The following is a 55,155-nucleotide window of genomic DNA, read 5'->3' as shown; positions in this document are numbered from 1 at the left end:
GTTGCCCGCCATCTCGCTGATGAGGGTGGTCCCGCGGCGGCGGATGAGGTAGCCGGCGATCAGGAACAGCAGCGCGGTCGCGATGCCGTGGTTGACCATGTAGAGGATCGAGCCGGTGGCGCCCTGGCTGCTGAGCACGAAGATGCCGAGCACGATGAAGCCGAAGTGGCTCAGCGAGGTCAGGCCGATCAGCCGCAGCACGTCGTCCTGGCCGATCGCGACCAGCGCGCCGTAGACGATCGAGATCAGCGCGAGCACCACGACGACCGGGGTCGCCCACTGCGAGGCCTCGGGGAACAGCCCGAGGCAGAACCGCAGCATGCCGAAGGTGCCGATCTTGTCGAGGACACAGACCAGCAGCACGGAGGTGCCGGTGGTCGCCTTCTCGGTGGTGTCGGCCAGCCAGGTGTGCACCGGGAAGAGCGGCGCCTTCACCGCGAAGGCGATGAAGAACCCGAGGAACAGCCAGCGCTGGGTGGCCTCGTCGATGTCGAGGGCGGAGAGCTCGGAGAGCAGGTAGGTCGGCTCACCGGCGTTGGCGGAGACGACGTACAGGCCGATGACCGAACCGAGCATCACCAGGCCGCCGGCGAGCTGGTAGACGAGGAACTTCACCGCGGCCCGGCCGCGGCCCTTGCGGCCGAAGCCGCCGACGAGGAAGTACGCCGGGATCAGCGTCGCCTCGAAGACCACGTAGAAGAGGAACACGTCGGTGGCCGCGAACACGGCGATCGACAGCGCCTCCAGCGCGAGCACCCACGCGAAGAACGCCGACGGGTTGCCCTCGTCGACCTCGTGCCACGAGGCGACCATGACGATCGGGACGAGGACCACGGTGAGCAGCAGCATCACCAGGCCGAGGCCGTCGACGCCGAGCGAGTAGTGGGCACCGAAGAGCGAGATCCACTCCGCCTGCTCGGTGAACTGCATGCCCCCGCCGGCGTCGTAGCCGGCGGCCATCACGGCGGCTCCGAGGAGCGTCGCGAGCGAGACGCCGAGGCCGACCTTCTTGGGCAGGTCGTTCGTCCGCGGCAGGAACGGCGTGACCAGGGCGCCGACGAGCGGCACCAGGATCAGGGTGGTGAGCCAGGGGAATGAGCTCATGCGAGGTTCACCGCCAGGAGAGCGAGGACGACGACGATGACGCCGCCGAGGACGGACAGGGCGTAGGAGCGGACGAAGCCGTTCTGGACCTTGCGGAGCGAGCCGGCGATGCCGCCGACCGCGAGCGAGCCGCCCTCGACGAGGCCGTCGACCGCCTTGGTGTCGGCGGTGGTCAGGCCGCGCACCGTCCGCATGGTCGGGGTGACGACGACCGCGTCGTTGATGGCGTCGCCGTAGATGTCGTTGCGAGCGGCGCGGGTGACGAAGGAGACCTCCGTCGGCGCGGAGCGCGGCACGTCACGGCGGCCGACGGTGAACCAGGCGGTCGCCACGCCGAGCGCCACCACGGCGGTGATGATCAGGGTGATCGCCAGGGCCGGGATCGGCGGCTCGTGGTGCGCCTCGGTCCCGACGACCGGGGCGAGGAACTCCATGATCCAGTCGCCGAGCAGCATCACGCCGCCGAGGACGGACAGCGCGGCCAGCACGATCAGCGGCACCGTCATCACCTTCGGCGACTCGTGCGGGTGGGCGTCGGGCGCCCAGCGCTGCTCGGTGAAGAACGTCATCAGCATCATCCGGGTCATGTAGAAGCCGGTGATGCCGGCGCCGATGATCGCGAGCACCCCGACGAGGAGGTTCTCGGCGAGCGCCGTCTCGATGATCTTGTCCTTCGACCAGAAGCCGGAGAAGCCCGGGAACCCGATGATGGCGAGGTAGCCCATCGCGAAGGTGAGGAAGGTGACCGGCAGCATCTTGCGCAGCGCGCCGTAGTGGCGCATGTCGACGTCGTCGTCCATGGCGTGCATGACCGAGCCGGCGCCGAGGAACATGTTGGCCTTGAAGAAGCCGTGGGTCAGCAGGTGGAAGATCGCGAACGCGTAGCCCGCGACGCCGAGGCCGGCGCCGAGCATCATGTAGCCGATCTGGCTCATGGTGGACCCGGCGAGGCCCTTCTTGATGTCGTCCTTGGCGCAGCCGATGATCGCGCCCCACAGCAGGGTCACGACCGCGACCACGACGACCGCGGTCTGCGCAGTCGGGGCGAGCTCGAAGATGAAGTTCGAGCGGACGATCAGGTAGACGCCGGCGGTGACCATGGTCGCCGCGTGGATCAGCGCCGACACCGGGGTCGGACCCTCCATCGCGTCGAGGAGCCACGCCTGCAGCGGCACCTGGGCCGACTTGCCGCAGGCGGCGAGGAGGAGCAGCAGGCCGAGCGCGGTCAGCGTGGCCTCGCTGGCCTCGGAGCTGACCTCGCTGATGGCCGCGAAGTCGGTGGTGCCGAAGGTGACGAACATGAGGGCGATGCCCAGCGACAGCCCGATGTCCCCGACGCGGTTGATGACGAAGGCCTTCTTGGCGGCGGCGGCCGCGGACGGCTTGTGCTGCCAGAACCCGATCAGCAGGTACGACGCCAGGCCGACGCCCTCCCAGCCGAGGAACAGGCCGACGAAGTTCGCCGACATGACCAGCATCAGCATCGCCGCGACGAAGAGGTTGAGGTAGCCGAAGAACCGGCGGCGCCGCGGGTCGTGCTCCATGTAACCGATCGAGTAGACGTGGATCAGTGAGCCCACACCGGTGATCAGCAGCAGGAAGAGCGCGGTCAGCGGGTCGTAGAGCAGCTCGAGCTCGACGGTGAGGTCGCCCGCCTCGAACCAGGTGAAGAGCTGCTGCCCCACCTGGCGCTCGTCCTCGCTGCGGCCGAGCAGCTGCAGGAACATGACCAGGCTGAGCAGGAACGAGCCGATCGGCAGCGCGGTGCCGAGCAGGTGGCCCCACCGCTCGAACGGCTTGGGGAACGCTGCGCCGCCGACGAGCAGCAGCAGCGCGCCCAGCAGCGGCAGCGCGATCACCAGCCACAGCAGGGCGAACACGCCGTCGGCCGCGCCGGCGGCCACGACGGGCACGCTGTGCTCCTCCGCGGCAGCCGTCAGGACAGGGGTGAGTGAGAGCGACATCTGAGCAGGCCCCTCAGTACTTCAGCAGGCTCGCGTCGTCGACCGAGGCCGAGCGACGGGTCCGGAAGATGGTCATGATGATCGCGAGCCCGACGACGACCTCGGCGGCGGCCACGACCATGACGAAGAACGCCGCGACCTGGCCGTCGAGGTTGCCGTGCTGCCTGGCGAAGGTCACCAGCGCGAGGTTGCAGGCGTTGAGCATGATCTCGACGCACATGAAGACCACGATCGCGTTGCGGCGCGTCAGCACCCCGACGGAGCCGATGGTGAACAGGATCGCCGACAAGACAACGTATTCGTTCACTCGTCCTCCTCCGTGGTCGCAAGGGCGCCGGACCGGCCGGAGGTCTCCGGCGTCGACGTCGGGTCGACCCCGAGCTGACGCTGCACGTCGTCGATGTCGTCGGCGAGCGCCGGGGCGGACCGGACCGTGCCCCGCGCGGCGAGCACCCGCGAGACCGAGGCCTCGGACGGGGTCCCGTCGGGCAGCAGCGCCGGGGTGTCGACGGCGTTGTGGCGGGCGTAGACGCCCGGCGCCGGCAGCGGCCCCAGCGGCTTGCCGCTCTCCGCGTAGTCGCGCATCCGGCGGGCGGCCAGGGTTGCTTGGCTGTCCCTGGGCGTCAGCCGCTCGCGGTGGGCGAGCACCATCGCTCCGAGCGCTGCGGTGATCAGCAGGACCGCGGTGACCTCGAAGGCGACGACGTACTTGGAGAAGAGCACGTTGGCGATGGCCTGGATGTTGCCGCCCTCGTTGGCGTCGGCGAGCCCGACGGCCGTGCCCATGGCGACCTGGCCGACACCGAGCCCGAGGACGACGCCGAGGACCAGCCCGCCGACGATGGCGAGCACCCGCTGGCCGCGGATCGTCTCGACCAGCGAGTCGGACGCGTCGACACCGACCAGCATCACCACGAACAGGAAGAGCATCAGGATCGCGCCGGTGTAGACGATGATCTGCACCGCGAAGAGGAACGGCGCCTCCAGCGCGGCGTACAGCACCGCCAGGCTGATCATGACGACCGCGAGCAGCAGCGCGGCGTGCACCGCCTTGCGCACGAAGAGCACGCCGAGCGCGGCCAGCACGATGACCGGCGCGAGGGTCCAGAACAGCATCAGCGCTCGGCCTCCTCGGTCGCGCGGAAGGTGCCGCGGTAGTAGTCGCCCTCGTCGTCGCCGAGCCGCATCGGGTGCGGCGGCTGCTCCATGCCGGGCAGCAGCGGCGCCAGCAGGTCGGACTTCTCGTAGATCAGCGACTCGCGGGTGGCGTCGGCCAGCTCGTACTCGTTGGTCATCGTGAGCGCCCGGGTCGGGCAGGCCTCGATGCACAGGCCGCACAGGATGCAGCGCAGGTAGTTGATCTGGTAGACGCGGCCGTACCGCTCACCGGGGCTGTAGCGCTCCTCGTCGGTGTTGCTCGCGCCCTCGACGTAGATCGCGTCCGCCGGGCACGCCCAGGCGCACAGCTCGCAGCCGACGCACTTCTCGAGGCCGTCGGGCCAGCGGTTGAGCTGGTGCCGGCCGTGGAAGCGCGGGGCGGTCGGGTTCTTCTCGAAGGGGTACTGCTCCGTGACCACCTTCTTGAACATCGTGCGGAAGGTGACCCCGAAACCCGCGATCGGGTCCCAGAACTGCTCCCTGAGTCCCTTCGGCTCAGCCATCAGATCTCCTCACCGGTCGGTTCACCGGAACGTCGGGACGCACTGGACTCGTGCACCAGCGGGCGGGCGGCGCCGCGGACGGGGCCCCCGGCTGGCATGGGCGGAACGGGGTAGCCCCCGGCGAACGCGTCGGCCGGGCCGGTTCGGACAGTCTCGTCGGCGGGCTGCTGGTCGGGCTCGCTCGCCGCCTCCTCGGCCTCGCCGAAGAAGAAGAGCACCAGGAACAGCAGGGCGAGGACGCCGATGCCGCCGAGGAGGTACTCACGCTCGATGCGGCCGTCCAGCGAGATCGCGCGGATGACGGCGACGGCGACGATCCAGGCCAGCGCGACCGGGATCAGCCGCTTCCAGCCGAACATCATGAACTGGTCGTAGCGCAGGCGGGGCAGCGAGCCGCGCAGCCAGATGAAGATGAAGACGAAGGACATCACCTTGCCGAGGAACCACAGCACCGGCCAGTACCCCTCGTTGGCCCCGGCCCAGATGTGCTCGATCCCCCACGGAGCGGCCCAGCCGCCCAGGAAGAGCGTCGTGGCCAGCGCCGAGACCGTCACCATGTTGATGTACTCGGCGAGGAAGAACAGCGCGAACTTCAGGCTGGAGTACTCGGTGTGGAAGCCGCCGACCAGCTCGCCCTCGGCCTCGGGGAGGTCGAACGGCGCCCGGTTGACCTCGCCGACCATCGCGATCATGTAGACCACGAACGACGGCAGCAGGATCAGGCCGTACCAGAGGTCGTCCTGGGCGGTGACGATCTCCGAGGTCGACATCGAGCCCGCGTAGAGGAACACCGCGATGAGCGCGAGGCCCATGGCGACCTCGTAGGAGATCATCTGGGCGCTCGACCGCAGGCCGCCGAGCAGGGAGTACGTCGAGCCGCTGGACCAGCCGCCGAGCACGATGCCGTAGATGCCGATCGAGGCGATCGCGAGCACGAACAGGACCGCGACCGGCATGTCGGTCAGCTGCAGCGGCGTGGTGATGTCGGTGAAGGGCACCTTCACCTCGGGCCCGAACGGGATGACCGCGAAGGTGACGAACGCCGGGATCACCGTGATCACGGGGGCCAGCACGAAGACCACCTTGTCGGCGGCCTTGGGGATGATGTCCTCCTTCAGCGCCAGCTTCACGCCGTCGGCCAGCGACTGCAGCAGCCCGAAGGGGCCGTGCACGTTGGGGCCGACGCGGTGCTGCATCCGCGCCACCACGCGACGCTCCGCCCAGATGTTGAAGAGCGTGAGCAGCACCAGGACGAGGAAGACCAGGACGGCCTTGATGATGATCAGCCACCACGGGTCCTGGCCGAAGTCGGACAGGTCCGGGCCGTCGAGCGGGGCCGTGCCCAGGACCCCGGAGCTGACCCCGGAGATCACACCGGTCGAGATCACTGCACGGCTCCCTTCAGCGAGACGCGGCCGCCCGGCGAGGACAGGCCGGCCAGGACTCCGGCGCCGAACGAGTTGGCCGGCACCCACACGACGTCGTCGTCGAGGTCGGCGATCTCGGTCGGCAGCGTCACCGAGCCGCGGTCACCGGTGAGGGTGACAGCCGGTCCGACGCGGTCGTAGACGGCCTCGGACACCCGGGCGACGGCAACCGGCGCGGTGGCGCGGAGGTTCTTGTCGCCGTCCTGCATCCGGCCGTTGTCCAGCATCGTCCTCCAGGTCGCCAGGGTGACCGGCGCCGCGTCACCGTCGGCCGGCGGTGCAGCGGAGGCCGCCTGCGCCTCGTCGGCGACGGGCGTGGCCTCGGTGTGCGGACCGGCGAGCGCCGGCCGGGCACCGTCCCAGGCGCCGAGCTGCTCCAGCTCGGCACGGGCCTCCTCGACGGCCCGGAAGCCGAGCGCGCGGCCGTGGCCGAGCGCCTGCAGCTCCTCGGCGATCCCGGCGAGGACCCGGACGTCGGGCAAGGATCCTGGGTTGCTGAAGACGGCGGCGAACGGCCGGGGGCGACCCTCCCAGGTCACGAAGGTGCCGGCCTTGTCGGTCACCGGCGCCACCGGGAACACCACGTCGGCCGCGCGCGTCACGTCGGTCTCGCGCAGCTCGAGGGCGACCACGAACCGGGCCGCCTCGAGGGTGGCCCGTGTGGCAGCAGGGTCGGCGGTGTCGTCGGGGTCCACGCCGCCGACGACGAGGCCGCCGATCTCACCGGCGTTCACCGCGGCGACGATCGCGTCGGCGTCGCGGCCGGGGCCGTGGGGCAGCTCGTCGACGCCCCAGGCGGCGGCGACGTCGACCCGGGCGGACGCGTCAGCGACCGGGCGGCCTCCGGGCAGCAGCGTCGGCAGGCAGCCGGCCTCGACGGCCCCGCGGTCGCCGGCGCGGCGCGGCACCCAGGCCAGCCGGGCGCCGGTGCGGGCGGCGAGCTCGGCGGCCGCGGTGAGCGCGCCGGGAGAGGTCGCGAGCCGCTCGCCGACGAGGATGACGGCGGTCGAGTCGATGCCGTGCTCGGCGTGGTCGACCAGCGCGCGGAGCGCGTCGGCCTCGTCGCCGGGCCGGGTCCGGAGCAGCTGGCCGTTCATCTTCCGCAGGCCGCGGGAGGTGTACGGCGCGATGGAGAGCACGCGGGTGGCGCCCCGGGAGCGGGACGCCTTGCGCAGCCGCAGGAAGATCGCGCCCGCCTCCTCCTCCGGCTCGAGGCCGGCGAGGACGACGGTGGCGGCGCGCTCGAGGTCGGCGTACGAGACGCGCTGGGTGAGGACCACCTCGGCGGCGAGGAACGCCTCCTCCTCGGCGGACAGCGGCCGGGCGCGGAAGTCGACGTCGTTCGTGCCGAGCGCGACCCGGGCGAACTTGGCGTAGGCGTAGGCGTCCTCGGCGGTGACCCGGCCTCCGGGCAGCACGGCGGAGGCACCGGCCGCGGCGAGGCCGCGGGCGGCGACGGCGAACGCCTCCGGCCACGAGGCCGGGCGGAGCGTGCCGTCGGTGTCACGCACCTGGGGGTAGGTGATCCGGTCGTCCTGCGTGGCGTAGTGGAAGGCGAACCGGTCCTTGTCGGTGATCCACTCCTCGTTGACCTCGGGGTCGTTGCCCGCGAGGCGGCGCATCACCTTGCCGCGGCGGTGGTCGACACGGATCGCGGAGCCGCAGGCGTCGTGCTCGCCGACCGACGGCGACGAGACGAGGTCGAAGGGGCGCGACCGGAAGCGGTACTCGGCGCTGGTGAGCGCGCCGACCGGGCAGATCTGGATCGTGTTGCCCGAGAAGTAGGACTCGAACGGCTCCTTCTCGTAGATGCCGACCTGCTGCAGGGCACCGCGCTCGACGAGCGCGATGAACGGGTCGCCGGCGATCTGCTCGGAGAAGCGGGTGCAGCGGGCGCACAGCACGCAGCGCTCGCGGTCGAGCAGCACCTGCGCGGAGACGTTGATCGGCTTGGGGAAGGTCCGCTTCACGCCGCCCGAGGCGGAGAACCGGCTCTCGCCGCGGCCGTTCGACATGGCCTGGTTCTGCAGCGGGCACTCGCCACCCTTGTCGCAGACCGGGCAGTCGAGCGGGTGGTTGATCAGCAGGAACTCCATGACGCCCTGCTGCGCCTTGTCGGCGACTTCGCTGGTGGCCTGGGTCTGGACGACCATGCCCTCCGCGACCGGGAGGGTGCAGGACGCCTGCGGCTTCGGGAAGCCGCGGCCGTTGCCGGCGTCGGGGACCTCGACGAGGCACTGCCGGCAGGCGCCGACGGGCGCCAGCAGCGGGTGGTCGCAGAAGCGCGGGATCGCCACGCCGACCTGCTCCGCGGCCCGGATCACCAGGGTGTCCTTGGGCACGCTGACCTGGACCCCGTCGATGGTGAGGGTGACGAGGTCGGCCTTCTCGGGCGCCTTCTCGGTGCTGTCGGTCGTCATGCGCTGGCTCCGGCGGTCGCACTGGACGGGAACACGGTGGAGGCGGCCGGGTCGAACGGGCATCCGCCGTGGGTGAGGTGCGCGAGGTACTCGTCGCGGAAGTACTGGATGGAGCTCGAGATCGGGCTGGTGGCGCCGTCGCCGAGCGCGCAGAACGAGCGGCCCAGGATGTTGTCGCACTGGTCGAGCAGCAGGTCGAGGTCCTGCTCGCTCCCTTGCCCCTTCTCGAGCCGCGCGAGCGTCTGGACGAGCCACCAGGTGCCCTCGCGGCACGGGGTGCACTTGCCGCAGGACTCGTGCTTGTAGAACTCCGTCCAGCGCAGCACGGCGCGGACCACGCAGGTGGTCTCGTCGAAGATCTGCAAGGCGCGGGTGCCGAGCATCGAGCCGGCGGCGCCGACCTCCTCGAAGTCGAGCTTCACGTCGAGGTGCTCGGCGGTGAGGATCGGGGTGCTCGAGCCCCCGGGGGTCCAGAACTTCAGCTCGTGGCCCTCGCGGATGCCGCCGGCGAGGTCGATGAGCTCGCGCAGCGTGATGCCGAGCGGCGCTTCGTACTGCCCCGGCCGGGTGACGTGGCCGGAGAGGGAGAAGATGCCGTAGCCCTTGGACTTCTCGGTGCCCATCGAGGCGAACCAGCCGTGGCCGTTCTGGATGATGCTGGGCACCGACGCGATCGACTCGACGTTGTTGATGACCGTCGGGCTGGCGTAGAGGCCCGCGACCGCGGGGAACGGCGGCCGCAGCCGCGGCTGGCCGCGACGCCCCTCGAGGGAGTCGAGCAGCGCGGTCTCCTCGCCGCAGATGTAGGCGCCGGCGCCGGCGTGGACGACCAGGTCGAGGTCGTAGCCGGAGCCGTGGATGTTCTTGCCGAGGTGGCCCGCGAGGTAGGCCTCCTGCACCGCCCGCTGAAGCCGGCGGATCACGTGGAGGATCTCGCCGCGCACGTAGATGAAGGCGTGGTTGGCCCGGATGGCGTAGGAGCTGATGATCACGCCCTCGATGAGGGTGTGCGGGCTCGCCATCATGAGCGGGGTGTCCTTGCAGGTGCCCGGCTCGGACTCGTCGGCGTTGACGACGAGGTACTTGGGGTTGGGGTTCTCCTGCGGGATGAAGCCCCACTTCATGCCCGTCGGGAAGCCCGCGCCGCCGCGGCCCCGCAGGCCCGACTCCTTGACCTCCTCGATGACCGCGTCCTGCGGCATCCCGAGGGCCTTGCGCAGCGCGGAGTAGCCACCGCGCTCCTCGTACGACGCCAGGGTCCAGCTGCGCTCGGCGTCCCAGTTGTCCGTGAGGACGGGGGTCAGGGTGTCGGTCACTTGCCCTCCTCCTGCTCGGTCTCGGACTCCGCACGCGCGGTGTCGGCCTGGTCGACCGCCTCCTCCTTGGAGTCGGCGGTGCGGCCGTCGCCGGCGTCGCGGCCGGCGTCGGGAGCGGTCCAGCCACGCTCCCGCGCGATCTCGAGGCCGACCAGGCTGGCGGGCCCGGCGGCCGGGCCCTCGTCGGCGAGGTCGTCGGGGAAGCCGGCGAGCACGCGCTCGGCCTCGCGCCAGGTGCAGATCCGCGGGCCGCGGGTGGAGTGGACCTCGCGGCCCTCCCGGAGGTCGTCGACGAGCGCGACGGCCGACTCCGGGGTCATGTTGTCCATGAACTCCCAGTTGACCATCATCACCGGGGCGTAGTCGCAGGCCGCGTTGCACTCGACGTGCTCGAGCGACACCTTGCCGTCAGCAGTCGTCTCGTCGTTGCCGATGTCGAGGTGTTCCTTGAGCCGCTCGAGGATCAGGTCGCCGCCCATGACCGCGCAGAGCGTGTTGGTGCAGACGCCGACGTGGTAGTCGCCGACCGGACGGCGCTTGTACATCGTGTAGAACGTCGCGACGCCGCTGACCTCGGCGGCGGTGATCCCGAGGACGTCGGCGCAGGCCTCGATCCCCTCGGGCGTGACCCTGCCCTGCACGGACTGCACGAGGTGCAGCATCGGCAGCAGGCCCGAGCGCTTCTGCGGGTAGCGCGCGGCGATCTGCTCGAGCTCGGCCCAGGTCTTCTCGTCGATGCCCTGCCGGGCCCGACCCATGTCGGCGGTGGTCACCGGTCGACGCCTCCCATCACGGGGTCGATGCTGGCGATGGCGACGATGACGTCGGCGACCATGCCGCCCTCGGACATCACGCTCGTCGCCTGCAGGTTGGTGAACGACGGGTCGCGGAAGTGCGCCCGGAACGGACGGGTGCCGCCGTCGGAGACGACGTGGGCGCCCAGCTCGCCGCGCGGCGACTCGACCGGCACGTAGGCCTGGCCGACCGGCACCCGGAAGCCCTCGGTCACCAGCTTGAAGTGGTGGATCAGCGCCTCCATCGACTCGCCCATGATGTGGCGGATGTGGTCGAGGCTGTTGCCCATGCCGTCGCTGCCGATCGCGAGCTGCGAGGGCCAGGCGATCTTCTTGTCGCCGACCATGACGGGCGCGCCCTCGAGGCCGGCGAGCCGGTCGGCGCACTGCTCGACGATCTTCAGCGACTCGTGCATCTCGTTGAGCCGCACCCGGAACCGCCCGTAGGAATCGGCGGTGTCCCAGGTCTGGACCTCGAAGTCGTACTCCTCGTAGCCGCAGTACGGCTGCGACTTGCGCAGGTCCCACGGGTAGCCGGTGCTGCGGAGCACCGGGCCGGTGAGGCCGAGCGCCATGCAGCCGGCGAGGTCGAGGTGGCCGACGCCCTCGAGGCGGGCCTTGAAGATCGGGTTGGCGTTGCACAGGGCGGCGTACTCGGGCAGCCGCTTCTTCATCAGCGCGATGAAGTCGCGGATCTCGTCGAGCGCGCCCGGCGGCAGGTCCTGCGCGACACCGCCGGGGCGGATGAACGCGTGGTTCATCCGCAGGCCGGTGATCAGCTCGAACAGGTCGAGGACCAGCTCGCGCTCGCGGAAGCCGATGGTCATCACGGTCAGCGCGCCGATCTCCATGCCGCCGGTCGCGATCGCGACGAGGTGGGAGGAGAGGCGGTTGAGCTCCATGAGGAGCACCCGCATGACCTGGGCCTTCTCCGGGATGTCGTCCTCGATGTCGAGAAGCCGCTCGACGCCGAGGGCGTAGGTGGCCTCGTTGTAGAACGGGCTGAGGTAGTCCATCCGGGTGCAGAACGTGGTGCCCTGCACCCAGGTGCGGTACTCCATGTTCTTCTCGATGCCGGTGTGGAGGTAGCCGATGCCGCAGCGGGCCTCGGTGACCGTCTCGCCCTCGAGCTCGAGGATCAGCCGGAGCACGCCGTGGGTGGACGGGTGCTGCGGGCCCATGTTGACGACGACCCGCTCCTCGGCCGCCTCGCCGAGGCCCTCGGTGATCGAGTCCCAGTCCTGGCCGGTGACGGTGAAGACCCGGCCGGCGCTGGTCTCGGCGGAGCCGGCGTAGACGTCCTGCTGGGTCCCCTGCTGGGTGCCGTGGTCGGTGGTGCTCATCAGCTGTACGACCTCCGCTGGTCCGGCGGCGGGACGGTGCCGCCCTTGTACTCGACGGGGATGCCGCCCAGCGGGTAGTCCTTGCGCTGGGGGTGGCCCGGCCAGTCGTCGGGCATGAGGATGCGGGTGAGCGCGGGGTGGCCGTCGAAGACGATCCCGAACATGTCGTAGGTCTCGCGCTCGTGCCAGTCGTTGGTCGGGTAGACCGCGACGATGCTGGGGATGTGGGGGTCGCTGTCGGGGCAGGAGACCTCGAGCCGGATCCGGCGGTTGTGGGTCATCGACAGCAGGTGGTAGACGGCGTGCAGCTCGTGGCCGGTGTCGTCGGGGTAGTGCACCCCGCTGACGCCGGCGCAGAACTCGAAGCGGAGCGCGGCGTCGTCGCGCAGGGTCCGGGCCACGGTCTCGAGGTGCTCGCGGCGGACGTGGAAGGTGATCTCGCCGCGGTGGATGACGACCTTCTCGATCGCTCCGAGGAGGTCGTGCTCGCCGAGCCGCTGCTCGAGGGCGTCGGCGACGTCGTCGAACCAGCCGCCGAACGGGCGCTCGGCGGCGCCGGGGCGGACGATCGGCGCGACCATGCCGCCGTACCCACTGGTGTCGCCGGTGCCGGAGGCGCCGAACATGCCGCGGCGGACGCCGACGGCCTCCTCGGTGCGGGCACCCTCGGGGAGGACCTCGGAGCCGGGCTCGTTCCCGGGCTCGGTGGCGCCGGTGGTCTTCTGGTCGTCGGTCATCGCAGCATGCCTCGCATCTCGGAGGTCGGCAGCGCGTTGAGGCGCTCGGTCTCGAGCTCCTCGATCTGCTTGGCACGGTTGCTGCCGAGCTTGCCGTGCTGCACCTGGTCGTGGAGCTTGAGGATGGCGTCGATGAGCATCTCGGGGCGCGGCGGGCAGCCGGGGAGGTACATGTCGACGGGGACGACGTGGTCGACGCCCTGGACGACCGCGTAGTTGTTGAACATGCCGCCGGAGCTGGCGCACACGCCCATGGCGAGCACCCACTTGGGCTCGGCCATCTGGTCGTAGATCTGCCGGAGCACCGGCGCCATCTTCTGGCTGACCCGGCCGGCGACGATCATCAGGTCGGCCTGGCGGGGGCTGGCCCGGAAGACCTCCATGCCGAAGCGGGCGAGGTCGTACTTCGGGCCGCCGGTCGTCATCATCTCGATGGCGCAGCAGGCGAGACCGAACGTCGCGGGCCAGAAGCTGGCCTTGCGCATGTAGCCGGCCACGCCCTCGACGGTGGTGAGGAGGACGCCGCTCGGGAGCTTCTCTTCGATACCCATGGATCAGTCCCTCGGTCAGTCCCAGTCGAGCCCACCGCGCCGCCACTCGTAGGCGTAGGCGATGGTGATGTTGAAGAGGAAGAGGACGACGGCGACCAGGCCGAACCAGTGGAGCTGGTCGAAGTGGACCGCCCACGGGACGAGGAACATGATCTCGACGTCGAAGATGATGAAGGTCATCGCGACCGTGTAGTACTTCACGGGGAAGCGCCCGCCGCCGAGCGCCTGCGGCGTGGGCTCGATGCCGCACTCGTAGGAGTCCAGCTTGGCCCGGTTGTAGCGCTTGGGGCCCACGGCGGCACTCATGATCACGGAGAAGACCGCGAACCCCGCCGCGAGAAGGGCCAACACCGCGACCGGTGCGTAGAGCTCCATCCCTGTGTCCCTTCGTCTCGCTGCGCGCCCGTCACGCCGTGACCCCGTCGGGGCCGCGGAACCCGCGCCATGGCGGGCCTTGTGACCTTGTGAAGGACTTCACTAAGTGGCGCGGGACACAGTCTAGGGGTCGGTGTGAGCCAGCGCACCCCGGGGGTGGGTGGGTCCGGACGCGACCCGAAACCCCCACTGACCTGCAGATTTAGGGCAGCCGGAGGTTGCGTAATTGGGTCGCGTGCGCCTCAGGCGAAGGCGCGGTGGAGCGCGACGATGCCGCCGGACAGGTTGCGCCACTCGGGGGCGCGCCAGCCGGCCTCCGCCATCATCGCGGCGAGCCCGGCCTGGTCGGGCCAGGCGCGGATCGACTCGGCTAGGTAGACATAGGCGTCCGGGGCGGAGGAGACGGTGCGCGAGATCGCGGGCAGCGCCTTCATGAGGTACTCGAGGTAGACGGTCCGGAACGCCGGGTTGGTCGGGTGGCTGAACTCGCACACCACGATCCGGCCGCCCTGCCGGGTGACCCGGCGCATCTCCCGCAGCCCGGCGGCCGGGTCGACGATGTTGCGCAGCCCGAACGAGATCGTCACCGCGTCGAAGGTGCCGTCGGCGAAGGGCAGCCGGGTGCCGTCGCCCGCCGTGAACGGCAGGTGCGGCCGGGCCTGCTTGCCGACCTGCAGCATGCCGAGGGAGAAGTCGCACGGGACGACCGTGGCGCCGCGCTCGAGGAACGGCTCGCTGGAGGTGCCGGTGCCGGCCGCCAGGTCGAGCACCCGCTCGCCCGGCAGCGGGTCGACCGCTGCGAGCACCTCGCGGCGCCACCGCCGGTCCTGCCCCAGCGACAGCACGTCGTTGGTGACGTCGTACCGCCTCGCCACCGCGTCGAACATGCGGCGGACGTCGGCGGGCTGCTTGTCGAGCTGTGCACGGACCACGCGGGAAGCGTAGTGGGGGCGTGTCTGGGGGTGGTCGGTGCGGGTTGGGCCGGGCCCCGGGTCGCGATCCCCGGATATCCGGGGATTCGTGGTGCCCGCGTGCGCAAGCGCAGGTTCGAAGGGGCCAGGGACCTGCGGTTGCGCACAACTCAGCTGCCGGCGGCGGGCAGGGGGGTCAGCCCGCCTCGCGGTCGAGCCGCGCGAGGTCGCGCGCGTCGAGCCGGTGGTCGAGCAGGATCTCGTCGTGGAAGTGGTGCCAGCCCGGTGGGGGCTCGAGGGTCCAGTCGTCGGGCCGCAGCCACTCCGTGGCCAGCGCCCGTTCCCGGGTGGCGCGCATACGCGCGACCGCGCGCTCGCGGTCCTGCAGGTCACCGCCCACGAGCGTGAAGCACTCCAGCCCGTGCTCGCGGAACGCCTGCTCCCGCCCCAGGTCCCGGAACCGCCGGTCGTCCTGGCGGTGGTCGGCACCGTCGTACTCACCGACCACGCCCAGCCGCGGGTCGAGAAGGTCGGGTACGCCGAGCAGGAGGCCGCCGCGGGAGAAGACCGGCCGGTTGCACAGCGGCCGGCCGAACCCTGCGTCGACCTCCCAGACCAGTCGCATGTCGGTCTCCGGTCGCGAGCGGCTGTGCTCGGAGGCGAGCAGGAGCGCGCTGTCGACGACAGGCGATCCGTCCCAGCCGCGATGCGCTGCCAGGAATGCCGTCATGCGGGCGATGGAGGTGAGCTCGGCGTGAGCCGCCATGTCGCACGCGACCACGGCGTCGCGCAGCGGCAGGGCGCGCATCTCGTCGAAGAGGGCCCGCTCGGGGGTCGTGCACGAGATGCCGTGTCGGCGGGTCCGCTCGTCCTCGGCGAGCCGGTCGCGCCGCGGGGCACTCTCCACGCTGGGCCTGAGGTGGCGACCCGGATCCACCAGGGCGACCGGGCGTCGGGTGCGCCCGTCCCGCTCCAGCCCGTCGAAGAAGTCGCCGCCGAGGAGCAGCAGTGCCGCCCAGCCGGTCACCGCGCCGGCCGGGCCGAGCCTGGCCGCCTGCTCGGCGACGCGCTGCCGGGGGCTCGACGGGTCCACGTCCGCGGGGACGTAGAGACCGTGGGAGCTCTGGCGCCACCGGGGCCCGGCTGCCTGACCCCGTGTCGGGCCCTCCTTGCCGCGGGAGTCGATCCGGACCGGGTGGACCAGAGGGTGCGGTTCCATGGTCCGACCCTGCGTCGACTCGCGGCGCTGCGCCCGCCGTCCGGTTTCGGCTGTGGACCGACAACCCGGCGGAGGTGGGTTGGGGACCGCGCCTGGCCCGAGTTGTGCGCAGGTGCAGGTCCTGGAGCCCCTTCACCCTGCGGATGCGCACACGGACACCACGAATCCCCGGATAGCCGGGGATCGCGACGCCCCCCGGACGCCCCCAAGGTCACGGACCGGTCACGACCGTCGACAGGCGCAACCAAATGCTCGACCTTCGCGTCTTCGTCGTGACACTGGAAGAACCCACCCACCGGGAGACGCGATGAAGGCGCTGCGGATCGCCCTGACGACGCTGGTCGTGACCGCCCTGCTGTGCACGGCGGCGTACGGCGTCGGGCTCGCACTCGCCTACCAGGAGGAGCGCAGCGCAGCGGCAGCGCAGGACCCGGACTCCTCCCCCGGCGACCGAGCCGTCGACCGACCCGGCGCGGACCCCACCCCGACCGCCAGCCCGGAGCCCGAGCCGGAGCCCGACCCGGAGCCGTTCGAGCTCCGCCCGGGCGACCGCGGCAAGAAGGTGCGTGAGCTGCAGTCGCGGCTGTTCCAGCTCGCGTGGTTCCCCGAGCTCACCACCGGCCGGTACGACGCGGCGACCCGCGACGCGGTCGCCGGCTTCCAGGCCAAGCGCGGGTTCAGGGCGTCGGGCGTCACCGACGAGCGGACCTGGCGCCGGCTGGTGGCGATGACCCAGCGGCCGACCCGCGACCAGCTGCTCAACGTGCTCCACCCCGGGCCGCGGCTGCTCGGCGCCGGCGACACCGGTCCCGAGGTCCGCGACCTGCAGGCCCGCCTGAAGGCGATCGCCTGGATCAGCGGCGACGTCACCGGCACGTTCGACCCGACCACGGTGGCGGCCGTCCGCGGCTTCCAGGCCAAGCGGGAGATCCCGGTGACCGGCGAGGTCGACCAGCGCACCCTCGACCGGCTGCACGCCATGACGGTCGCGCCGACGTACGAGCAGATGCACAACATCGTGCCGAAGCCCGGCGGCCTCGACCCGCGCTGCACCACCGGCCGGGTGCTGTGCGTCGACAAGTCCACCAACAGCCTGCGCTGGGTCGTCGACGGCCGCGTGCTGCGGACCTTCGACGTCCGGTTCGGCTCCGACGAGATGCCGACGCGTGAGGGCGCGTTCAGCGTGTTCGCCAAGTCCCGCGACCACGTCTCGAGCCTCTACGACACCTCGATGCCCTTCGCGATGTTCTTCTCGGGCGGCCAGGCGGTGCACTACTCCCCCGACTTCGCGTCGGTCGGCTACAGCGGCGCCTCCCACGGGTGCGTCAACGTCCGCGACTACGCGGGCATCGCCGCGCTCTTCGACGAGGTCCGGATCGGGGACCGGGTGGTCGTCTACTGGTCCTGACCCGGGTCGACCCCGCGTCCGGGGGCGGTCTCCGGTCGCGGGGCGTTGGGACCGCGGGCGTAGGCTGGCGCCTCGTGACGACCAGCGCGACCCCGGCGGGACAGGCCAGTCCCCTCGTCGCGCGCACCGTCCCCCTCGACCTCGACGAGGCCGCGGCGCTGCTGGACCTGCTGCCCGACGACGAGCCGGTCAGCTGGCTGCGCCGGGGTGAGGGGCTGGTCGGCTGGGGCGTCGCCGCTCGCATCCGCACGTCCGGCCCCGGCCGGTTCGCCGACGCCGACGCGTGGTGGTCGCAGGCGACCGCGCACGCCGTGGTCCGCGACGAGGTCGCCGAGCCCGGCACCGGCCTGGTCTGCTTCGGCTCCTTCGCGTTCGCCGACGAGCCCGGCGACTCGGTGCTGACGGTGCCGCAGGTGGTCGTCGGCCGTCGCGGCCGCACCGCCTGGCTCACCACGATCGCGCGCGGCGGGCTCGCCATGCCCGACCGCCGGCAGGCGCTCAGCGTGGCGGAGCCGCCCACGCCGCCCGGCGAGGTGAGCTTCGCCGACGGCTCGCTCAACGGCGAGCAGTGGATGTCCGTGGTGGCGGACGCGGTGGCCCGGATCGGCCGCGGCGACCTCGAGAAGGTCGTCCTGGCGCGTGACCTCGTCGCCACCGCCGCAGGGCCGGTCGACGTCCGCTGGCCGCTGCGCCGGCTGGCCGAGGACTACCCCATGTGCTGGACGTTCCACGTCGACGGCATGTTCGGCGCCACCCCGGAGATGCTGGTCCGTCGCGAGCGCGGCCTGGTCACCTCCCGCGTGCTCGCCGGCACCATCCGGCGTACCGGTCACGACGAGCGCGACCTCGCCCTCGCGGCGGCGCTCGCCCGCTCCTCCAAGGACCTCGAGGAGCACGAGTACGCCGTCCGCTCGGTCGCCGACGCGCTCGAGCCGCACTGCTCGTCGATGAACGTGCCCGAGGCGCCGTTCGTGCTGCACCTGCCGAACGTGATGCACCTGGCGACGGACGTGGCCGGCGTGGTCCACGACGCCGGCGAGGTGTCGTCGCTGCAGCTGGCCGAGGCGCTCCACCCGTCGGCCGCCGTCGGCGGCACCCCGACGCCGGTCGCGACCGCGCTCATCACGGAGATCGAGCAGCTCGACCGCGGCCGTTACGCCGGCCCGGTCGGCTGGATGGACGCCGCCGGCGACGGCGAGTGGGGCCTGGCGCTGCGGTCGGCCCACGTCGAGGGCAGCTCGGTGCGGCTCTACGCCGGCTGCGGCATCGTCGGCGACTCCGACCCGGAGGCTGAGCTGGCCGAGTCGCAGGCGAAGTTCGTGCCGGTGCGCGACGCCCTCGGCGGCTCCTGAGCCCCGCGGACCGCGCCACCAGGGGCGCTCAGAGGTCGGCGCCGTCGGGGATCCGGGCGTAGGCCAGTCCCTCCTTCGGCAGGAACGTGTTCATGTGCCCGTCGACGATCCCGAGCCCCGCCTCGGAGTAGACCCGGTCGTGGATGGCGAGGTTGCGGGACGCCCGCACCTCCCGGGCGAAGTCGATGGCCTCGGCCGCGCGCATCCACGGCGCGCACACCGGCACGCACAGCACGTCGACGGCCTCGCCGGGCGGCGTCAGCGCGTCCCCCGGGTGGTAGACCCGCTGCTCGCCGGCGGTCACGACGTACCCGCTGTTGTGGAAGCGCCGGAGCTCGGGGTGGATCACCGCGTGAAGCTCGCCGACCACCCGCACCGGCATCCCCGCGACCAGCTCCTCGCCGGGCGCGACCACGGTGACCCGCTCGGCCACGTCGGGGGCGTCCTCGCGGATCCGGGCGGCGACGTCGGCGATGGTGAGCACCGGGGCGTCGGTGGCGCGCAGGTGGTCCGGCAGGTAGTGGTCGGGGTGCTCGTGGGTGATCAGCACCGCGTCCGCGCCGTCGACGGCCTCCCGCTCCGTGAAGACACCGGGGTCGATCACAACGGCGACCCCGTCGTGCTCGATGCGGACGCACGCGTGGCCGAACTTCGTGATGCGCATGTTCCCACCGTAGAGCGGTTTCCGGCTCCGCGGCAGCGTCGCGCAGGCAGGCTCCCGACCTCGGCGGGGACGGCGCCGCTTGGTACCCTGACGCCGCCCGCGACCGGCCCGACCGCCGGCCTGGCGCACCACGTCTCGGAGGAAGCACCATGGCCCGCGTCTCGCCACCGTCGGCCTCGTCCCGGTCCGCCGCCCAGGCCCGTCTGCGGGCCCTCGCCGCACCGGCCGGGTCCCTCGGCCGCCTCGGCGACCTCGCCGTCTGGCTCTCGTCGGTCCAGGGCCAGGTCCCGCCCCGCCACCTCGGCAACGTCCGGCTGGTCGTCTTCGCCGGCGACCACGGCGTCGCCCGCCACGGCGTCTCCGCGTACCCGCCCGCGCTGACCGCGGCGATGGTGCGCACCATGGTCCAGGGCCGGGCGGCGGTGAACGCGCTGGCGGCCGAGAACGGCGTCCGGCTCCGCGTGCTGGACCTCGGCGTCGACGCCGACCTCGACGACCTGCCCCTCGCCGTACGCCGGTTCAAGGTGCGTCGCGGCACCCGGCCGATCCACCTCGAGGACGCGATGACGCCGATGGAGACCCGCAAGGCGCTCGCCGCGGGCTCGGCGGCCGCCCTCGACGAGATCGCCGGGGGCGCACAGCTGCTGCTGACCGGCGACCTCGGGGTCGGCAACAGCACGCCCGCCGCGGCGCTGGTCGGCGCCCTGCTGGGGCTCCCCGGCTACGAGGTGGCCAGCCGCGGCACCGGCGCCGACGAGGTCGCGGCGGCCCGGCGGACGAAGATCATCGACCGGGCGCTGGTCCGGGCGGGCGGCCGCGCCCACGACCCGGTCGACGCGCTGGCCGCGCTCGGCGGCCCCGATCTCGCGGCCACGACCGGCTTCCTCGCCACCGCGGCGGAGGCCGGCGTCCCGGTGCTGCTCGACGGGCTGGTCTCCGTGGCGTGCGCGATGCTCGCCGACCGGATGCGGCCGGGCGCGGCCGCCTGGTTCGTCGCCGGCCACCGCTCCACCGAGCCCGCCCAGTCGTTCGCACTGGCCCGGCTGGGGCTGGAGCCCGTGCTCGACCTCGACCTGCGCGTCGGGGACGGCAGCGGCGCGGTCGCGGCCGTCCCGATGCTGCGCAGCGCCGGCCGGCTGCTGCGCGACGTCGCGCTGCTCTCCGAGCTCGCCACCGGCTGACTCCCACTGATATCCGGGTGCGGCCGGACCGGCCGCTCGAACACAATCACGGAATGCTCGACGCCGCACTCTCCGGACTCGTCACGGGGTGGGCGATCGCCGTGCCGATCGGCGCAGTCGGCGTGCTGCTGGTCTCGGTGACGGCCCGCACCTCCTGGCGCGTCGGGGCCTCGGCGGCACTCGGCATCGCCACGGTCGACGGGGCCTACGCCACCGTCGCGGTGCTCGGTGGTGCCGCGGCCGCCGCACTGCTGGCGCCGGTCGCCGAGCCGCTGCGGCTCGTCTCGGCGGCGGTGCTGCTGGTGATCGCCGCGCTCACCGCCTGGCACGCGGTGGCCCGCGCCCAGCGTGGTCCGGCTCCGGGCCGCACGCCGACGCTGGGCCCCGGTCGCGCCTACGGGCTGTTCCTCGGGCTCACCGCGGTGAACCCGACCACGGTCGTCTACTTCGCCGCGATCGTGCTCGCCAACCGCGCCCTCGTCGCGGGGCCGGCCGAGGCGACCGTCTTCGTCGTGGCGGCGTTCGCCGCCTCCGCCTCCTGGCAGCTCGCCCTGGCCGGCGGCGGGGCCGGCCTCGGCCGGGCGCTGACCACCCCGCGCGGCCGACTCGCCACCGGGCTCGTCTCCGCGGCCGTCATCGCCGGGCTCGCCGTCCACACGGTGCTGCGGTGACCGCGGCCGACCGGCCGGACGATCGCGGGGCAGCCGTCCTCCGCGGGGCCACCACCGACGACGCGGAGCGGCTGACCGACCTCCACCTCGACTGCTGGGACGACGCGTACGCCGGGCTGGTGCCCGCCGACCTGCTCGCGCAGCGGCGGGTCGACCGCGCGGCGCGGGTCGAGCAGTGGCGGGCGATCCTGGCGAGCGGCCGCAGCCCCCTGGTCGCGGAGGCGCCGGACGGGCGGGGTGGGATGCGGCTGGTGGGCTTCGCGAGCAGCGGCCCGGCCCGGGACGAGGACGCCCCCGCCCCCGAGGAGCTCTACGCGCTCTACGTGCGGGCCGCCTGGTGGGGGCGCGGTGTCGGCCACGCGCTGCTGACGGCCGCGCTCGGCGACCGGGCGGCGTACCTCTGGGTGCTGGCGGGCAACGAGCGGGCGGTCGCGTTCTACGAGCGCCAGGGGTTCCGCGCGGACGGCGCCACCGTGGAGGGGCCGGAGGGCCGGGACGTTCGGATGCGTCGCGGCGGCTGACGCCCGACTGGACCACGCCGCAATCCGATTGCCGCGAATAGCACGACCGTTCTATTCTTGGTGCATGACCAAGGGCGACGACACCCGGCGGGCGATCCTCGACGAGGCGCTCGACCTGGCGTCGCGCGTCGGGTTCGACGGCCTGACGATCGGCGTCCTCGCCGAGCAGACCGGGATGAGCAAGAGCGGGCTCTTCGCCCACTTCCGCTCCAAGGAGCAGCTCCAGCTCCAGACGCTCGCGCACGGCCGCCAGCGGTTCATCGACACCACGGTCCGGCCGGCGCTCGAGGTTCCCCGCGGCGAGAAGCGGCTGCGCGAGCTCTTCGACCGGTGGCTCGTGTGGGAGACCGAGGTCGTCCCCGGCGGCTGCATCTTCATCGCCGGCTCCGTGGAGTTCGACGACCAGCCAGGCCCGATGCGCGACGCGCTCGCACGCGACCAGGACGACTGGGTCGACTCGATCGCGATCATGGCGGGGGCCGCGGTGAGCGCCGGCGACTTCCGCGCCGACCTCGACGTGCAGCAGTTCGCGTTCGACTTCCAGGCGATCACCCTCGCCTACAACCACTTCGCCCGGCTGCTGCGCGACGAGCGCGCCGCCGACCGGGCGCGCGTCTCCTTCGAGGCGCTCCTCGACCGCGCTCGGGCGCACTGACCGCTCCCCGCTCCACCGAGAACCCCCGAAAGGCACCACCACCATGACCGCTCCCTCCACTCAGAAAAGCACGATCGTTCGTGCCCGCCGCGCGCTGCAGCGCGCGTCACTGCGAGCCCTCGACGTCGCCGCCCCCGGCCGCGCGGCACGGTCGCTGCGGGACCTGTGGTTCCGCGTGCCGCCGGTCGAGCCGGCGGCGGCGCTGCCCACCGGTGGCGAGTCCTTCGCCGTCGAGGTGCGGGGCGCCACGGTGCGCGGCACCGTCTTCACGCCCCGCGGCGCAGACGAGGGCGAGGCCGACGCGCCGGTCGTCTACCTCGTCCACGGCTGGGGCGGCCGCGGCAGCCAGCTCTCCTCGTTCGTCGAGCCGCTGGTCGCCACCGGGCACCGGGTCGTGCTGTACGACGCCCTCTCCCACGGCGACTCCGACCCCGGACAGTACGGCCGCCGGCTCACCCACGGCGTCGAGATCGGGCACGCCCTCGACGCGGTGTTCGCCCGGTTCGGCCCGGCGGAGGCCGTGGTCGCGCACTCGATGGGCGCGATCGCGACCTACCTGGCGCTCCGGTTCGGCTGGCTCGGCAGCGGGCGGCTGGTGCTCGTCGCGCCGATGGTCGAGACCGTCCCGCTGCTGGACATGTTCCAGCAGGCGGTGGGCTTCGGCGCCCGCACCCGGCGCGCGTTCGACCGGGAGGTCGAGCGCTTCGTGGGCGTTCCCCTCGAGGAGTTCGACGCCGTCGTCCAGGCTCGCCACACCGACCCGCTGCCGACGCTCGTCGTCGCCGACCCGGGCGACCGGCAGGCGCCGTACGCCGCGGTCGAGCGGCTCGCAGCCGCCCTGCCGGACGCCCGGCTGGTCACGACCGAGGGTCTCGGCCACCGCCGGATCCTGCGCGACCCGGCGGTGGTGGCCGAGGTGGTCGGCTTCGTCGTCGGCGCGCGGGACGAAGCGGTCGCCTGACCTTCGCCGGGGCCGGCCTCAGGGACGCAGCGACCGGATCCGCTGGTCGAGGTCGCGGCGGTTGTCGCGCCTCACCGCGACCTCGACCACCTCCAGGCCGCCGTTCGGCGAGCCGAGCGCGTGCTCGAGCTCGACCAGCGACTCCACCCGCCAGTGGGGCGTCCGGGTCGCCGCGCACAGGCTCGCGACGTCGACGCCGTGCGGCGTGCCGAAGAGCCGGTCGAAGCGATCGGCGAACGGCGCGTCCCCCTGCTCGAGCATCGCGAAGATCGACCCACCGTCGTCGTTGACGACCACGATGGTCAGGTCGGGGCGCGGCTCGTCGGGGCCGAGCACGAGGCCGTTGCTGTCGTGCAGGAACGTCACGTCGCCGAGCAGCGCGATGCTGCGGCTGCTCCGGGGGCGCCCGAGCGCGGCGCCGATCGCGGACGAGACGACGCCGTCGATGCCGGAGAGGCCGCGGTTGGCCACCACCTTGCGCCGGTCGCCGACGGCGTAGCGGGCGACCATCAGGTCGAGGTCGCGGATCGGGCTGGAGGCGCCGACGTACAACAGCCCGCCGGGAGGTACGGCGCGGCTCACGACGCCGGCGACGCCGTGCGGCGTGGTGCCCTCGCGGGCGAGCAGCGCGTCGAGCTGGCGGGCCAGCGAGGCGTCGGCAGTGCGCCACTCCTCCATCCAGCCGCTGGTGTCGTCAGCGTCGACCGTGGCCCGTTCGAAGGTCGCGTCGACCCGGAACGGGCGGTCGGCCCACACCCCGGGCGCGGGTCCGGCGAGCACCTCGACACTGTCGCGGCCGAGCAGTCGGGTGACTGGACGCGACAGTGTCGGGTGGCCCATCACCACCACCCGCTCGATGCGGCGGCCGAGGTCGCCGTCGAGGAGCAGCCGGTAGCAGCGCAGCGCGTGGCCGCCGGTGCGGGAGCCGCTGGTGGGCTCGGCCAGCAGCGGCCAGTTGCCGTGCTCGGCGAGGATCCGCGCCGGCGGGCCGGCGTCGTCGCCGGCGACGACCACGGTCCGGGGCGCGTCCGCGCCACCTCGCAGGGCCAGCTCCGCCACCTCGGCGGGCCAGCCCTGCCCGCTCGCGGGGGCGGGGGGCTCCGTCGGGCGCTCGACGTCGGGGGTCCAGCGGCCCTCGGGGACGAGCGGCTCGTCGAGCCTGACGTTGAGGTGGACCGGGCCGGGACCGTCGGCGACCGCGATCCCGCCGGCGTCGTGCGCGACGTCGGTGGTGGTGACCAGCGGCCCGAAGATCCCGACCTGGTCGGTGGTCTGGTTGGCGCCGGTGCCGCGCAGCCGCGCGGGCCGGTCGGCGGTCAGGACGACCAGCGGCACCCCGGCGTGGGCCGCCTCGAGAACGGCCGGGTGGAGGTTCGCGACGGCGGTGCCGGACGTGCAGACGACCGCCGCGCGGGCGCCGACCTTGGTCAGCCCGAGCGCGAGGAAGCCCGCCGAGCGCTCGTCGACCCGGGTGTGCAGCCGCAGCAGCCCGGCCTGCGCCGCGTCGTACGCCGCGAAGGCGAGCGGGGCGTTGCGCGACCCCGGGGCCAGCACCACCTCGGTGACGCCGGCACGGACCGCCGCCTCGACGACGCGGCGCGCGAGCTCGGTCGACGGGTTGGTCACGACCGGTGATCCTGCCGCAGCGCCCGCACCTCGGCCAGCCGGGCCTCCCACGCGGCCACCCGGTCGGGCGGAGCGGCGAGCCTGGCCAGGGCGTCCTCGTCGACGGCCGGGCCGCCGACCGGGCCGACCGGTAGCGCACCGTCGACGGGCAGCAACGATGCGCGGGCGACGTCGTCGGTGAGCAGCTGGACGGTCGCCAACCCGCACGCGTACGGCAGCTCGGGCAGCGCGGCCGCCAGCGCGACACCGGCGGCGATGCCGACGGAGGTCTCGAGGGCCGACGACACGACCACGGGAAGCCCGATGTCCTCGGCGATCTGCAGGCAGGCCCGCACCCCGCCCAGCGGCTGCACCTTCAGCACTGCCACGTCGGCGGCCTCGAGGTCGCGCACCCGGTAGGGGTCGGCCGCCCGCCGGATCGACTCGTCGGCCGCGACCGGCACGTCGACCGCCCGGCGCACCGCGGCGAGCTCCTCGACCGTGGCGCAGGGCTGCTCGACGTACTCCAGCCCGCCGGCCGCGCGGTCGAGCGCGCGCACCGCCGCGACCGCCTCGTCGACGTCCCAGCCGCCGTTGGCGTCGACCCGGACCCGGCCGGCCGGGCCGAGGGCGTCGCGCACCGCCTCAAGGCGGGCGACGTCGTCGCCGAGCGCCTGACCGGGCTCAGCCACCTTGACCTTGGCGGTGGTGCAGCCGCCGGCGGCGACGATGGCGTGGGCCCGCTCCGGCCCGACGGCCGGCACGGTCACGTTGACCGGCACCCGCTCACGGATCGGCGCCGGCCAGTCGCCGGTCGCGGCCTCCTCGGCGCAGCGCAGCCAGGGCTCGGCGACCTCGGGCGGGTACTCCAGGAAGGGGCTCCACTCCCCCCAGCCCGGCTCGCCCGAGGGGAGGGTCCGGCGCAGCAGAACGCCCTCGCGGACCGTGATGCCGCGGAAACGCGTCCGCATCCGGACCGAGAACACCCGCACGTCGGGCCCGGTCACCGGTCGCCCCCTCGCCGTTCGTCCCCGCGGCCGCCCCGCAGCGCGACCCGGTCGACCTTGCCGTTCGGCAGCAGCGGCAGCGCGTCGATCACGACCACCTCCCGCGGCGCCCACGACCGCGGATGCCGCTCCGCCACCCAGTCGCGGACGTCGGCCAGCGACAGCTCGCCGACGACGTAGGCCACCACGCGGTGGCCCCACTCCTCGTCCGGGACCCCGACGACCTCCGCCTCGCGCACCGCCGGGTGCTCGCGCAGCCGCGCCGCGACCGCGGGCGTCGGCACGTTGACGCCACCGCTGACCACCACGTCGTCGAGGCGCCCCAGCACGTGCAGCCGGCCGTCCTCGTCGAGCCGCCCCGCGTCGGAGGTCAGGAACCAGCCGTCGACCAGCACCTCGGCGGTCAGCGCAGGGTCGCCGTCGTACCCGTCGAACAGGGTGGGTCCGCCGATGCGGATCCGGCCGTCGGTCCCGATCGCCAGCGCCACGCCGTCGAGCGGGAGGCCGTCGTAGACGCAGCCGCCGGCGGTCTCGGCCGAGCCGTACGTCGCCACTACCCGTACGCCGGCCCCCTCGGCCCGCGCCCGCAGGGCCGGGTCGATCGGCCCGCCGCCCAGCAGGACGGTGTGCAGTGAGGCCAGTGCAGTCGTCTCCGCCGGGTCCTCGAGCAGCCGGTGGAGCTGGGTCGGCACCAGGCTGACCAGCTCGGCCCCGGCGTCCACCGCCGCCGCGACGTTGCCCTGCTCCTCGAGCAGCAGCGGCGGCGCCCCCGCGACCAGCGAGCGGCAGACCACCTGCACCCCCGCGACGTACGACGCCGGGAGCGCGAGCAGCCACCGGCCGGACGTGCCCAGCCGCCGCGCGCTCGCCTCGACCGAGGCCAGCACGGCGCGACGCGACAGCACCACCCGCTTGGGGCGGCCGGTCGAGCCCGAGGTCTCGACCATCAGCGGCGCCGGCTCGCCGGGGGCGTCGAGCCACGCCGACAGCGCGGTCACGACGTCCGGCGCCGCGCCGTCGACCCGCAGGAAGCTCACGCGAGGAAGGCTAGCCACCGCGTCCCGACCACCCGCGGGCAACTCGGTCGCTGCCGCCGCGGGGGCTTTGCCAGAATCCTCCGGTGGCTACCCCCTCCCAGTGGCTGGCCGGCGCCCGGCCCCGCACCCTGCCCGCCGCCGTCGCCCCCGTCCTCGCCGGCACCGGCGTCGCGGCGTACGCCGACGGCCCTCCCGGCGCCGTGTGGTGGAAGGCGCTGCTCGCGCTCGTCGTCAGCCTGGCGCTGCAGGTCGGCGTCAACTACGCCAACGACTACTCCGATGGCATCCGCGGCACCGACGAGGTGCGGGTCGGCCCGCTGCGGCTCGTGGGCTCCGGGGTCGCCGCGCCGGCGGCGGTGAAGCGGGCGGCGTTCCTCGCGTTCGGCGTCGCCGCGGTCGCCGGGCTGGTGCTCGCGGCGACCACCGCGTGGTGGCTGGTCGCGGTCGGGCTGGTCTCGATCGTGGCCGCGTGGTTCTACACCGGCGGCAGCAAGCCCTACGGCTACCTCGGCCTCGGCGAGGTCATGGTCTTCCTGTTCTTCGGGGTGGTCGCCGTCGTCGGCACCGCCTACGTCCAGACCGAGACCTGGGAGCCCGGCGCCTGGTGGGCAGCGGTCGGCATCGGCGCCCTCGCCTGCGCGATCCTCGTCGCCAACAACCTGCGCGACATCCCCACCGACCGGGAGGTCGGCAAGCACACGCTCGCCGTGGTGCTCGGTGACAGCCGCACCCGCGCCTTCTACGGGCTGCTCGTCGGGGCAGCCGGCGTCGCCGTGGTCGGCCTTGCCGCCACCACCTCGTGGTGGGCGCTCCTCGGCCTTCTGTACGCCGGCCCGGCGGTCGCCGCCACCCGCGTGGTCTCGGGCGGCGCCGGGGGTCCGGCGCTGATCCCGGTGCTGCAGAAGACCGGCGTCGCCGAGCTGCTGCTCGGGCTCGGGGTCTTCGCCGGCCTGCTCGTCGCCGCCTCGTGACGGCCGCGCCCACGACCGTCCCCGACGTAGGCTGACGGCATGACGTTCGTGATCATCCTCGCGATCCTGGTCGCCGGGTTCGTGGCCTGGAAGATGCGGGTGCAGCTGCTGGCGAAGGTGCTCGGCCAGTCCGAGAGCCGGATCCGCCGCCAGCTCGGCGGCCGCGACTGACCCGGTCCCCGACCTGGATCGACTCAACCGATCGTTGGCTCAGGCGGTCGGCTCCACCCATGAGCCGTCGGCCGCGAACTTCTCCAGCGTCGCGGCGTACGGCGTGACGTCGATGCGCTGCGCGTCGAGCCACGCGTCGTCGTAGTAGGTGTGGGTGTAGCGCTCGCCGCCGTCGCACAGCAGCGTCACCACCGAGCCGGTCTCGCCGCGCGAGCGCATGCCGGCGACCAGCCGCAGCGCGCCCCACAGCGCCGTGCCCGTGGAGCCGCCCACCAGCCGGCCGGTGACCGCGCTGCACCACCGGGCAGCCGCGATCGAGGCGCCGTCGGGAACCGCGATCATGCAGTCGACCACCGACGGCAGGAACGACGGCTCCACGCGCGGGCGACCGATGCCCTCGATGCGGGACCCGGACGCGGTGGCCGTGGGGTCGTCGTCGGACCAGCCGGGGAAGAACGCGGAGTTCTCCGGGTCGACCACGCACAGCCGGGTGTCGAACCGGCGGTAGCGGATGAAGCGGCCGATCGTGGCGGAGGTGCCGCCGGTGCCGGCGCCGACCACGACCCACGCCGGAACCGGGTGCCGCTCCTGGGCGAGCTGGCTGAAGATCGACTCCGCGATGTTGTTGTTGCCGCGCCAGTCCGTGGCCCGCTCGGCGTAGGTGAACTGGTCCATGTAGTGGCCACCCAGCTCGGCCGCGAGCCGCCGCGACTCGTCGTAGATCGTCGTGGGGTCGTCGACGAGGTGGCAGCGGCCGCCCTGGAACTCGATCAGCTCGATCTTCTCCGGCGACGTCGAGCGCGGCATCACGGCGACGAAGGGCAGGCCGAGCAGCCGGGCGAAGTACGCCTCCGAGACGGCGGTGGACCCGGAGGAGGCCTCCACGATCGTGGTTCCCTCGCCGATCCAGCCGTTGCAGAGCGCGTAGAGGAAGAGCGACCGGGCGAGCCGGTGCTTCAGCGAGCCGGTCGGGTGGACCGACTCGTCCTTGAGGTAGAGGTCGATGCCCCACTCCGGCGGGAGCGGGAAGACGTGGAGGTGGGTGTCGGCCGAGCGGTTGGCGTCGGCCTCGACCTTGCGGACGGCCTCGTTGAGCCAGGCGCGCGCGGCGGCGTCGCTGTGGTCACCGACCCGGCAGCAGCCGTCCCCCATCAGTGGACCTCCCCGCACGTCGACATGTCAGTCGACGTCCTCCTTGGACTTCGCCTCGTCGTAGCGCTGGGCCATCCGTCGGGCGCGCTCGTCGACGCGACGCGCGAACGCCTCGCGCTGGCGGTTGAGCAGGAAGTAGGACCCCACCCCCGAGACCGCGAACGCGATGACCACGGCCCACAGCAGCGGCACCTCGCCCGCGATGAGCATCCAGACACCGACCACCACGACCAGGGAGGTCAGGAAGAGGCCGATGCGCATGGCGGTGTAGACGGCGAACTCCTTCACGACACCAGCGTAGACGGGGCGCCGACAGGGCCCGGTCGGCGGGGACACGTCGGCGGGGACCTCCGTCCCCCGGGCACGGGTCCCTGGTCACCGTTCGCCTGGCCGGCCAGCCTCTCCCCGCGCTGGGGCATGCCGGGTCACCAGCGGCCCTCTACCCTGAAGGTGTGCTGAAGGTCCTGTTCGTGATCGCGCTCATGGCCGCGGCGGTCTACCTGACCGTCCGTCTCGTCGAGCGCCGCGGAGTGCTCGGACCCGGGTCGCTGCAGGGTCGGCCCCAGTCGCGCCAGCGGCGTCAGCCGCGCCGCACCGTCGCCCCCGACGACGACCCCGAATTCCTGCGCGACCTCGACTGGGAGAACCGGCGCCGCCGCAAGAAGCAGCCGGAGCCGCCCGAGGACCCCGAGGGCGCTCCCCCCGCCTGACCTGCCAGCAGTTCACCGCCGCACGACGCCGAGCTGCCAGCAGTTCACCCCCGCGCGACGCCGAGCTGCCAGCAGTTCCCGCCGAACGGGCCCTCAGCGTGGCGAGACCTTGCCGCCCTCTGGACTCGTTGCCCACCTGTGCCGCGCCATGGCCAAAGCCACCGTCGCACCCGCGGCGAGGACCGCTCCGGCCAGTGCAGCGACGCCGTAGAGCCACGGCGGCGGGGGGATCACGACGACGGGCATGCAGGCTCGCAGACCGTCCTCGAGCGTGTGGCACGGCGACGGCTCGGGAGTGCTGAGCCAGACGGTCAGGGCTCCGAGGAGTGCCCCCAGGACCCCCATGACTGCTGCGGGCGCGAGGGCCCGACGGGTCGACATGCCGACACCATAGGTGCGTCGCGGCCGCGACGTCCCGCCGGAAGGCAACTGGTGGCAGCTCCCGGTGGTTCAGCGGGCAACTGGTGGCAGCTCGCGCTGGGCCCCGGAGACCTCGGAGACCTCGGAGACCTGGGAGACCTGGGAGACCTCGCCACCGGCGTAGGAGTGCTGGGAGCTGCTCGAGAAGAAGTTGATCCCGATGAAGTTGAACCACAGGGTGGCGAGGCCGACGAGCGCGAGGAGCGCGGCGTTGCGGCCCTTCCAGCCGGCGGTGGACCGGGCGTGGAGGTAGGCGGCGTACACGACCCAGGTGATGAACGCCCACACCTCCTTGGGGTCCCAGTTCCAGTACGACGACCACGCCTGGTGCGCCCAGATCGGGCCGGTGATGAGGACGGCGAAGGTCCACACCGGGAAGCCGAAGGCGTGCAGCCGGTAGGACACCCGGTCGAGGGTCGGCAGGTCGGGGACGCGGGCGAGGTACCCGGTCTCGCGCTGCTCGCGGCGGCCCTTGATGAGGAAGAGCACGGAGCAGATGCCGGCGAGCGTGAAGGCGCCGGTGGCGATGATCGCCGAGACCACGTGGATGACCAGCCACGGGCTGTAGAGCGCCTCCGTGAGCGGCGCGACCGGGTCGTAGAGCCAGATCACCGCCACCATGAGGGTCGCCAGCACGAACGCCACCACGATCGGCGCCATCCAGGCGAGCCGGTAGCGACGCAGCAGCAGCAGGTAGCCGGCGGCCACCACGAACGTGCCGCTCAGCGTGAACTCGTACATGTTGCCCCACGGAACCCGGTCCGGGTCGGCGGCGAGCCCGCGTGCTACCAGGGCGACGAGGTGGGCCAGCGCGGCCAGCACGGTGAGGATCAGGCCGAGCCGGCCGAACATCGCGGTCCGGCCCGTCGACACCGTCTCCTGTGCGGGCAGCTTGCGCAGCGACGCCCACTCGACGAGGTGGGAGAGCAGGGCGAGGAAGTACAGCACGCCGCACACGGCGACGAACTGGTTGCTGAGCATCTCCCAAGCCTGGTCCGTCATGTCGTTCCCTTCTCGACGGCCGCGCCGCGGCCGCCCTCCGCCGCGCGCAGCGCGGCCACGATCTCCTCCAGCTCGGCGGGCACGTCACCGCCGCCGGAACGGTCGAGGCCGGCGACCTCGACCAGCGTTCCTCCCGTGCCGGACCCGGGAGCCCCCTCGCCAGTGTGCCCGTCGGCGCCAACCGCGGCATCCACCCGGGGCCGGGCCCGCACCCACACCCGGCGCGGGCGGATGAACAGCGACCCCAGCAGTCCGACCAGCGCGAGCACGACGCCGGCCAGCGCGATGAACTTGCCGGGGGTACGGCTGATCTGCAGCTTGTTCCACCGCTCGACGCCGTCGAAGCTGACCGAGCCGAGCCCGTCGGGCAGCGTCACCTCCTGCCCGGGGGCGAGGTCGACGCGGAACATCGACCCGTCGGCCTTCTCCACGAGCTCGGTGCCCGACTTGTCGAGGCCGTAGACGGACTGTGCCGGGCCGTCGTCCATGCCGAGGTCGCCGGCGTACACGAGCATCGAGACCGCCGGATTGAGGTTGTCGCCGAACGCCGAGAACGGTCCGGTCTCCTGGGTGAACGCGAACGTCGGGTAGAACTCGCCCTCCAGCCCGATCTGCTGCGGCCGGGCGTCGGGAGCCTTCACGACGCCGAACGAGCGGAAGGTGCCGTCGGTGGGCAGGAACACGGTCGGCCCGCTGTAGGCGACGTCGCCGTTGCCGTCCCTGACCGTGATGACGGGCGCGTAGCCGTGCCCGATCAGGAAGATCTCGGTGTCGCCGATGGCGAGCGGGTGGTTGACCCGCAGGTCGTACTCCTGCTCCGGCGCGCCGGGCGCCTCGGTGTAGGTGAGGTGCGAGACGAACGAGCGCGCCTGGCCGCGCGCCGGCCCCTCCCGGAGCCACTCGATGTCGAAGTCCTCGATGTCGAAGGCGAACGGCTCCATCACGTCGGGCTGGAAGAGGCTGCCGGGCACGAAGTCGTCGTACTGGGTGAGGTTGTTGGCGAAGCCGTTGCCGACCACGAGGATCACGCCGCCGCGGTAGCCGAACAGGCTGCCCATCGCGAACCCGACGAGCACCACCAGCACCGACAGGTGGAACAGCAGGTTGCCGGCCTCGCGCAGGTAGCCGCGCTCGGCGGTGACCGCGCCGTCGTCGTCGACCGCCACCCGGTAGCGCCGGCGGCGCAGGACCTCCCGCGCCCGGTCGAGCACCTCCTCGGGCGTCGCGTCCGTGGTGTACGTCGCGTGGTCCGGCAGCCGGGTCAGGTGGCGGGGGGCGCGCGGCGGCCGGGCTCGCAGGGCCCGCCAGTAGACGAACGACCGCGGGATGATGCAGCCGACCAGCGACACCATCAGCAGGATGTAGATGGCCGAGAACCACGGGGAGTCGTAGACCGAGAACAGCCCGAGCTTCTCGTAGATCGGGGTGAGCTTCGGGTGCGCCTCCTGCCAGCGCGAGGTCTCCAGCGCGTCGACGTCCTGCTGCGGCACGACCGAGCCGGGGATGGCGGCCAGCGCGAGCAGGAGCAGCAGGATCAGCGCGGTACGCATCGACGTCAGCTGCCGCCACGACCAGCGCAGCAGCTCCCCGAAGGTCAGCTCGCCGGGGCGGCGCTCCTCGTCGCCCGGCGGCCGGGTGGTGGTCTCGACACTCACAGCGCGGTCTCCGTGGTGGTGACGAGGTTGACCTGCAGCCAGGTGACGGCCTGGTCCCACCAGCCGGTGACGAGGAGGACGCCGACGGCGACCAGCATCAGGCCGCCGGCGCGCATCACCCAGACCTGGTGGCGGCGCACCCACCCGAAGGCGCCGAGCGCGCGGCGGTAGGCGAGCCCGGCCAGCACGAACGGCACGCCGAGGCCGAGCGCGTAGACGGCCGAGAGCAGTGCTCCGCGGCCGGCCGTGGCCTCGTTGATGGAGAGCGTGGTGATCGCGGCCAGCGTCGGCCCGATGCACGGCGTCCAGCCGAGCCCGAAGAGGAAGCCGAGGGCCGGCGCCGCGGCGAGCCCCACGGAGGGGACCTTGTGGACCCGCCAGTCGCGCTGCAGCAGCGGCAGCACCCCGGCGAACGCCAGACCGAGCACGACCACCAGCAGGCCCAGCACCACGGTGAGCTCGCGGCGCCAGCTCACCAGCGTCGCCCCGAGCGCCCCGGACAGCGTGCCGAGCGCGACGAAGACGACCGTGAAGCCGAGCACGAACAAGACCGAGCCGAGCAGCATCCGGCCGCGCCGGGCGCGCTCGAGGTCGGCGCCGGACAGGCCTGTGGCGTAGGAGAGGTAGCCGGGCAGCAGCGGGATCACGCACGGCGAGAAGAACGAGACCAGCCCGGCGACGAGCGCCACCGGGACCGCGAGCAGCAGGGACCCGGAGGCCGCCTGCATCGAGAACCACTCAGCCATCTGCGGGCTCCCCCACGGCCCCGTCGGTCCCGTCGTTGAGTTTCCCCGTACCGCTCTTCGCGACGTCCTCGACCAGCGTCACCAGCGTGGTGGTCGAGGGCAGCTTGCCGATGATGCTGGCGGCCACCCGGCCCTCCTCGTCGAGGACCACGAAGCTCGGGATGGAGTTCGGGGTGAGGGTTCCGGCGAAGGCCAGCATCGCCTCGCCGTCGGGCGAGTAGTAGGACGGGTAGGGCACCTCGTAGCTGCGGACGAACGCCTTGGCCTGCTCCGGGGAGCCGTCGCGGATGTTGAGGCCCACGAACTCGGCGGTCCCCTCGAGCTGCTCGGCGGCCTCGACCACGTCGGGCGCCTCGGCCCGGCAGGGCGCGCACCACGAGCCCCACACGACCGCCACGACGGGCGTGCCGCGCAGCGACTCCAGCGACAGCCGGTCGCCGTCCAGCGTCTCCCCCTCGAGCTCGACCGGCTCCTCACGGTCGGCGACGGGCAGCTCGCGGACGGTGCCGTCGCCGGAGATGTAGCCCTTGTCGCCGGCGGCCTCCAACGACGAGCAGCCCGTCAGCAGCAGCAGACAGGCGAGCAGGAGGGTGGGGGCGGTGCGAGGGATCAGGGCCGGCGCTCCTCGGGCGCGCCGCCGGCCGAGAACGGGGCGGCCTTGTCGCGGCTGGGGATGAGGTCGCCCGCGGGCTCGGAGTAGGAGACCTTGACCAGCCGGTCGTCGTCGTAGTGGAACGAGGTGAGCGAGCACAGCGTGCACTGCCGCTTGCGCGGGTCGTGCAGGAAGGACCGCTTCTCGGCGGCCAGCCTGGTCGTCCAGATCGGCAGCTGGTGGGACACGATCACGGCCTCGCGGCCGCGGGCGGCGTCGCGGGCGTCCTCCATCGCCGCGCGCATCCGGGCGACGATGTCGTCGTACGGCTCGCCCCACGAGGGCTTGAAGGGGTTCCAGAGGTGGCGCCAGTTGAGGGGGTTGCGCAGCGCGCTCCGGCCGGGGCCGAACCGCTCGCCCTCGAAGACGTTGCTGGACTCGATGACCCGGTCGTCGGTGACGATGTCGAGCCCGCGCGCCTCGGCCAGCGGCCGGGCGGTCTCCTGGGCCCGCTCGAGCGGCGAGGACCGCAGGTGGACGATGTCGCGGTGCTTGACGGCGTCCGCGACCCGCTGCGCCATCCGGCAGCCGAGGTCGGAGAGGTGGAAGCCGTCGCGCCGCCCGTAGAGCACCCCGTCGGGGTTGTGGACCTCGCCGTGCCGCAGCAGGTGGACCACGGTGCTGTCGCTCATGCGTTCCCCTTCGAGGCCGCGCCCGCGGCCTGGGCGGCGGCGGGCAGCGCGTCGAGCACGGTCTGCACCGCGCGGTCGTCGTGGGCCGAGGACAGGAACCACGCCTCGTACGCCGAGGGCGGCAGGTAGACGCCGCGCTCGAGCATCGCGTGGAAGAACGCCGCGAAGGCGCCGAGGTCCTGGCGGTTGGCGTCGTCGAAGTCACGCACCGCGCCGTCGGCGAAGAACACCGAGAACATCGTGCCGGTGGCCTGCACGGTGTGCGGCACCCCGGCTGCGGTCAGCGCGGCGGTGGCGGCCTCCCGGATCGTCTCGGCGGCGGTGCCGATGTGCTCGTAGACGGCGTCATCGGCGAGCCGCAGAGTGGTGAGGCCGGCTGTCGTGGCGACCGGGTTCCCCGAGAGGGTGCCGGCCTGGTAGACGGGCCCCTCGGGCGCGAGGTGGGCCATCACGTCGGCGCGGCCGCCGAACGCCGCTGCCGGGAAGCCCCCGCCCATCACCTTGCCGAAGGTGGTCAGGTCGGGCGCCCAGCCCTCGACGGCACCGTCGAGGCCCCACTGGCCGAACCGCGTGGCGCGGAACCCGGTCATCACCTCGTCCGAGATGAACAGCGCGCCGTGGGCCCGGCAGGTCTCGGCGAGGAACCTGTTGAAGCCGGGCTCGGGGGCGATGACGCCCATGTTGCCCGGCGCCGCCTCGGTGATCAGGCAGGCGATGCGGTCGCCGTGCTCGGCGAAGACCTTCTCGACGGCCGCGCGGTCGTGGTACGGCAGCACCAGCGTGAGCTCGGTCGAGGAGGCGGGCACCCCGGGCGTGCCGGGCACCGCGAAGGTGGCCAGGCCGGAGCCGGCGGAGGCCAGCAGCGAGTCGACGTGGCCGTGGTAGCAGCCGGCGAACTTCACGACCACGTCGCGGCCGGTCCAGCCGCGGGCGAGCCGGATCGCCGACATCGTCGCCTCGGTGCCGGAGGAGACGAACCGCACGGCCTCGACGGAGGTGCGCGCCACGATCTCCTCGGCGAGCTCGACCTCGGGCTCGGTGGGGGCGCCGTACGACGTGCCGCGGGCGACCGCGGCCTGCACGGCCGCCATCACCTCCGGGTGGGCGTGGCCGAGCAGCATCGGGCCCCACGAGCAGATGAGGTCGACGTACTCGTTGCCGTCGACGTCGGTGAGCCAGGCCCCGGCCGCGGAGCGGATGAAGCGGGGCGTCCCGCCGACGGCGCGGAAGGCGCGCACCGGGGAGTTGACGCCGCCGGGCGTGACCCGGCGGGCCCGGTCGAACAGGGCCTCGGAGGCTGCGGCGCTGGGGGTCGTCACCGGTTCATTGTCACCGAGGAGGCCAAGTCGGGCACATCGAGGGGAGCCCGGGTGTACCGTCGCGTGGTCCAGACCACGGCCACCCGCTGCGAGTTTCTGCGTCACGTCGCGGGGGAATGGTCGTTCGTGTCTGACGGGGGCCCGTGTTACCGCGGCGTAACCGCGAGGAACCCCGATCGTTTGGATGGTCACAGGGTGCACGAGGGAGCACCATTGTGGTGGGAGCAGAACGGGAGACACAGGTAGATGTCCGCATCGCGTTTCGGCCGGGTCCAGAAGGCCTCCGCACTCGTGCCCCTGATGGTGCTGTCGACCGCGTGGACGGCCAGCGTCACCGGCATCGGCCTGACCAGCGCGGCCGCGGGTGACACCGAGCCCCCCGCCGTCCTCCCCGACGGCACCGAGATCCCCACCGAGGCGATCCGTGCCCCCGCCACCGTCTCCGCCCCGGGCGTGACCGCGCCCGGCATCGAGGGCAAGCGCGCCGAGAAGGTGGTCGCCACCGCCAGCGCCAACGGCATCCCGTCTGCCGCGCTCGCGGCGTACCAGCGGGCCGAGACCGTCATCAACTCCGCCGACAAGGGCTGCAACATCACCTGGCAGCTCATCGCGGCGATCGGCCGGGTCGAGTCCGACCACGGCCGCGCCAACGGCAACACGCTCGGCAAGGACGGCGTGGCCCGACCCGGCATCTTCGGGATCCCGCTCGACGGACGCCGCGGCACCGCCGTCATCAGCGACACCGACGCCGGCCAGTACGACGCCGACGCCGAGTGGGACCGCGCGGTCGGCCCGATGCAGTTCATCCCCTCCACCTGGTCGGTGGTCGGGGTCGACGCCGACGGCGACGCCAAGCGCGACCCGCAGGACATCGATGACGCCGCCCTGGCCTCGGCCGTCTACCTCTGCTCCGGCAACGACGACCTCTCGACGGTCGCGGGCCAGCGGGCGGCGGTCTACCGCTACAACCACAGCGAGTCCTACGTCGACCTCGTGCTCTCGATCATGAACGCCTACCTCTCCGGCGACTTCACCTCGGTGCCCAACAGCGCCACCCCGGCCGGCGTCTTCCTGCCCGCCCCGACGCCCGTCGCGCCCGCCGCCCCGAAGGGGCCGCGCAACGACGACCGCAACGGTCCCGACAACGGCGGCAACAACGGGGGCAACAACGACAACCCGCCGGCCAACCAGCCGCCGAAGGACGACGACGACCCCAAGGACCCGGTGCAGCCGCCGGGTGACGGCGACGGCAACCCCGTCCCGACCACGCCGCCGCTGCCGGACCCGTCACTGCCGCCGGTCGAGGACGTGCTGACGACTGCCGAGGCGATCGCCGAGTGCACCGCCCAGGGGCTCGTCGACAACCCGCTCAAGGACAACGACGACTTCGACAAGTGCGTCGAGGACCTCACCAACCCCTGACCCAGCCCTGACCGGGTGACGTGGGCCACCCACTGCTAGCGTGCGCCGGCCGCACTGGGCGGCCGTGGCGGGCGCCGCGCGACGACGCAGGTCCGAGCAGCGACGCCCGCGTCGACGAGTCAGGAGAACAGCCGCATGACCCCCTCTCTCGGGACCTTTTCGCGCGCGCTGGTGACGACCGCCGTCGCGCTCGCGCTCGCCCTGCCGACCGGCGGAGCGGTGGCCGGCGCGACTGAGCCGGAGCCCGACGGCCCGCACTACCAGCAACCCACGGTCGGCGAGTGCCGCGCCTACGACTACGACGCCATGTACGGCAACGCCGAGACCTCGGCGCCGGTCGACTGCACCGAGTCGCACACCGCGGTCGTCGTGGCCGTCGAGACGGTCCCGGCCGACGGCAAGCTCTCGGGCGCCAGCAAGGACGTCGAGCGCATCCTCGCGAAGTCCTGCTACCCGGCGATGTGGGACCGGCTCGGCCGCTCGCACGCCGTCATCAGCCGTTCGGCGTACGGCCTGGCGTTCTTCCTGCCGACGAAGCAGCAGCGCCAGCACGGCGCCCGCTGGGTGCGCTGCGACCTGGTGCTGCGCGGCGGCGCGAAGATCATGCCGCTGCCGACTGAGCAGGGCTACCTGCAGGGACGCCTGCTCACCGACGACGAAGCGCGGTGCCTGGTGAACCTTCGCCGGGGCACGATGGTGACCGTCTGCGACCGCAAGCACCAGTACCGGGCGTCGCAGACGGTGACCATGCCGTGGTCCAAGGAGCCGTCCGCCGACAAGGCCTTGCGCTACGCGAACCGGAAGTGCCGCGACGCCCGCTCGACGCGGGGCTGGTACGCCACCTGGGCCAACGGGCTCACCTGGAAGGCGGGCAGCCGCATCCTCGTCTGCTACCGGGCCACCCGCGTCTAGCCCACAGCGGGCCGGGGTCGTCACCAGCGCACCACCCGCCCCAGCACTCGGGCACTCGCCTCGCTTCTCGGTCACTTCAGAGGCCGGGAAGCGAGGCGATCCCCGGATATCCGGGGATCGCGACACCCCCTAGCGCCGCAGCAGGCGGGCGGCCTCGGCCGCCCAGTAGGTCAGCACGATGTCCGCGCCGGCGCGCCGGATCGAGGTGAGGGTCTCGAGGATGGCGGGCTCGCGGTCGATCCAGCCGCGGGCGGCGGCGGCCTCGACCATGGCGTACTCGCCGGAGATGTTGTACGCCGCGACCGGGACGTCGACGGCGTCGCGCACCCGGCGCACCACGTCGAGGTAGGCCAGCGCCGGCTTCACCATCACCACGTCGGCGCCCTGGGCGATGTCGAGCAGCGCCTCGCGGACGCCCTCGCGGGCGTTGGCGGGGTCCTGCTGGTAGGTGCGGCGGTCGCCCTCGAGAGTCGAGGAGACGGCCTCGCGGAAGGGGCCGTAGAAGGCGGAGGCGTACTTCGCGGAGTAGGCGAGGATCGAGACGTCGACGTGCTCGCCGCCGTCGAGGGACTCCCGGATCACCGCGACCTGGCCGTCCATCATCCCGCTCGGGCCGACCATGTCGACGCCCGCGTGGGCCTGGGCCAGCGCCATCTGGGCGTAGAGCTCGAGGGTCCGGTCGTTGTCGACCCGGCCGTCGGCGGTGAGCACGCCGCAGTGCCCGTGGTCGGTGAACTCGTCGAGGCACAGGTCGCTCATGACGGTGAGCGCGTCGCCCACCTCGCCGACCACGTCGGTGATGGCGAGGTTGAGCACGCCCGCCGGGTCGATCGCCCCGGAGCCCTCGGCGTCCTTCTCGGCGGGGATCCCGAACAGCATCACGCCGCCCAGACCGAGCTCCGCGGCCTCGGTGACCGCCTCGAGCAGGCTCGACCGGGTGTGCTGGTAGACGGACGGCATCGACGAGATCGGGTGCGGCTCGTCGATGCCCTCGCGGACGAACAGCGGCAGCACCAGCTGCCGCGGCTCGACCGTCGTCTCCGCGACCAGGCTGCGCAGTACCGGGGTGGTGCGCAGCCGTCGGGGCCGCACCAGCGGGCCGACCGGCTCGGGACGGGTGCTCTCGGACTGCGTCATCGGGTCCTCCCCCTTGCGCCGACCCGGTCCACGTAGCCGCTCAGCGCGACGACGTGGCCTTGCGGCGGCTCGACGGCTTGCGCTCGGACGGCTTGGTGACCGGCTGACCCTGCTCCATCAGCGCGATCCGGCGGGCCGCACCGAAGTCGGCGAGCGCGTCGACCAGCACCTCGACGTCCGGCTTGGGGGCCAGCACGTCGACCCGCAGGCCGTGCTCCTCGGCGGTCTTGGCGGTGGCCGGGCCGATGACAGCGATCACCGTCGACGGGTGCGGCTTGCCGGCGATGCCGACCAGGTTGCGCACCGTCGAGGAGGAGGTGAAGACGACCGCGTCGAACTTGCCGGTCTTGATGGCGTCGCGGGTCGGCGCCGGCGGCGGCGTGGCCCGGACGGTCCGGTAGGCGGTGACGTCGTCGCACTCCCAGCCGAGGTCGACCAGGCCCGCCACGAGGTTCTCGGTGGCGATGTCGGCGCGCGGCAGGAAGACCCGGTTGATCGGGTCGAGGACCTCGTCGTACGGCGGCCAGTCCTCGAGCAGCCCGGCGGCGGACTGCTCACCGGACGGCACCAGGTCGGCGCGCAGGCCCCAGGCGGCGATCGCCTGGGCGGTCTTCTCGCCGACGGCGGCGATCTTGAGGCCCGAGAAGGCACGGGCGTCGAGGCCGTACTCCTCGAACTTCTCGCGAACCGCCTTCACCGCGTTGACCGAGGTGAACGCGATCCACTCGTAGCGGCCCTCGACGAGGCCACGGACGGCCTTGTCCATCTGCTGCGGGTTGCGCGGGGGCTCGACCGAGATGGTCGGCACCTCCTCGGGCACCGCGCCGTAGCCGCGCAGCCGGGCGGTGAGCGAGCCGGCCTGCTCCTTGGTGCGGGGCACCAGCACCCGCCAGCCGAAGAGCGGCTTGGTCTCGAACCACGACAGGGTCTCGCGCAGGTTGACCACGTCGCCGATGACGGTGACGGCCGGCGGCGCGATCCGGGCGGCCCGGGCGTCGGCGGCGATGTCGGCCAGCGTCGAGGTCACGGTGGCCTGCTCGGTGGTGGTGCCGACCCGGGTCATCGCGACGGGGGTCTGCGGGTCACGGCCGGCGGCCACGAGGGCCGGCGCGATCTCGCCGATGGAGCCCACCGCGGAGAGCAGCACGAGCGTGCGGGCGTCGGCGTACCGGCTCCAGTCGACGGCCTTCTCGCCACAGGTCACCACGGCGACCTCGCGGTTGTCCTTGGTGGTCAGCGGGATGCCGGCGTACGCCGGGACCGCGCTGACGGACGAGACGCCGGGGACGATCTCGAACCCGATGCCCGCCTTCACGCAGGCCTGGGCCTCCTCGGGGCCGGACGCGTAGAGGAACGGGTCGCCGGTCATCAGGCGCACGACGCGCGACTTCTTGGCGTGCCTGACGACCACCTTGGCGCGCGCGGCGTGCGTCAGGGGCTGGCCGTCCTCGCCGAACCCGCCGTCGACGAACACCGGGCCGTCGGTCGCGGCCGTCTCCTCGCCCTCGACCGGCTCGGGCAGGCCGAGCAGGCCCCGGACGAGCGCCTCGTGCTCGGGCACCTCGGTGACCACCACCTCGGCCTGGCGCAGCAGGTCGACGGCGCGCACCGTCAGCAGGTCGGGGTCGCCGGGGCCGCTGCCCACGAACGACACCCACCCGCGGACCGGGGTGCTGGTGGGGCTGGTCTTGCCTCGCGTCATGCGTTCTGCCTCTTCGCTGGTGCTTCGGTCAATCGTCCTGCCCCGTCGGCGAGCATCTCGTTCGCCAGACGGGTCCCGACGCCGACGGCGTCGGTGGGGTCTCCGGTGGCGGACCTCCGCACCGCGAGCACCCCGTCCGGGCTCAGGGCCACCGCCCTGACCCACAGCTCGTCCCCCTCGTCGCCCTCGACCACCTCGGCCAGCGCGCCGATCGGGGCGGAGCAGCCCCCCTCGAGCGTGGCCAGGACGGCTCGTTCCGCCTCGACGGCCGCCCGGGTCCGGGGGTCGTCCAGGCGGGCCAGCTCGGCGACCAGGTCGTCGTCGTCCGAGCGGCACTCGACCGCGAGCGAGCCCTGCCCGGGAGCGGGCAGCACCTGCAGCGGGTCGAGCACCTCGGTCGCCTCGTCGAGGCGGCCGATGCGGGCCAGGCCTGCCCGCGCCAGCACGACGGCGTCGTAGTCGCCGGACCGCACCTTGCCGATCCGGGTGTCGACGTTGCCACGGATGCCCACGATCTCCAAGCCGAGGCCGAGGGCGTGCAGCTGCGCCTCGCGGCGCGGGGAGCCGGTGCCGACGCGACTGCCCACGGGCAGCTCGCCCAGGGTCAGCCCGTCGCGGGCCACCACCACGTCGCGGGGGTCCTCGCGCGGCGGGCAGGCCGCGAGCGCGATCCCGGCGTGCGGGGCGGTGGGAAGGTCCTTGAGGGAGTGCACGGCGACGTCGATCTCGCCGGCGAGCAGCGCGTCGCGCAGCGCGCTGACGAAGACGCCGGTGCCGCCGAGCTGCGCCAGCGGCGAGGTGCGGTCGACGTCGCCGTGGGTGCTGACCTCGACGAGCTCGACCTCGCGGCCGAGCTGGTCGCGGATCATCGCCGCCACGGTCCCGGACTGCGTGGTCGCGAGCAGGGAGGCACGGGTCCCCAGCCTGATCGCCGGCCTCGTCTCCGGCCTCGTCGTCGCGCTCATCCGAGGCCCTCAGGGCGGGTGACGGCGTCGACCGCGTCGGGGTCGAGCGAGAACAGCTCGGCGAGGGCGGTGGCGTAGGAGACCGTGCCGGTCTCGTTGGCCAGCTCCTTCACGCGCACGGTGGGCTGGTGCAGCAGCTTGTCGGCGACGCGGCGCACGGCCTGCAGCACCTCCTCGCGGGAGGCCTCGTCGAGGTCGGGGAGCCGGGCGTCGAGCCGCTCCATCTCGGCCTCGACCACCGAGGTCGCCATGGAGCGCAGCGCCACCACGGTCGGGGTCACGCTCGCCTGCCGGCGCGCTGACAGGAACGCGGTGACCTCCTGGCCCACGATCCGGCGTACGCCGTCGACCTCGCGCCCGGCGTCGCTGTCGCGCAGCTCGTCGGCGAGGTCGGCCAGACCGAGCATCGTGACACCCGGGAGGTCGCGGACCGCGAGGTCGACGTCGTGGGGCAGGGCCAGGTCGACCACCGCGAACGACCGCCCGGCGCCCCGCGTCGCGAGAGCGGCGCCGACCATGTCGACGTCCACGAGCACGCCGGCGGCGCCGGTGCACGACAGCAGCAGGTCGGTCTCGGCGAGCAGCTGCGGAAGCCGGTCGAGGGTGGCCGACCGGGCGGCGTACTCGGCGGCGAGCCGCTCACCGTTGCCCGCGCTGCGGTTGACCACGGTCACCTCGGCGGCGCCGAGGCGCGACACGGTGGCGGTGGCGAGCGCCGCCATGGCGCCGGCACCGAGCACGGTCACCCGGGCCCCGGCGACGCCGCCGACCCCGCTCAGGGCGTCTTCGACGCGCGCCAGCGCGGCGGAGACCAGCGACGGCGCGGCCTGGTCGATGTCGGTCTCGGCGCGGGTCCGCTTGCCGACCCGCAGCGCCTGCTGGAACAGCACGTTGAGGGCCGGGCCGACCGAGCCGCTCTCCTGGCCGCGGCGCAGCGCCTCGCGGGTCTGGCCGAGGATCTGGCCCTCGCCGACGGCCATGGAGTCGAGGCCGGCGGCGACGTGGAAGAGGTGGGACACCGCGCCGTCGTCGTAGTGGACGTAGAGGTGGGGCAGGATCGCCTCGGTCGACTCGCCGGCCCGCTCGACGAGCAGCCGGGAGACCTCCTCGACGCTGCCGTGGAAGCGGTCGACGTCGGCGTAGATCTCGAGGCGGTTGCAGGTCGCGATGACCGTGGCCTCGGTGACGTGCTCGCTGGCCAGCACGTCGGCGGTCAGCTTGGCAACGCCGTCGGCGTCGAGCGCGACCCGCTCGAGCAGCGCGACCGGCGCGGAGCGGTGGGAGATGCCCACGACCAGGACGCTCATGCCGTCGCCCCCTCGACCGGCTCCTCGACCTCACGGTCCACCGGCTCGTCGAGCTGCTGGCCGACCTGCTGGCCGTGGGTCTTGCGCTGCTCGTGGTAGGCGAGGATCTGCAGCTCGATGGACAGGTCGACCTTGCGGACGTCGACGCCGTCGGGCACCGACAGCACGGTCGGCGCGAAGTTGAGGATGCTGCGGATGCCGCAGGCGACCATCCGGTCGGCGACGTCCTGGGCGGCGACGGCGGGGGTGGCGATGACACCGATGGCCACGCCGTGCTCGGTGACGATCCGCTCGAGGTCGTCGAACGGGCGGACCTCGACCCCGGCGACGACCTCCTCGTGCCGCTGGGGGTCGGCGTCGAGGAGGGCCACGACCCGGAAGCCGCGGCTGCGGAAGCCGGAGTAGTTGGCGAGCGCGTGGCCGAGGTTTCCGATGCCGACGATCACGACCGGCCAGTCCTGGGTCACGCCGATCTCGCGGGCGATCTGGTAGCGGAGGTAGTCGACGTCGTAGCCGACGCCGCGGGTGCCGTAGCTCCCGAGGTACGACAGGTCCTTGCGCAGCTTGGCGCTGTTGACGCCGGCGGCGGACGCGAGCTCCTCGCTCGAGCACGTGCGGGTGCCGTCGTCGGCGAGGGCGTTGAGCGCCCGGAGGTACACCGGCAGGCGGGCGACCGTCGCCTCGGGGATGTCCCGGGCACTCTCGGTGGGAGTCCGTGCCGTCACTTGCTCTTCTCTCCAGCCCCTCGACCGCGGGCTCTCGACGCCCGGCTGCAGGTCGTGCGGCTCGTTCACTCTAGGAGTTTGTGAACGTGGGAACAAACCGAGGAGGTCGCTCGCTAGCACATGTGAGAAGACCCACGCGCAGCGGGGCCGGTCAGCCGGCCAGGGCCGCGCGGAGCCGGACCTCGTCGACCCGCCAGAAGTCATGCTGGCGACCGTCCACGAAGGTCACCGGGATCTCCTCGCCGAACCGCTCCTGCAGCAGCGGGTCGCGGTCGATGTCGACCTCCACGAACTGCTCGCCCAGGTCCCGGCAGACCCGGTCGACGACCTCCCGGGCGGCGTCGCACAGGTGGCAGCCGGGCCGGGTGTAGAGGGTGACCCGCGGGTCGGTGCGGGCTGCGCCGGTCACAGCAGTCCCGTGCTGCGGCGGCGCTCGAGGCCGCGCAGCATCCCCTTGCGCACCTTTCCGGTCACGGTGAGCGGCAGCTCGTCGACCACCTCGATGCGCGACGGCTGCTTGAAGCGGGCCAGCTGGGCCTCGCAGTGCCGGCGTACGGCGTCCACGACGGCCTGCGGGTCTGCGCCGGGCGCGCGCACGTAGGCGACGACCGCCTCGCCGGTGTCGGGGTCGTCGGCCCCCACCACGGCGGCGTCGAGGACGCCGTCGACCTCCCGCAGCACCTCCTCGACCTCGCGCGGGTAGACGTTGAAGCCCGACACGATGACGAGGTCCTTGACCCGGTCGACGAGCACCAGGTCGCCGGCGGGGTCGAGGATGCCGACGTCGCCGGTCGCCCACCAGCCGTCCTCGTCGGGGCCGTCCGCCCCGTCCGGCCAGTAGCCGCTGAACAGGTTGTCGCCCCGGATCCAGATCTCGCCCGGGTCGTCGCCCTCGGGCGGCCGGCCGTCGTCGTCGACGAGCCGGAGGTCGATGCCGGGCAGCGCCGCCCCGACCGAGCCCGGGACCGGGCCCTGGCTGCCCTGGCTGCACAAGGTGCTGGTGACCACGGGCGCCGCCTCGGTCAGGCCGTAGCCCTGGTGGACGGGGACGCCCGACCTGTCGGCGAACTCCTGCGCCACCTCGGCGGCGAGCGCCGCCGAGCCGGACACCACCAGCCGGACGCCGGCCAGCCGCTCGCGCAGCACCCCGCCCGACCCGCCGGCCCCGTCGAGCGCGAGCCAGTGGTTGAACACCGGCGGCGCGACCGGGACCACGGTGCAGCTGTGGTCCTCGATGACGTCGAGCGTGCCCTGGGGGTCGAACCGGTCCACGAGCACGAGTGTGGCGCGGTGCCGCAGCACGCCACCGAGGACGGCGTTGAGGCCGTAGACGTGGAAGAGCGGCAGCACGCCGAGCACGACGTCGTCCGCCCGGATCAGCGGCGGCTCGACGGCCGCCACCTGGTCGACGTTGGCCAGCAGCGCGCGGTGGGTGAGCATCGCCGCCCGGGGCCGTCCCGACGCGCCGCTCGTGTAGAGCAGTGCCGCGAGCTTGCCGGGGTCGCGCAGCGCGGGCACCGGCCGCGGCTCGGTCGCCTCCAGCACCTCGAACGCCGTCTCGCCGGCGCGGGGCTCGGCGCCGACGAGCACCAGCTGCGCCTCGGCGCCGTCGGCCAGCGCCTCGCGCACCCGGTCGACCGTGGTCGCGTCGGCGACGACCACACGGCTGCCGGAGTCGGCGATCATCCGGCCGACCTCGTGGGCGGTGGAGCCGGGGTTGACCGGCACTGCGACCGCCTGCGCCCGCAGGGTGCCGAGGTACGTCGTCACGAGCTCGCGACGGTTGGGCAGGACGACCATCACCCGCTGGCCGCCGACGACGCCGAGGTGGTTGAGGCCGGAGGCGACCCGCGAGACCTGCTCGTCGAGCTCGGCCCAGGTCAGCCGGACGCCGTCCGACTCGACGAGGGCGGGCGCCGCGGGCTGCTCGGCCGCGGCGGCACCGACGAGGTCCGCCAGATCGGCCGGGTCGGCCGGAGGGTGCGTGCCATGGTCACCGGGCATGGGGGCGATCCTCGCACAGCACGGCGAACCCACCCCCGGTTGCCGGCCGGGCTGGTGCCAGCGCGGCCCGGATCTCCTAGGCTCGGACCCGTGACTCCGCCCCAGGACCAGCGCCGACGCCGGATCGACCTGCAGCTGCGGTCCACGCTCGCCGGCGAGGCCGCCGCGGCCGCCGCCGAGGTCGAGTCCGCCCTCAGCCACCCTGCCGACCCCACGGCCGCCGCGTTCTTCGACGTGGACAACACCGTGATGCAGGGGGCGAGCATCTTCCACCTCGCCCGGGGTCTGCACCGGCGCAACTTCTTCACCACCCGCGAGATCCTCGGCGCGGCCTGGAAGCAGGCCTACTTCCGCGTGGTGGGTGTCGAGGACCCCGAGCACGTCGCCGACGCCCGCAGCTCCGCGCTCGGGTTCATCGCCGGCCACACCGTGCAGGAGCTCGAGGAGCTGGGCGAGGAGATCTTCGACGAGGCGATGGCCCACCGCATCTGGCCCGGCACCCGTGCGCTGGCCCAGCTCCACCTCGACCAGGGCCAGCGGGTGTGGCTGGTCACCGCGGCACCCATCGAGATCGCCAGCATCATCGCCCGCCGCCTCGGCCTCACCGGCGCCATGGGCACCGTCGCCGAGCACGTCGACGGCGTCTACACCGGTCGGCTCGTCGGCGACATGCTCCACGGCCCGGCCAAGGCGGAGGCGGTGAAGGCACTGGCCGAGCGCGAGGGGCTCGACCTCGACCGCTGCTCGGCGTACTCCGACTCCTACAACGACCTGCCCCTGCTGAGCCTGGTGGGCGACCCGTGCGCCATCAACCCCGACGCCCGGCTCCGGGCGGCCGCGCGCGAGCGGGGCTGGCGGGTGCGGGACTACCGGACCGCCCGCAAGGCCGCTCGCGCCGGACTGGTGGCGGGCGCCGCGGTCGGGGCGCTGGGTGGCGCCGTGGCCGCCGGGGCCGGCCTGCGGGCACGCCGGCGCTGAACGGCCGCCCCCGATCGGAGGGGTTCCCGGGACGTAGGTCACCCCGCCGGGTTATCGTGGGAGAACGTGGTCTGGACCACGTTCCCCCGCGGCCTGTTCCCTTGACAGGAGGCTCGACCTACCATCGGGTAAGGCTCCGGGGGAAGCTGAGCGGGAGGGTTTCCATCAACATGCAGCGGAAGGGGCGCGGCCTCGACGCGGGTATCGACGCCCTGCGGATCGCGGTTGCCCGCGTGCTGGCGCAGCCGGCACTTGCCGACGCCGACTTCCTGCTGTTCTCCGAGGCCGCCACCGACCACGGCCCCTCGTCCGGCCCCTCGGACGGCCCGTCGGGCCGCTCGTCGGGCCCCTCGTCGGGGCCCTCCACCGGGTACGCCGACGACGGCGAGGCGGCCTCCTCCGAGGAGGACGAGGCCGAGCGCACCCGCCTGATCGCGCTGGTCGAGCTCGCCCGCTCCGGCGACAGCGAGGCCTTCGGGCTGCTCTACGACCACTACCAGGCCTCGGTCTACCGCTTCCTCTACTACCGCACCCGGTCCACGCAGCTCGCGGAGGACCTCACCTCGGAGACGTTCTTCCGGGCGTTGCGCAGCATGTGCAACTTCCGCTGGCAGGGCAAGGACTTCGGCGCCTGGCTGATGACGATCGCCCGCAACCTCGCGACAGACCACTTCAAGGCCGGTCGCACCCGGCTGGAGCTGGCCACCGAGGACATGGGCCTCCACGACGACGCCACCGAGGACGGTCCCGAGGACGCCGTGCTCGCCGGCATCACCAACGAGATCCTGCTGGGCGCGCTGAAGTCGCTGCCCGACGAGCAGCGCGACTGCCTGATCATGCGGTTCCTGCAGGGCATGAGCATCGCCGAGACCGCCGAGGCGCTGGGGCGCAGCGACGGGGCCGTGAAGCAGCTCCAGCTGCGCGGCGTGCGCAACCTGGCCAAGCTGATGCCCGACGGACTGAGGGACTGACGCAGATGGTTACTGCCCAGTCAATGAAATCTACGTCACACGCCGTAACTCCGGCCCTCCCCCGGCGTTGGAGTGGGCACCGGGACCACCCGGCACTCCGGGACCACCCGGCACTCCGGAACCACACGACAGGACCACTTCGATGACTCCCGCGTTCACGACGCGCCGCCGCGCCGACGAGTTCGACAAGCTCGTCGAGGGGCTGGTCGACGGCACCGCCGCCGACGCGCCTCGCGACGCCGAGCTGCTCGCGCTCGTGGGAGCCCTGCGCAACATCCCGCCCGCCCCCGCCCGCCCCGAGTTCGTGGCCGACCTCCGGTCCCGGCTGATGGCCGAGGCCGAGTCGATGCCGGCCCGCACCGACGAGGCCCGGCTGGTGCTGCCGCCGCGTCGCAGCCGCCGTGAGCGCCGGATCGCCGCCGTCGTCGGCGGCCTGGTCGCCGTCGGCGCCACCAGCTCGGTCGCTGTGGCAGCGCAGGGCTCGCTCCCCGGCGACGTCCTCTACCCGCTCAAGCGCGCGCTGGAGAACGCCGACGCCGGGCTCAGCGCCAGCGACCGCGAGCGCGGCTCGACCCTGATCTCCAGCGCCTCCGGCCGGCTGGCCGAGGTGACTGCCCTCAGCGAGGCGGGCCGCGACGACGACGCCCGGGTCATCGCCGACACCCTCAACACCTTCGCCGAGCAGGCCACCGAGGCCTCCGACCTGCTGCTCGCCGACTACGCCGAGACCGGCCGCGAGGGCTCGATCGAGGAGCTGCGCGACTTCACCGGCGCCAGCATGGCCTCGCTCGAGCAGCTCGAGACGATGGTCCCGGTCGACGCCCGTGACGAGCTGCTGCACGCCGCTCGGGTGATCGCCCAGATCGACCTCGAGGCCTCGCGCATCTGCCCGTTCTGCCCCGGCACCGGCGTGGCCGACATCCCGGCGATCCTCACCTCGACCACCGTGCCGCCGGTCGTCGAGCCGCTCGACGCGACGTCGGACGACTCGAAGCGCTCCGGCGACGGCGAGTCCGAGGAGCCCGGCCTGCTGCAGCCGGGCGCCAGCCTGCCGCCCGGCAGCATCCTCGAGCCGCCGACGGAGTCCCAGACCGAGGGCCCCGGCACCGAGCCCGGCGCCGGTCTCGGGGACGACCCTGTCGGCGACCTGACCGACGACCTCACCAAGGGCGGCAAGAACACCACGAAGAACGGCGTGTCGGGCGCCCCTGACATCCCGGGGCTGCAGGACACCATCGACGAGATCACCGACGGTCTCGACGGCACGCTCAACTGACGGGCCCCACTGACGGGCCCCGACGACCGCTGCGGGGGCCGGGCGTCGGTCAGCGGAAGACGGACTCGCGCTGCATCAGCAGCCTGTAGAGCGTCTGCTGGATCGTCTCGCGCACCTGGTCGGTGACGTTGAAGACCAGCATCGGGTCGTCCGCCGCGCCCGGCTCGAAGTCGTCGGTCCGGATGGGCTCGCCGAACTCCAGCAGCCACTTCGACGGCAGCGGCACCAGCCCGAGCGGGCCGAGCCACGGGAAGAACGGCGTGATCGGCACGTACGGCAGGCCCAGCAGCCGCGCCAGCGACGGGACGTTGCCGACGAGCGGGTAGATCTCCTCGGCGCCGACCACTGACAGCGGGATGATCGGCACGCCGGTGCGCAGCGCGGACGAGACGAAGCCGCCGCGCCCGAAGCGCTGCAGCTTGTAGCGCTCGGCGTACGGCTTGCCGATGCCCTTGAAGCCCTCCGGCCAGACGCCGACCAGCTCGCCGCCGGCGAGCATCCGCTCGGCGTCCTCGTGGCAGGCCAGGGTCGCGCCGCCCTTGCGGGCGAGGTTGCTGACCACGGGCAGCCGGAAGACCAGGTCGGCGCCCAGCGGCCGCAGGAAGCGGCCGGTCGCGTCGTGGACCGAGACCATCGTCATCAGTCCGTCGACGGGCAGCGTGCCCGAGTGGTTGGAGACCACCAGCGCCCCACCCTCGGCGGGGATGTTGTCGAGGCCGCGCACCTCGATCCGGAACCACTTCTGCGCCAGCGGTCGCAGCGCTGCGAGGAAGAAGCGCTCGGTGACCTCGGCGTCGAAGCCGTACTCGTCGACGGCGTACTCGCCGGTGAGGCGGCGGCGCAGGAAGGCCAGGAACCGGGCGAGCTGCGGCTCCCACTGCTCGCCGAAGACCTCCTGGGCGGCCTGCTGGAAGGCCGCCAGCCAGTCGCCCGCCGGGATGCCCGACAGCGGGGCGCGGTCGCGGGTGGTGGCACCCGGACGGCCCGCGCCTGCCCGGTCGCCGGCGTCGTGCCCGGGCCGGCCCTCCTCCGCCTGAGCGGAACCTGCAGGGCGTCGCGGCGGGGGCGCCTTGCGGGGGCCCGCGGCGTCGGGAGTCGGCTCGGTCGCCGGCTCGGGGGCCTCCTGGGCGGACTCCACCGCCGACTCGCGACCGGGCTCCGCCGGGCGCCGGGGCGCCGCCGCTCGCGGGGCCAGCCCGCGGGCGGCCGACGACGGCGTGGCCGAGCCGGTGCCGCGGCCGGGTCGGCCGCGGGTCCCGATCGGGATGATCTCGGCGTCAGCCACGCCCCACCTCCACTGGCCCGGTCCGGTCGGTGTGCTCGGGGTCGCCGGACTCCATGAGGCCGGCGAGCCGGTCGAGCGCTCGCAGCGGCACTCCCTCGGCCGGGCCGAGGGAGGCGGCGAAGTCGGCGAAGGCCTCGGCGGTGGTGAGCTCGGGCTCGAAGCCGAGGACCTCGCGCATCCGGGTCGTGTCCACCCCGCGACCGTAGGTGAGAAACCCGATCTGCTCGGGCGAGAAGTCCGCCAGGCGGGCGGAACGCAGCACGTTGCCGAGCTGGCCGACCATCGGGCCGGGCATTGCGACGGTCGGCCGCTGCAGCCGGCGCACCGCCTGGCTCAGCAGCATCACGCCGTCGCCCGCGACGTTGAACGTGCCGGCGACGTCGCCGAGCGTGGCATGGCGCAGCGCGGCGAGCAGGTCGCGCTCGTGGAGGAACTGCAGCCGCGGGTCGTAGCCGAGCACGGTCGGGATGACCGGCAGCCGGAAGTAGGAGGTGATCGGGCTCGAGATCCGGGGTCCGAGCACGTTGGCCGCCCGCAGCACCGCCACCCGGACGTCGGGCCGACGTCGTGCGAAGCCGCGCACGTACCCCTCGACCTCGGCGACGTCCTTGGCGTAGCCCGAGCGGGGTTGGCGCCGCGGCTGCATGTCCTCGGTGAACATGGCGGGGTCGCGGCTGCTGGCGCCGTAGACGGTGGTCGTCGACTTCACCACCAGGTCGCGCACCCCGGGTGCCTTCTGGCAGGCCGCGAGAAGCTGCATCGTGCCGATGACGTTGAGCTCCTTCATCGTGTGCCGACCCCCGGCGGTGCCGGGGGTCGCGATGACGCTCATGTGGACGACGGTGTCGACGTCCTCCTTGGCGATGACCTTCGCGATGACCGGGGTGCGGATGTCGGCACGGACGAAGGAGACCTCACCGATGTCGCCCCGCGGAGGGACGACGTCGACGCCGACCACCCGCGCGACGGCAGGGTCGGACGCCAGGGCGCGCGCAAACCGACGACCGAGGTCACGTGAGACCCCGGTGACGAGGACGACCCTGCCGCTGCTGTCCATGGCGATGACCCCCCGAGTCGCGCCGATCCGCCTGGTGCGGGCGCGCGACCCTTACTTGCCGAGCTTGCGACGCTGGACGCGCGTCTTCTTCAGCAGCTTGCGGTGCTTCTTCTTGGCCATGCGCTTGCGCCGCTTCTTGATGACAGAACCCACGGGATACCTTTCAACAGCTGTGCAGCCGCCCGGCGGAGCGCCGGGGCGACGAGGCCACAGCCTATCCGCACCGCCGCAGGCAGCCGAAACCGCGTGGACCCTGCTGGTACGACGCGGTCCACGCGGTCCCGAGAGGCCGGCCTTTGCCGGCGCCAGATCTGCCCTCAGCCGGCCCTCAACCGGCCCTCAGCCAGCGTTGTAGAAGCTGCGGCGGAGGTACTCGTTCACGTCCTCCTCGAGCACCCGGAAGGAGCGCCCCACCCGCACCGCGGGCAGGTCGCCGTTGTGGACGAGCCGGTAGACGGTCATCTTGGAGACGCGCATCATCGCGGCCACCTCGGCAACGGTCAGGAACGTCGACTCGGAGCGATCCCCGGACGAGTTGTCAGCCATCGTGCACCGATCCTTCTGCGCGGCTCGCCACCGGCTTCCCCACCGGTGCTCGCACGTCCGCGTTCTCGTGAGAATAGAGCCTGGAGTGACTCGTGGGAAAGGTAATGGCCAAACCTCCACGTCTCCCCCGGCGTGTCCTCTTGAAATTTGCCCAGTTGTGGGGAGTCGCTCCGAAGCCTGTCGGGTCCCATCCGGCCGGGACCGCTCAGGGGAGCGGGTCCAGCCCGTGGAAGGGGAAGACCGACGTGCGGGTGGCGTTCACCGCCCGGTCGAGCCAGGTGTCGGGGTCGTAGCCCTCCGACCAGTCGCGGTAGCCCGGCGTCCTGCCGTCGGTCAGCCGCAGCGGCGCGGTGCGCCCGAGCACGGCCCGGACGTACTCGCGCCACGAGTCCGGGGTGGCGGTGTCCGGGTCGAGCGGCCGGCCGGCGACCAGCGCCAGCAGGTGGGTCCAGGAGCGCGGGACGACCTCCACGAGCGCGTAGCCGCCACCGCCCGTCGCGACCCAGCGACCGCCGGCAACCTCGTGTGCGAGGTCGTGCAGGGCGGCGTACGCGGCTCGCTGGCCGTCAACGCTCATCATCAGGTGGGCCAGCGGGTCCTCGACGTGGGAGTCGCAGCCGTGCTGGGTGACCAGAACGTCCGGCCGGAACTCCCGCAGCAGCGGCGGCACCACCGCGTGGAAGGCCCGCAGCCAGCCGGCGTCGCCGGTGCCGGGTGGCAGCGCGACGTTGACGGCGCTGCCCCGAGCGTCGTGACCACCGACGTCCTGGGGGAAGCCGGTGCCGGGGAACAGCATCTGACCGGTCTCGTGCAGGGAGATCGTCAGAACCCGGGGGTCGTCCCAGAAGATCTTCTCGACACCGTCGCCGTGGTGGACGTCGACGTCGACGTAGGCGACCCGCTCGGCACCCTGGTCGAGCAGGTACTGGATCCCGACCGCGACGTCGTTGTAGACGCAGAAGCCGCTGGCCCGGTCGGGCATGGCGTGGTGCAGCCCGCCCGTGATGTTCGCGCTGTGGGTGGCCTCCCCGGACCACACCTGTCGGCACGCCTCGAGGGTCGCGCCGACCACGTGCGCGGCGGCGTGGTGCATGCCGAGGAAGACCGGGTTGTCGTCGGTGCCGAGGCCGTGGGACAGGTCGTTGCCGTCGCGCACGGTGCCGCAGTGCTCGACGGCCTCGATGAGCTGCGGGTCGTGGACGGTGAGGATCTGGTCGAGGTCCGCCATCGGCGCCGGCACCATCTGCAGCCGGTCGCCCACCACCCCGAGGTCGGTGGCGAGCCGCATCGTCAGGTCGACCCGGACGGGTGACATGGGGTGTCCCGGGCCGAAGCTGTACTCGCACAGGCTGCGGTCGAACACGACGCTCGCCGGCCCGGTGCACGCAGCTGTCACGGACTCCACCATGGTCACGCAGGTTACCTGCCGCGCCGTCACCAGCCTCGCGCCGCGTCCCGCCCCATGGCACACTGGCGCCGTGCCGACGACCTCGATCTCCCGCTGGTGGCCCGCCTGACGGCGGCCGCCTCGTCTCGCACACCTCTCACCACGGCCGCCCGCGGGCGGTTCGTTCGCACGTCGTCGCACGTGCCGTGGCCGCTCCGGGCCCTGATCCCCAGGAGCACTCCATGACCACCCTGTCCCTGCTGACCCCGTCGGGCCGGTTGACGCTCGGCAACCTCCTCGGCGCGCTGCGGCCGATGGCCGCCCGGACTGCCGACGCGTTCTACGGGATCTCCGACCTGCACGCCATGACCACCGCGCACGACCCAGCTCTGCTTCGGGCCCGGACGCAGGAGATGCAGGCGCTGCTGCTCGCGGCGGGCCTGGAGCAGGCGACGCTGTTCCGGCAGAGCGACGTCCCCGCCCACACCGGGCTCACCTATCTGCTGGAGTGCACGGCGTACACCGGCGAGTTGAACCGGATGATCCAGTTCAAGGAGAAGGGGCGCGGGCGCGAGTCGACCCGGGCCTCGCTCTACACCTACCCGGTCCTGATGGCGGCCGACATCCTGCTCTACCGCCCCCGCCACGTGCCGGTCGGCGACGACCAGCGGCAGCACGTGGAGCTGGCCCGCGACCTGGCGACGAGGTTCAACCGCACCTACGGCGAGGTGTTCACCGTCCCCGAGATCTCGACCCCTCGGGCGGGCGCCCGGGTCATGGACCTGGCCGACCCCACCCGCAAGATGAGCAAGTCGGTCGAAGGCCCGGGGACGATCCTGCTGCTCGACCCGCCCGACGTGGTGCGCCGCAAGGTCGCCCGTGCGGTCACGGACTCCGACACCGGCCCCGGCGCGGTGCGCCCGGACCGGGAGACCAAGCCGGGGGTGACGAACCTGCTCGACGTCCTCGCCGCCTGCGGCGGGTCGGCCGACGGGATCACGACGTACGGCGAGCTCAAGCGCGAGGTCTCCGACGCCGTGGTGGCGGTGCTCGAGCCGGTCCAGAAGCGGTACACCGACCTCGCGGCGGACCCGGCGCACGTCGCCTCGGTCTACGAGGACGGGGCGGCGCGGGCCCGCAAGGTCACCGAGCCGGTGCTCGCCACAG

At 73.0% G+C, this 55,155-nt stretch carries 56 protein-coding genes (1 of these 56 cut by a window edge); 16 read left to right on the top strand and 40 right to left on the bottom strand.

Going from position 1 to position 55,155, the window contains the following annotated elements:
• The 15 genes from ACFP2E_RS15685 to ACFP2E_RS15615 form a co-directional block, all read right to left on the bottom strand.
• Positions 1–1,104 carry the 5' portion of an NADH-quinone oxidoreductase subunit M gene (locus tag ACFP2E_RS15685; RefSeq protein WP_378523743.1) on the bottom strand. Its footprint begins 426 nt before the window's first position, so the window shows 1,104 of its 1,530 coding nt (coding positions 1–1,104); it begins with the start codon at positions 1,102–1,104; the stop codon falls past the left edge of the window.
• Complete coding sequence (gene nuoL / locus ACFP2E_RS15680; protein ID WP_378523742.1) at positions 1,101–3,068, bottom strand: NADH-quinone oxidoreductase subunit L; 1,968 nt, start codon at positions 3,066–3,068, stop codon at positions 1,101–1,103. Before nuoL ends, ACFP2E_RS15685 begins: the two co-directional genes overlap by 4 nt.
• A gap of 13 nt (positions 3,069–3,081) precedes the next feature.
• Positions 3,082–3,375, bottom strand: coding sequence for an NADH-quinone oxidoreductase subunit NuoK (gene nuoK, locus ACFP2E_RS15675; RefSeq protein ID WP_378523741.1), 294 nt, complete (start codon positions 3,373–3,375; stop codon positions 3,082–3,084).
• Positions 3,372–4,184: an NADH-quinone oxidoreductase subunit J gene (locus ACFP2E_RS15670; RefSeq protein WP_378523740.1), complete on the bottom strand. Its 813-nt coding sequence runs from the start codon at positions 4,182–4,184 to the stop codon at positions 3,372–3,374. Before ACFP2E_RS15670 ends, nuoK begins: the two co-directional genes overlap by 4 nt.
• The gene (gene nuoI / locus ACFP2E_RS15665; protein WP_378523738.1) at positions 4,184–4,729 is read right to left on the bottom strand and encodes an NADH-quinone oxidoreductase subunit NuoI; all 546 of its coding nucleotides are present in this window, start codon (positions 4,727–4,729) and stop codon (positions 4,184–4,186) included. The genes ACFP2E_RS15670 and nuoI overlap by 1 nt, the downstream gene beginning before the upstream one ends.
• Entirely contained in the window at positions 4,729–6,045 is a 1,317-nt protein-coding gene (nuoH, locus tag ACFP2E_RS15660) for an NADH-quinone oxidoreductase subunit NuoH (RefSeq protein ID WP_378524174.1), read from the bottom strand. The genes nuoI and nuoH overlap by 1 nt, the downstream gene beginning before the upstream one ends.
• A gap of 68 nt (positions 6,046–6,113) precedes the next feature.
• Positions 6,114–8,576: an NADH-quinone oxidoreductase subunit G gene (locus ACFP2E_RS15655; protein ID WP_378523737.1), complete on the bottom strand. Its 2,463-nt coding sequence runs from the start codon at positions 8,574–8,576 to the stop codon at positions 6,114–6,116.
• The gene (gene nuoF / locus ACFP2E_RS15650) at positions 8,573–9,892 is read right to left on the bottom strand and encodes an NADH-quinone oxidoreductase subunit NuoF (RefSeq protein ID WP_378523736.1); all 1,320 of its coding nucleotides are present in this window, start codon (positions 9,890–9,892) and stop codon (positions 8,573–8,575) included. The genes ACFP2E_RS15655 and nuoF overlap by 4 nt, the downstream gene beginning before the upstream one ends.
• The gene (gene nuoE / locus ACFP2E_RS15645; RefSeq protein WP_378524173.1) at positions 9,889–10,650 is read right to left on the bottom strand and encodes an NADH-quinone oxidoreductase subunit NuoE; all 762 of its coding nucleotides are present in this window, start codon (positions 10,648–10,650) and stop codon (positions 9,889–9,891) included. The genes nuoF and nuoE overlap by 4 nt, the downstream gene beginning before the upstream one ends.
• 11 nt (positions 10,651–10,661) lie before the next feature.
• Complete coding sequence (locus ACFP2E_RS15640; protein WP_378523735.1) at positions 10,662–12,029, bottom strand: NADH-quinone oxidoreductase subunit D; 1,368 nt, start codon at positions 12,027–12,029, stop codon at positions 10,662–10,664.
• Positions 12,029–12,766, bottom strand: coding sequence for an NADH-quinone oxidoreductase subunit C (locus ACFP2E_RS15635; RefSeq protein WP_378523734.1), 738 nt, complete (start codon positions 12,764–12,766; stop codon positions 12,029–12,031). The genes ACFP2E_RS15640 and ACFP2E_RS15635 overlap by 1 nt, the downstream gene beginning before the upstream one ends.
• Positions 12,763–13,317 carry a NuoB/complex I 20 kDa subunit family protein gene (locus ACFP2E_RS15630; protein ID WP_378523733.1) on the bottom strand — a complete coding sequence of 185 codons (555 nt, stop codon included), beginning with the start codon at positions 13,315–13,317 and terminating at the stop codon, positions 12,763–12,765. Before ACFP2E_RS15630 ends, ACFP2E_RS15635 begins: the two co-directional genes overlap by 4 nt.
• Positions 13,318–13,332: 15 nt before the next feature.
• On the bottom strand, positions 13,333–13,692 hold the full coding sequence (locus ACFP2E_RS15625; RefSeq protein ID WP_378523732.1) for an NADH-quinone oxidoreductase subunit A: 360 nt from the start codon (positions 13,690–13,692) through the stop codon (positions 13,333–13,335).
• Between the two features lie 242 nt (positions 13,693–13,934).
• The gene (locus tag ACFP2E_RS15620; RefSeq protein ID WP_378523731.1) at positions 13,935–14,624 is read right to left on the bottom strand and encodes a demethylmenaquinone methyltransferase; all 690 of its coding nucleotides are present in this window, start codon (positions 14,622–14,624) and stop codon (positions 13,935–13,937) included.
• Positions 14,625–14,799: 175 nt separating this feature from the next.
• Positions 14,800–15,822 (bottom strand): hypothetical protein, encoded by a 1,023-nt coding sequence (locus tag ACFP2E_RS15615; RefSeq protein WP_378523730.1) that lies wholly within the window; start codon positions 15,820–15,822, stop codon positions 14,800–14,802.
• 307 nt (positions 15,823–16,129) lie between these two features.
• Between ACFP2E_RS15615 and ACFP2E_RS15610 the strand changes: the two genes are divergently transcribed.
• Both ACFP2E_RS15610 and ACFP2E_RS15605 read left to right on the top strand, forming a co-directional pair.
• Positions 16,130–17,230 carry a peptidoglycan-binding protein gene (locus tag ACFP2E_RS15610; RefSeq protein ID WP_378523729.1) on the top strand — a complete coding sequence of 367 codons (1,101 nt, stop codon included), beginning with the start codon at positions 16,130–16,132 and terminating at the stop codon, positions 17,228–17,230.
• Between the two features lie 74 nt (positions 17,231–17,304).
• A complete protein-coding gene (locus ACFP2E_RS15605) occupies positions 17,305–18,582 on the top strand; it encodes an isochorismate synthase MenF (RefSeq protein WP_378523728.1) in 1,278 nt (425 codons plus the stop codon).
• A gap of 28 nt (positions 18,583–18,610) precedes the next feature.
• Here ACFP2E_RS15605 and ACFP2E_RS15600 read toward each other — a convergent pair whose 3' ends face one another.
• Positions 18,611–19,246: an MBL fold metallo-hydrolase gene (locus ACFP2E_RS15600; protein ID WP_378523727.1), complete on the bottom strand. Its 636-nt coding sequence runs from the start codon at positions 19,244–19,246 to the stop codon at positions 18,611–18,613.
• 149 nt (positions 19,247–19,395) lie between these two features.
• Here ACFP2E_RS15600 and cobT point away from each other — a divergent pair, with 149 nt between their 5' ends.
• The 5 genes from cobT to ACFP2E_RS15575 all read left to right on the top strand — a co-directional run bounded on the left by cobT (position 19,396) and on the right by ACFP2E_RS15575 (position 23,235).
• Positions 19,396–20,427: a nicotinate-nucleotide--dimethylbenzimidazole phosphoribosyltransferase gene (cobT, locus tag ACFP2E_RS15595; RefSeq protein ID WP_378523726.1), complete on the top strand. Its 1,032-nt coding sequence runs from the start codon at positions 19,396–19,398 to the stop codon at positions 20,425–20,427.
• A 53-nt stretch (positions 20,428–20,480) separates the two neighbouring features.
• On the top strand, positions 20,481–21,098 hold the full coding sequence (locus ACFP2E_RS15590; protein WP_378523725.1) for a LysE family transporter: 618 nt from the start codon (positions 20,481–20,483) through the stop codon (positions 21,096–21,098).
• Entirely contained in the window at positions 21,095–21,619 is a 525-nt protein-coding gene (locus ACFP2E_RS15585; RefSeq protein WP_378523724.1) for a GNAT family N-acetyltransferase, read from the top strand. The genes ACFP2E_RS15590 and ACFP2E_RS15585 overlap by 4 nt, the downstream gene beginning before the upstream one ends.
• A gap of 64 nt (positions 21,620–21,683) precedes the next feature.
• Positions 21,684–22,274 (top strand): TetR/AcrR family transcriptional regulator, encoded by a 591-nt coding sequence (locus tag ACFP2E_RS15580; RefSeq protein ID WP_378523723.1) that lies wholly within the window; start codon positions 21,684–21,686, stop codon positions 22,272–22,274.
• A gap of 43 nt (positions 22,275–22,317) precedes the next feature.
• Positions 22,318–23,235 (top strand): alpha/beta fold hydrolase, encoded by a 918-nt coding sequence (locus ACFP2E_RS15575; RefSeq protein WP_378523722.1) that lies wholly within the window; start codon positions 22,318–22,320, stop codon positions 23,233–23,235.
• A gap of 18 nt (positions 23,236–23,253) precedes the next feature.
• Here the strand turns inward: ACFP2E_RS15575 and menD are convergent, their stop codons facing one another.
• The 3 genes from menD to ACFP2E_RS15560 are packed head-to-tail and all read right to left on the bottom strand — an operon-like array spanning position 23,254 to position 26,884.
• Positions 23,254–24,861: a 2-succinyl-5-enolpyruvyl-6-hydroxy-3-cyclohexene-1-carboxylic-acid synthase gene (menD, locus tag ACFP2E_RS15570; protein WP_378523721.1), complete on the bottom strand. Its 1,608-nt coding sequence runs from the start codon at positions 24,859–24,861 to the stop codon at positions 23,254–23,256.
• The gene (locus ACFP2E_RS15565; protein ID WP_378524172.1) at positions 24,858–25,811 is read right to left on the bottom strand and encodes an o-succinylbenzoate synthase; all 954 of its coding nucleotides are present in this window, start codon (positions 25,809–25,811) and stop codon (positions 24,858–24,860) included. The genes menD and ACFP2E_RS15565 overlap by 4 nt, the downstream gene beginning before the upstream one ends.
• Before the next feature lie 32 nt (positions 25,812–25,843).
• The gene (locus ACFP2E_RS15560; RefSeq protein WP_378523720.1) at positions 25,844–26,884 is read right to left on the bottom strand and encodes an AMP-binding protein; all 1,041 of its coding nucleotides are present in this window, start codon (positions 26,882–26,884) and stop codon (positions 25,844–25,846) included.
• A gap of 83 nt (positions 26,885–26,967) precedes the next feature.
• Here ACFP2E_RS15560 and ACFP2E_RS15555 point away from each other — a divergent pair, with 83 nt between their 5' ends.
• On the top strand, positions 26,968–27,855 hold the full coding sequence (locus tag ACFP2E_RS15555) for a 1,4-dihydroxy-2-naphthoate polyprenyltransferase (RefSeq protein ID WP_378523719.1): 888 nt from the start codon (positions 26,968–26,970) through the stop codon (positions 27,853–27,855).
• Positions 27,856–27,894: 39 nt separating this feature from the next.
• Positions 27,895–28,026: a hypothetical protein gene (locus ACFP2E_RS15550; protein WP_378523718.1), complete on the top strand. Its 132-nt coding sequence runs from the start codon at positions 27,895–27,897 to the stop codon at positions 28,024–28,026.
• A gap of 39 nt (positions 28,027–28,065) precedes the next feature.
• Here the strand turns inward: ACFP2E_RS15550 and ACFP2E_RS15545 are convergent, their stop codons facing one another.
• The gene (locus ACFP2E_RS15545; RefSeq protein WP_378524171.1) at positions 28,066–29,178 is read right to left on the bottom strand and encodes a PLP-dependent cysteine synthase family protein; all 1,113 of its coding nucleotides are present in this window, start codon (positions 29,176–29,178) and stop codon (positions 28,066–28,068) included.
• 27 nt (positions 29,179–29,205) lie between these two features.
• Positions 29,206–29,466, bottom strand: a complete 261-nt coding sequence (locus tag ACFP2E_RS15540) for a DUF4229 domain-containing protein (protein WP_378523717.1) — start codon at positions 29,464–29,466, stop codon at positions 29,206–29,208.
• Between the two features lie 164 nt (positions 29,467–29,630).
• Here ACFP2E_RS15540 and ACFP2E_RS15535 point away from each other — a divergent pair, with 164 nt between their 5' ends.
• A complete protein-coding gene (locus ACFP2E_RS15535; RefSeq protein WP_378523716.1) occupies positions 29,631–29,888 on the top strand; it encodes a hypothetical protein in 258 nt (85 codons plus the stop codon).
• 93 nt (positions 29,889–29,981) lie between these two features.
• Here ACFP2E_RS15535 and ACFP2E_RS15530 read toward each other — a convergent pair whose 3' ends face one another.
• The 7 genes from ACFP2E_RS15530 to hemL all read right to left on the bottom strand — a co-directional run bounded on the left by ACFP2E_RS15530 (position 29,982) and on the right by hemL (position 36,314).
• Entirely contained in the window at positions 29,982–30,269 is a 288-nt protein-coding gene (locus tag ACFP2E_RS15530) for a hypothetical protein (protein ID WP_378539350.1), read from the bottom strand.
• Between the two features lie 69 nt (positions 30,270–30,338).
• A complete protein-coding gene (gene ccsB, locus ACFP2E_RS15525; RefSeq protein WP_378523715.1) occupies positions 30,339–31,310 on the bottom strand; it encodes a c-type cytochrome biogenesis protein CcsB in 972 nt (323 codons plus the stop codon).
• Positions 31,307–32,965 (bottom strand): cytochrome c biogenesis protein ResB, encoded by a 1,659-nt coding sequence (locus ACFP2E_RS15520; RefSeq protein ID WP_378523714.1) that lies wholly within the window; start codon positions 32,963–32,965, stop codon positions 31,307–31,309. Before ACFP2E_RS15520 ends, ccsB begins: the two co-directional genes overlap by 4 nt.
• Positions 32,962–33,711: a cytochrome c biogenesis CcdA family protein gene (locus ACFP2E_RS15515; protein ID WP_378523713.1), complete on the bottom strand. Its 750-nt coding sequence runs from the start codon at positions 33,709–33,711 to the stop codon at positions 32,962–32,964. Before ACFP2E_RS15515 ends, ACFP2E_RS15520 begins: the two co-directional genes overlap by 4 nt.
• Positions 33,704–34,258 (bottom strand): TlpA family protein disulfide reductase, encoded by a 555-nt coding sequence (locus ACFP2E_RS15510; RefSeq protein ID WP_378523712.1) that lies wholly within the window; start codon positions 34,256–34,258, stop codon positions 33,704–33,706. The genes ACFP2E_RS15515 and ACFP2E_RS15510 overlap by 8 nt, the downstream gene beginning before the upstream one ends.
• A gap of 62 nt (positions 34,259–34,320) precedes the next feature.
• Complete coding sequence (locus ACFP2E_RS15505; RefSeq protein ID WP_378523711.1) at positions 34,321–34,995, bottom strand: histidine phosphatase family protein; 675 nt, start codon at positions 34,993–34,995, stop codon at positions 34,321–34,323.
• Entirely contained in the window at positions 34,992–36,314 is a 1,323-nt protein-coding gene (gene hemL, locus ACFP2E_RS15500) for a glutamate-1-semialdehyde 2,1-aminomutase (protein WP_378523710.1), read from the bottom strand. Before hemL ends, ACFP2E_RS15505 begins: the two co-directional genes overlap by 4 nt.
• Positions 36,315–36,560: 246 nt before the next feature.
• On the opposite strand from hemL, the gene ACFP2E_RS15495 reads away from it, so the two are divergent.
• Together ACFP2E_RS15495 and ACFP2E_RS15490 are read left to right on the top strand one after the other, a co-directional pair.
• Positions 36,561–37,736, top strand: coding sequence for a lytic transglycosylase domain-containing protein (locus tag ACFP2E_RS15495; protein ID WP_378523709.1), 1,176 nt, complete (start codon positions 36,561–36,563; stop codon positions 37,734–37,736).
• 135 nt (positions 37,737–37,871) lie between these two features.
• Positions 37,872–38,648 carry a septum formation family protein gene (locus ACFP2E_RS15490; RefSeq protein WP_378523708.1) on the top strand — a complete coding sequence of 259 codons (777 nt, stop codon included), beginning with the start codon at positions 37,872–37,874 and terminating at the stop codon, positions 38,646–38,648.
• A gap of 129 nt (positions 38,649–38,777) precedes the next feature.
• Here the strand turns inward: ACFP2E_RS15490 and hemB are convergent, their stop codons facing one another.
• The 7 genes from hemB to ACFP2E_RS15455 all read right to left on the bottom strand — a co-directional run bounded on the left by hemB (position 38,778) and on the right by ACFP2E_RS15455 (position 46,488).
• On the bottom strand, positions 38,778–39,785 hold the full coding sequence (gene hemB / locus ACFP2E_RS15485) for a porphobilinogen synthase (protein WP_378523707.1): 1,008 nt from the start codon (positions 39,783–39,785) through the stop codon (positions 38,778–38,780).
• Positions 39,786–39,825: 40 nt separating this feature from the next.
• The gene (locus tag ACFP2E_RS15480) at positions 39,826–41,487 is read right to left on the bottom strand and encodes a uroporphyrinogen-III synthase (RefSeq protein ID WP_378523706.1); all 1,662 of its coding nucleotides are present in this window, start codon (positions 41,485–41,487) and stop codon (positions 39,826–39,828) included.
• Entirely contained in the window at positions 41,484–42,452 is a 969-nt protein-coding gene (gene hemC, locus ACFP2E_RS15475) for a hydroxymethylbilane synthase (protein WP_378523705.1), read from the bottom strand. The genes ACFP2E_RS15480 and hemC overlap by 4 nt, the downstream gene beginning before the upstream one ends.
• The gene (locus ACFP2E_RS15470; protein WP_378523704.1) at positions 42,449–43,759 is read right to left on the bottom strand and encodes a glutamyl-tRNA reductase; all 1,311 of its coding nucleotides are present in this window, start codon (positions 43,757–43,759) and stop codon (positions 42,449–42,451) included. The genes hemC and ACFP2E_RS15470 overlap by 4 nt, the downstream gene beginning before the upstream one ends.
• Positions 43,756–44,484 carry a redox-sensing transcriptional repressor Rex gene (locus tag ACFP2E_RS15465; RefSeq protein ID WP_378523703.1) on the bottom strand — a complete coding sequence of 243 codons (729 nt, stop codon included), beginning with the start codon at positions 44,482–44,484 and terminating at the stop codon, positions 43,756–43,758. The genes ACFP2E_RS15470 and ACFP2E_RS15465 overlap by 4 nt, the downstream gene beginning before the upstream one ends.
• A 151-nt stretch (positions 44,485–44,635) precedes the next feature.
• On the bottom strand, positions 44,636–44,893 hold the full coding sequence (locus tag ACFP2E_RS15460; RefSeq protein ID WP_378523702.1) for a glutaredoxin family protein: 258 nt from the start codon (positions 44,891–44,893) through the stop codon (positions 44,636–44,638).
• Positions 44,890–46,488 carry a class I adenylate-forming enzyme family protein gene (locus tag ACFP2E_RS15455; RefSeq protein WP_378523701.1) on the bottom strand — a complete coding sequence of 533 codons (1,599 nt, stop codon included), beginning with the start codon at positions 46,486–46,488 and terminating at the stop codon, positions 44,890–44,892. The genes ACFP2E_RS15460 and ACFP2E_RS15455 overlap by 4 nt, the downstream gene beginning before the upstream one ends.
• 90 nt (positions 46,489–46,578) lie before the next feature.
• Here ACFP2E_RS15455 and ACFP2E_RS15450 point away from each other — a divergent pair, with 90 nt between their 5' ends.
• From ACFP2E_RS15450 to ACFP2E_RS15440, 3 genes are all read left to right on the top strand, one after another.
• Complete coding sequence (locus ACFP2E_RS15450) at positions 46,579–47,466, top strand: HAD family hydrolase (protein WP_378523700.1); 888 nt, start codon at positions 46,579–46,581, stop codon at positions 47,464–47,466.
• A 170-nt stretch (positions 47,467–47,636) separates the two neighbouring features.
• Positions 47,637–48,437: a sigma-70 family RNA polymerase sigma factor gene (locus ACFP2E_RS15445; RefSeq protein WP_378523699.1), complete on the top strand. Its 801-nt coding sequence runs from the start codon at positions 47,637–47,639 to the stop codon at positions 48,435–48,437.
• A 142-nt stretch (positions 48,438–48,579) separates the two neighbouring features.
• A complete protein-coding gene (locus ACFP2E_RS15440) occupies positions 48,580–49,713 on the top strand; it encodes a DUF5667 domain-containing protein (protein WP_378523698.1) in 1,134 nt (377 codons plus the stop codon).
• A 49-nt stretch (positions 49,714–49,762) separates the two neighbouring features.
• Here ACFP2E_RS15440 and ACFP2E_RS15435 read toward each other — a convergent pair whose 3' ends face one another.
• The 5 genes from ACFP2E_RS15435 to ACFP2E_RS15415 all read right to left on the bottom strand — a co-directional run bounded on the left by ACFP2E_RS15435 (position 49,763) and on the right by ACFP2E_RS15415 (position 54,009).
• On the bottom strand, positions 49,763–50,998 hold the full coding sequence (locus ACFP2E_RS15435; protein WP_378523697.1) for a lysophospholipid acyltransferase family protein: 1,236 nt from the start codon (positions 50,996–50,998) through the stop codon (positions 49,763–49,765).
• Positions 50,991–52,055 carry an NAD-dependent epimerase/dehydratase family protein gene (locus ACFP2E_RS15430; RefSeq protein WP_378523696.1) on the bottom strand — a complete coding sequence of 355 codons (1,065 nt, stop codon included), beginning with the start codon at positions 52,053–52,055 and terminating at the stop codon, positions 50,991–50,993. The genes ACFP2E_RS15435 and ACFP2E_RS15430 overlap by 8 nt, the downstream gene beginning before the upstream one ends.
• A 51-nt stretch (positions 52,056–52,106) precedes the next feature.
• Positions 52,107–52,208, bottom strand: a complete 102-nt coding sequence (locus tag ACFP2E_RS15425; protein ID WP_008356322.1) for a 30S ribosomal protein bS22 — start codon at positions 52,206–52,208, stop codon at positions 52,107–52,109.
• A 186-nt stretch (positions 52,209–52,394) separates the two neighbouring features.
• The gene (locus tag ACFP2E_RS15420) at positions 52,395–52,601 is read right to left on the bottom strand and encodes a helix-turn-helix domain-containing protein (RefSeq protein WP_378523695.1); all 207 of its coding nucleotides are present in this window, start codon (positions 52,599–52,601) and stop codon (positions 52,395–52,397) included.
• Between the two features lie 205 nt (positions 52,602–52,806).
• Entirely contained in the window at positions 52,807–54,009 is a 1,203-nt protein-coding gene (locus ACFP2E_RS15415) for an acetoin utilization protein AcuC (RefSeq protein WP_378523694.1), read from the bottom strand.
• 221 nt (positions 54,010–54,230) lie between these two features.
• Between ACFP2E_RS15415 and trpS the strand changes: the two genes are divergently transcribed.
• A partial coding sequence (trpS, locus tag ACFP2E_RS15410; protein WP_378539349.1) for a tryptophan--tRNA ligase occupies positions 54,231–55,155 on the top strand: 925 nt, incomplete at its 3' end.

The sequence above is a fragment of the Nocardioides sp. GCM10027114 genome, from assembly GCF_042659625.1.
Taxonomy (GTDB): domain Bacteria; phylum Actinomycetota; class Actinomycetes; order Propionibacteriales; family Nocardioidaceae; genus Nocardioides.
Note: the sequence above shows the minus strand (reverse complement) of the source record. Positions and strands in the feature narration are given on the sequence as shown.

Excerpts from the sequence above, each read along its gene's own strand:
- ACFP2E_RS15440 (WP_378523698.1), top strand. The coding sequence starts at position 48,580 with ATGACTCCCGCGTTCACGACGCGCCGCCGCGCCGACGAGTTCGACAAG.
- ccsB (WP_378523715.1), bottom strand. The coding sequence starts at position 31,310 with ATGACGGACCAGGCTTGGGAGATGCTCAGCAACCAGTTCGTCGCCGTG.
- nuoI (WP_378523738.1), bottom strand. The coding sequence starts at position 4,729 with ATGGCTGAGCCGAAGGGACTCAGGGAGCAGTTCTGGGACCCGATCGCG.
- ACFP2E_RS15565 (WP_378524172.1), bottom strand. The coding sequence starts at position 25,811 with ATGCGGACGCGTTTCCGCGGCATCACGGTCCGCGAGGGCGTTCTGCTG.
- ACFP2E_RS15495 (WP_378523709.1), top strand. The coding sequence starts at position 36,561 with ATGTCCGCATCGCGTTTCGGCCGGGTCCAGAAGGCCTCCGCACTCGTG.
- ACFP2E_RS15430 (WP_378523696.1), bottom strand. The coding sequence starts at position 52,055 with ATGGACAGCAGCGGCAGGGTCGTCCTCGTCACCGGGGTCTCACGTGAC.
- ACFP2E_RS15505 (WP_378523711.1), bottom strand. The coding sequence starts at position 34,995 with ATGAGCGACAGCACCGTGGTCCACCTGCTGCGGCACGGCGAGGTCCAC.
- ACFP2E_RS15580 (WP_378523723.1), top strand. The coding sequence starts at position 21,684 with ATGACCAAGGGCGACGACACCCGGCGGGCGATCCTCGACGAGGCGCTC.
- ACFP2E_RS15455 (WP_378523701.1), bottom strand. The coding sequence starts at position 46,488 with ATGCCCGGTGACCATGGCACGCACCCTCCGGCCGACCCGGCCGATCTG.
- ACFP2E_RS15670 (WP_378523740.1), bottom strand. The coding sequence starts at position 4,184 with ATGCTGTTCTGGACCCTCGCGCCGGTCATCGTGCTGGCCGCGCTCGGC.
- hemB (WP_378523707.1), bottom strand. The coding sequence starts at position 39,785 with ATGACGCAGTCCGAGAGCACCCGTCCCGAGCCGGTCGGCCCGCTGGTG.
- ACFP2E_RS15575 (WP_378523722.1), top strand. The coding sequence starts at position 22,318 with ATGACCGCTCCCTCCACTCAGAAAAGCACGATCGTTCGTGCCCGCCGC.
- ACFP2E_RS15615 (WP_378523730.1), bottom strand. The coding sequence starts at position 15,822 with ATGGAACCGCACCCTCTGGTCCACCCGGTCCGGATCGACTCCCGCGGC.
- ACFP2E_RS15490 (WP_378523708.1), top strand. The coding sequence starts at position 37,872 with ATGACCCCCTCTCTCGGGACCTTTTCGCGCGCGCTGGTGACGACCGCC.
- ACFP2E_RS15470 (WP_378523704.1), bottom strand. The coding sequence starts at position 43,759 with ATGAGCGTCCTGGTCGTGGGCATCTCCCACCGCTCCGCGCCGGTCGCG.
- hemC (WP_378523705.1), bottom strand. The coding sequence starts at position 42,452 with ATGAGCGCGACGACGAGGCCGGAGACGAGGCCGGCGATCAGGCTGGGG.
- cobT (WP_378523726.1), top strand. The coding sequence starts at position 19,396 with ATGGCCCGCGTCTCGCCACCGTCGGCCTCGTCCCGGTCCGCCGCCCAG.
- ACFP2E_RS15515 (WP_378523713.1), bottom strand. The coding sequence starts at position 33,711 with ATGGCTGAGTGGTTCTCGATGCAGGCGGCCTCCGGGTCCCTGCTGCTC.
- ACFP2E_RS15480 (WP_378523706.1), bottom strand. The coding sequence starts at position 41,487 with ATGACGCGAGGCAAGACCAGCCCCACCAGCACCCCGGTCCGCGGGTGG.
- ACFP2E_RS15630 (WP_378523733.1), bottom strand. The coding sequence starts at position 13,317 with ATGGGTATCGAAGAGAAGCTCCCGAGCGGCGTCCTCCTCACCACCGTC.
- ACFP2E_RS15550 (WP_378523718.1), top strand. The coding sequence starts at position 27,895 with ATGACGTTCGTGATCATCCTCGCGATCCTGGTCGCCGGGTTCGTGGCC.
- ACFP2E_RS15625 (WP_378523732.1), bottom strand. The coding sequence starts at position 13,692 with ATGGAGCTCTACGCACCGGTCGCGGTGTTGGCCCTTCTCGCGGCGGGG.
- nuoL (WP_378523742.1), bottom strand. The coding sequence starts at position 3,068 with ATGTCGCTCTCACTCACCCCTGTCCTGACGGCTGCCGCGGAGGAGCAC.
- ACFP2E_RS15640 (WP_378523735.1), bottom strand. The coding sequence starts at position 12,029 with ATGAGCACCACCGACCACGGCACCCAGCAGGGGACCCAGCAGGACGTC.
- ACFP2E_RS15415 (WP_378523694.1), bottom strand. The coding sequence starts at position 54,009 with ATGGTGGAGTCCGTGACAGCTGCGTGCACCGGGCCGGCGAGCGTCGTG.
- ACFP2E_RS15655 (WP_378523737.1), bottom strand. The coding sequence starts at position 8,576 with ATGACGACCGACAGCACCGAGAAGGCGCCCGAGAAGGCCGACCTCGTC.
- ACFP2E_RS15420 (WP_378523695.1), bottom strand. The coding sequence starts at position 52,601 with ATGGCTGACAACTCGTCCGGGGATCGCTCCGAGTCGACGTTCCTGACC.
- ACFP2E_RS15530 (WP_378539350.1), bottom strand. The coding sequence starts at position 30,269 with ATGTCGACCCGTCGGGCCCTCGCGCCCGCAGCAGTCATGGGGGTCCTG.
- ACFP2E_RS15590 (WP_378523725.1), top strand. The coding sequence starts at position 20,481 with ATGCTCGACGCCGCACTCTCCGGACTCGTCACGGGGTGGGCGATCGCC.
- ACFP2E_RS15600 (WP_378523727.1), bottom strand. The coding sequence starts at position 19,246 with ATGCGCATCACGAAGTTCGGCCACGCGTGCGTCCGCATCGAGCACGAC.
- ACFP2E_RS15635 (WP_378523734.1), bottom strand. The coding sequence starts at position 12,766 with ATGACCGACGACCAGAAGACCACCGGCGCCACCGAGCCCGGGAACGAG.
- nuoE (WP_378524173.1), bottom strand. The coding sequence starts at position 10,650 with ATGGGTCGGGCCCGGCAGGGCATCGACGAGAAGACCTGGGCCGAGCTC.
- ACFP2E_RS15545 (WP_378524171.1), bottom strand. The coding sequence starts at position 29,178 with ATGGGGGACGGCTGCTGCCGGGTCGGTGACCACAGCGACGCCGCCGCG.
- ACFP2E_RS15445 (WP_378523699.1), top strand. The coding sequence starts at position 47,637 with ATGCAGCGGAAGGGGCGCGGCCTCGACGCGGGTATCGACGCCCTGCGG.
- ACFP2E_RS15610 (WP_378523729.1), top strand. The coding sequence starts at position 16,130 with ATGAAGGCGCTGCGGATCGCCCTGACGACGCTGGTCGTGACCGCCCTG.